The sequence below is a fragment of the Flavobacterium sp. FG19 genome, from assembly GCF_057809475.1.
The window spans coordinates 57,672-115,342 of sequence record NZ_JBMDKA010000018.1 but is presented as its reverse complement, the minus strand read 5'-3'; the positions used below and the strand labels follow the sequence as shown (position 1 = coordinate 115,342).

The 57,671-nt window shown below is 35.4% G+C and carries 48 protein-coding genes, 2 tRNA genes and 1 pseudogene (2 of these 51 cut by a window edge); 31 read left to right on the top strand and 20 right to left on the bottom strand.

Features of this window, described 5'->3' with window-relative positions:
* Both ACODST_RS17875 and gpmI read left to right on the top strand, forming a co-directional pair.
* Positions 1-950: the end of a DUF5916 domain-containing protein gene (locus ACODST_RS17875; protein ID WP_488933461.1), read on the top strand. 1,480 nt of this gene lie to the left of the window's left edge; 950 of the gene's 2,430 nt are visible here — the last part of the coding sequence; its start codon lies beyond the left edge, outside the window; its stop codon occupies positions 948-950.
* A 140-nt stretch (positions 951-1,090) separates the two neighbouring features.
* On the top strand, positions 1,091-2,608 hold the full coding sequence (gpmI, locus tag ACODST_RS17870) for a 2,3-bisphosphoglycerate-independent phosphoglycerate mutase (RefSeq protein ID WP_488933460.1): 1,518 nt from the start codon (positions 1,091-1,093) through the stop codon (positions 2,606-2,608).
* A gap of 167 nt (positions 2,609-2,775) precedes the next feature.
* Here the strand turns inward: gpmI and ACODST_RS17865 are convergent, their stop codons facing one another.
* Positions 2,776-4,026 (bottom strand): DUF445 domain-containing protein, encoded by a 1,251-nt coding sequence (locus tag ACODST_RS17865; RefSeq protein WP_488933459.1) that lies wholly within the window; start codon positions 4,024-4,026, stop codon positions 2,776-2,778.
* 220 nt (positions 4,027-4,246) lie between these two features.
* Here ACODST_RS17865 and map point away from each other — a divergent pair, with 220 nt between their 5' ends.
* The 7 genes from map (at position 4,247) to pruA (ending at position 13,048) form a co-directional block, all read left to right on the top strand.
* Complete coding sequence (gene map, locus ACODST_RS17860) at positions 4,247-5,065, top strand: type I methionyl aminopeptidase (protein WP_345143321.1); 819 nt, start codon at positions 4,247-4,249, stop codon at positions 5,063-5,065.
* 69 nt (positions 5,066-5,134) lie between these two features.
* Positions 5,135-5,539 (top strand): GxxExxY protein, encoded by a 405-nt coding sequence (locus ACODST_RS17855; protein ID WP_488933458.1) that lies wholly within the window; start codon positions 5,135-5,137, stop codon positions 5,537-5,539.
* Positions 5,540-5,579: 40 nt separating this feature from the next.
* Entirely contained in the window at positions 5,580-6,353 is a 774-nt protein-coding gene (locus tag ACODST_RS17850; RefSeq protein ID WP_488933457.1) for a class I SAM-dependent methyltransferase, read from the top strand.
* Positions 6,354-6,460: 107 nt separating this feature from the next.
* Entirely contained in the window at positions 6,461-9,361 is a 2,901-nt protein-coding gene (locus ACODST_RS17845; protein WP_488933456.1) for a DEAD/DEAH box helicase, read from the top strand.
* Positions 9,362-9,434: 73 nt separating this feature from the next.
* Positions 9,435-10,688, top strand: coding sequence for a type IX secretion system plug protein (locus ACODST_RS17840; protein WP_488933455.1), 1,254 nt, complete (start codon positions 9,435-9,437; stop codon positions 10,686-10,688).
* A gap of 77 nt (positions 10,689-10,765) precedes the next feature.
* The gene (gene apaG / locus ACODST_RS17835; RefSeq protein ID WP_281235229.1) at positions 10,766-11,152 is read left to right on the top strand and encodes a Co2+/Mg2+ efflux protein ApaG; all 387 of its coding nucleotides are present in this window, start codon (positions 10,766-10,768) and stop codon (positions 11,150-11,152) included.
* A gap of 270 nt (positions 11,153-11,422) precedes the next feature.
* The gene (gene pruA, locus ACODST_RS17830; RefSeq protein ID WP_488933454.1) at positions 11,423-13,048 is read left to right on the top strand and encodes an L-glutamate gamma-semialdehyde dehydrogenase; all 1,626 of its coding nucleotides are present in this window, start codon (positions 11,423-11,425) and stop codon (positions 13,046-13,048) included.
* 96 nt (positions 13,049-13,144) lie between these two features.
* On the opposite strand, the gene ACODST_RS17825 is transcribed toward pruA, so the two are convergent.
* A complete protein-coding gene (locus tag ACODST_RS17825) occupies positions 13,145-13,909 on the bottom strand; it encodes a carbonic anhydrase family protein (protein WP_488933453.1) in 765 nt (254 codons plus the stop codon).
* A 293-nt stretch (positions 13,910-14,202) separates the two neighbouring features.
* Here ACODST_RS17825 and ACODST_RS17820 point away from each other — a divergent pair, with 293 nt between their 5' ends.
* Complete coding sequence (locus ACODST_RS17820) at positions 14,203-14,934, top strand: hypothetical protein (RefSeq protein WP_488933452.1); 732 nt, start codon at positions 14,203-14,205, stop codon at positions 14,932-14,934.
* Between the two features lie 65 nt (positions 14,935-14,999).
* Here the strand turns inward: ACODST_RS17820 and rsmG are convergent, their stop codons facing one another.
* The gene (rsmG, locus tag ACODST_RS17815) at positions 15,000-15,629 is read right to left on the bottom strand and encodes a 16S rRNA (guanine(527)-N(7))-methyltransferase RsmG (protein ID WP_488933451.1); all 630 of its coding nucleotides are present in this window, start codon (positions 15,627-15,629) and stop codon (positions 15,000-15,002) included.
* 107 nt (positions 15,630-15,736) lie between these two features.
* Between rsmG and ACODST_RS17810 the strand changes: the two genes are divergently transcribed.
* The 7 genes and pseudogenes from ACODST_RS17810 (at position 15,737) to ACODST_RS17780 (ending at position 23,448) form a co-directional block, all read left to right on the top strand.
* Positions 15,737-16,834: a fatty acid desaturase family protein gene (locus tag ACODST_RS17810; protein WP_488933450.1), complete on the top strand. Its 1,098-nt coding sequence runs from the start codon at positions 15,737-15,739 to the stop codon at positions 16,832-16,834.
* Positions 16,835-16,906: 72 nt separating this feature from the next.
* Positions 16,907-18,097, top strand: coding sequence for a pyridoxal phosphate-dependent aminotransferase (locus ACODST_RS17805; protein ID WP_488933449.1), 1,191 nt, complete (start codon positions 16,907-16,909; stop codon positions 18,095-18,097).
* 378 nt (positions 18,098-18,475) lie between these two features.
* Positions 18,476-18,931, top strand: a complete 456-nt coding sequence (locus ACODST_RS17800; RefSeq protein WP_488933448.1) for a ferritin-like domain-containing protein — start codon at positions 18,476-18,478, stop codon at positions 18,929-18,931.
* A gap of 328 nt (positions 18,932-19,259) precedes the next feature.
* The gene (locus ACODST_RS17795) at positions 19,260-21,128 is read left to right on the top strand and encodes a peptidase U32 family protein (RefSeq protein WP_488933447.1); all 1,869 of its coding nucleotides are present in this window, start codon (positions 19,260-19,262) and stop codon (positions 21,126-21,128) included.
* A gap of 258 nt (positions 21,129-21,386) precedes the next feature.
* Positions 21,387-22,550: pseudogene (purT, locus tag ACODST_RS17790) on the top strand (formate-dependent phosphoribosylglycinamide formyltransferase); the annotation flags it as partial.
* 2 nt (positions 22,551-22,552) lie between these two features.
* Entirely contained in the window at positions 22,553-22,873 is a 321-nt protein-coding gene (locus ACODST_RS17785; RefSeq protein WP_488933446.1) for a DUF6370 family protein, read from the top strand.
* Complete coding sequence (locus ACODST_RS17780; RefSeq protein WP_488933445.1) at positions 22,873-23,448, top strand: Crp/Fnr family transcriptional regulator; 576 nt, start codon at positions 22,873-22,875, stop codon at positions 23,446-23,448. Before ACODST_RS17785 ends, ACODST_RS17780 begins: the two co-directional genes overlap by 1 nt.
* Before the next feature lie 82 nt (positions 23,449-23,530).
* Here the strand turns inward: ACODST_RS17780 and aceA are convergent, their stop codons facing one another.
* Complete coding sequence (gene aceA / locus ACODST_RS17775) at positions 23,531-24,811, bottom strand: isocitrate lyase (RefSeq protein WP_488933444.1); 1,281 nt, start codon at positions 24,809-24,811, stop codon at positions 23,531-23,533.
* Positions 24,812-25,085: 274 nt separating this feature from the next.
* Entirely contained in the window at positions 25,086-26,687 is a 1,602-nt protein-coding gene (gene aceB, locus ACODST_RS17770; protein ID WP_488933443.1) for a malate synthase A, read from the bottom strand.
* 208 nt (positions 26,688-26,895) lie between these two features.
* Between aceB and ACODST_RS17765 the strand changes: the two genes are divergently transcribed.
* From ACODST_RS17765 to ACODST_RS17750, 4 genes are all read left to right on the top strand, one after another.
* Positions 26,896-28,377, top strand: coding sequence for a helix-turn-helix domain-containing protein (locus ACODST_RS17765; protein ID WP_488933465.1), 1,482 nt, complete (start codon positions 26,896-26,898; stop codon positions 28,375-28,377).
* Positions 28,378-28,404: 27 nt separating this feature from the next.
* Entirely contained in the window at positions 28,405-28,743 is a 339-nt protein-coding gene (locus ACODST_RS17760) for a hypothetical protein (protein ID WP_488933442.1), read from the top strand.
* A 510-nt stretch (positions 28,744-29,253) separates the two neighbouring features.
* Entirely contained in the window at positions 29,254-29,970 is a 717-nt protein-coding gene (locus ACODST_RS17755) for a pirin family protein (protein ID WP_488933441.1), read from the top strand.
* Between the two features lie 260 nt (positions 29,971-30,230).
* Positions 30,231-30,764, top strand: a complete 534-nt coding sequence (locus ACODST_RS17750) for a YceI family protein (protein ID WP_488933440.1) — start codon at positions 30,231-30,233, stop codon at positions 30,762-30,764.
* A gap of 238 nt (positions 30,765-31,002) precedes the next feature.
* On the opposite strand, the gene ACODST_RS17745 is transcribed toward ACODST_RS17750, so the two are convergent.
* The gene (locus ACODST_RS17745) at positions 31,003-31,866 is read right to left on the bottom strand and encodes a helix-turn-helix domain-containing protein (protein ID WP_488933439.1); all 864 of its coding nucleotides are present in this window, start codon (positions 31,864-31,866) and stop codon (positions 31,003-31,005) included.
* A gap of 96 nt (positions 31,867-31,962) precedes the next feature.
* On the opposite strand from ACODST_RS17745, the gene ACODST_RS17740 reads away from it, so the two are divergent.
* Both ACODST_RS17740 and fabD read left to right on the top strand, forming a co-directional pair.
* The gene (locus ACODST_RS17740) at positions 31,963-32,325 is read left to right on the top strand and encodes a DUF983 domain-containing protein (RefSeq protein WP_109191892.1); all 363 of its coding nucleotides are present in this window, start codon (positions 31,963-31,965) and stop codon (positions 32,323-32,325) included.
* A gap of 72 nt (positions 32,326-32,397) precedes the next feature.
* Entirely contained in the window at positions 32,398-33,270 is an 873-nt protein-coding gene (gene fabD, locus ACODST_RS17735) for an ACP S-malonyltransferase (protein ID WP_488933438.1), read from the top strand.
* A 96-nt stretch (positions 33,271-33,366) separates the two neighbouring features.
* Here the strand turns inward: fabD and ACODST_RS17730 are convergent, their stop codons facing one another.
* The 6 genes from ACODST_RS17730 to ACODST_RS17705 form a co-directional block, all read right to left on the bottom strand.
* Entirely contained in the window at positions 33,367-33,693 is a 327-nt protein-coding gene (locus ACODST_RS17730) for a hypothetical protein (RefSeq protein ID WP_488933437.1), read from the bottom strand.
* Positions 33,678-33,872, bottom strand: coding sequence for a hypothetical protein (locus tag ACODST_RS17725; protein ID WP_488933436.1), 195 nt, complete (start codon positions 33,870-33,872; stop codon positions 33,678-33,680). The genes ACODST_RS17730 and ACODST_RS17725 overlap by 16 nt, the downstream gene beginning before the upstream one ends.
* Positions 33,873-33,925: 53 nt before the next feature.
* A complete protein-coding gene (locus ACODST_RS17720; RefSeq protein ID WP_488933435.1) occupies positions 33,926-34,831 on the bottom strand; it encodes a DMT family transporter in 906 nt (301 codons plus the stop codon).
* Between the two features lie 82 nt (positions 34,832-34,913).
* A complete protein-coding gene (galE, locus tag ACODST_RS17715) occupies positions 34,914-35,930 on the bottom strand; it encodes a UDP-glucose 4-epimerase GalE (RefSeq protein WP_488933434.1) in 1,017 nt (338 codons plus the stop codon).
* A gap of 14 nt (positions 35,931-35,944) precedes the next feature.
* Positions 35,945-36,385, bottom strand: coding sequence for a nuclear transport factor 2 family protein (locus tag ACODST_RS17710; RefSeq protein ID WP_488933433.1), 441 nt, complete (start codon positions 36,383-36,385; stop codon positions 35,945-35,947).
* Positions 36,386-36,387: 2 nt separating this feature from the next.
* Complete coding sequence (locus ACODST_RS17705; protein ID WP_488933432.1) at positions 36,388-37,521, bottom strand: DegT/DnrJ/EryC1/StrS family aminotransferase; 1,134 nt, start codon at positions 37,519-37,521, stop codon at positions 36,388-36,390.
* A gap of 134 nt (positions 37,522-37,655) precedes the next feature.
* On the opposite strand from ACODST_RS17705, the gene ACODST_RS17700 reads away from it, so the two are divergent.
* Positions 37,656-38,900: a 3-deoxy-D-manno-octulosonic acid transferase gene (locus ACODST_RS17700; RefSeq protein WP_488933431.1), complete on the top strand. Its 1,245-nt coding sequence runs from the start codon at positions 37,656-37,658 to the stop codon at positions 38,898-38,900.
* 333 nt (positions 38,901-39,233) lie between these two features.
* Positions 39,234-39,458: a PG1828 family lipoprotein gene (locus tag ACODST_RS17695; protein ID WP_488933430.1), complete on the top strand. Its 225-nt coding sequence runs from the start codon at positions 39,234-39,236 to the stop codon at positions 39,456-39,458.
* A gap of 116 nt (positions 39,459-39,574) precedes the next feature.
* Here the strand turns inward: ACODST_RS17695 and ACODST_RS17690 are convergent, their stop codons facing one another.
* The 4 genes from ACODST_RS17690 to mutS all read right to left on the bottom strand — a co-directional run bounded on the left by ACODST_RS17690 (position 39,575) and on the right by mutS (position 43,032).
* A complete protein-coding gene (locus ACODST_RS17690; protein WP_488933429.1) occupies positions 39,575-39,955 on the bottom strand; it encodes a DUF1508 domain-containing protein in 381 nt (126 codons plus the stop codon).
* A 135-nt stretch (positions 39,956-40,090) separates the two neighbouring features.
* Positions 40,091-40,176, bottom strand: a tRNA-Leu gene (locus ACODST_RS17685).
* 14 nt (positions 40,177-40,190) lie between these two features.
* Positions 40,191-40,263 (bottom strand) — tRNA-Gly (locus ACODST_RS17680).
* A gap of 162 nt (positions 40,264-40,425) precedes the next feature.
* Complete coding sequence (gene mutS, locus ACODST_RS17675) at positions 40,426-43,032, bottom strand: DNA mismatch repair protein MutS (RefSeq protein WP_488933428.1); 2,607 nt, start codon at positions 43,030-43,032, stop codon at positions 40,426-40,428.
* 154 nt (positions 43,033-43,186) lie between these two features.
* Between mutS and ACODST_RS17670 the strand changes: the two genes are divergently transcribed.
* The 3 genes from ACODST_RS17670 to ACODST_RS17660 all read left to right on the top strand — a co-directional run bounded on the left by ACODST_RS17670 (position 43,187) and on the right by ACODST_RS17660 (position 47,659).
* Positions 43,187-43,618: a DUF1573 domain-containing protein gene (locus ACODST_RS17670; protein ID WP_488933427.1), complete on the top strand. Its 432-nt coding sequence runs from the start codon at positions 43,187-43,189 to the stop codon at positions 43,616-43,618.
* Between the two features lie 74 nt (positions 43,619-43,692).
* Entirely contained in the window at positions 43,693-44,232 is a 540-nt protein-coding gene (locus tag ACODST_RS17665) for an RNA methyltransferase (protein ID WP_488933426.1), read from the top strand.
* Between the two features lie 106 nt (positions 44,233-44,338).
* Complete coding sequence (locus tag ACODST_RS17660) at positions 44,339-47,659, top strand: Ig-like domain-containing protein (RefSeq protein ID WP_488933425.1); 3,321 nt, start codon at positions 44,339-44,341, stop codon at positions 47,657-47,659.
* Between the two features lie 77 nt (positions 47,660-47,736).
* Here the strand turns inward: ACODST_RS17660 and folK are convergent, their stop codons facing one another.
* Complete coding sequence (gene folK, locus ACODST_RS17655; RefSeq protein ID WP_488933424.1) at positions 47,737-48,873, bottom strand: 2-amino-4-hydroxy-6-hydroxymethyldihydropteridine diphosphokinase; 1,137 nt, start codon at positions 48,871-48,873, stop codon at positions 47,737-47,739.
* A 58-nt stretch (positions 48,874-48,931) separates the two neighbouring features.
* Positions 48,932-50,122, bottom strand: a complete 1,191-nt coding sequence (locus ACODST_RS17650; protein WP_488933423.1) for a carboxypeptidase-like regulatory domain-containing protein — start codon at positions 50,120-50,122, stop codon at positions 48,932-48,934.
* A 197-nt stretch (positions 50,123-50,319) separates the two neighbouring features.
* Between ACODST_RS17650 and sppA the strand changes: the two genes are divergently transcribed.
* The 3 genes from sppA (at position 50,320) to ACODST_RS17635 (ending at position 55,807) form a co-directional block, all read left to right on the top strand.
* Complete coding sequence (gene sppA / locus ACODST_RS17645) at positions 50,320-52,077, top strand: signal peptide peptidase SppA (RefSeq protein WP_488933422.1); 1,758 nt, start codon at positions 50,320-50,322, stop codon at positions 52,075-52,077.
* A gap of 10 nt (positions 52,078-52,087) precedes the next feature.
* Positions 52,088-53,035 carry an alpha/beta hydrolase gene (locus tag ACODST_RS17640; protein WP_488933421.1) on the top strand — a complete coding sequence of 316 codons (948 nt, stop codon included), beginning with the start codon at positions 52,088-52,090 and terminating at the stop codon, positions 53,033-53,035.
* A gap of 168 nt (positions 53,036-53,203) precedes the next feature.
* Entirely contained in the window at positions 53,204-55,807 is a 2,604-nt protein-coding gene (locus ACODST_RS17635) for an AsmA family protein (RefSeq protein ID WP_488933420.1), read from the top strand.
* Positions 55,808-55,881: 74 nt separating this feature from the next.
* Here ACODST_RS17635 and ACODST_RS17630 read toward each other — a convergent pair whose 3' ends face one another.
* A complete protein-coding gene (locus tag ACODST_RS17630) occupies positions 55,882-56,934 on the bottom strand; it encodes a glycosyltransferase family 9 protein (protein ID WP_488933419.1) in 1,053 nt (350 codons plus the stop codon).
* A gap of 281 nt (positions 56,935-57,215) precedes the next feature.
* Positions 57,216-57,671: the 3' portion of a DUF2797 domain-containing protein gene (locus ACODST_RS17625; RefSeq protein ID WP_488933418.1), read on the bottom strand. The gene runs 339 nt beyond the window's last position; only the last 456 of its 795 coding nucleotides appear in the window; its start codon lies off the right edge, out of view — the gene reads right to left on this strand; the stop codon is at positions 57,216-57,218.

Sequence of the window (57,671 nt, the reverse complement as noted above, 5' to 3'; positions counted from 1 at the left end):
GGATTAATTTTTATACCAATTATTATAACTTTTTCAACAACGTTAATTACAGGATCCTGAACCCTACCAGGCTTTTTAATAGTTTTAGAATAAATCTTAACAACTATATCGAATTCAATAAAGATTCCGGAAAAATACAGGACAATAACATTAATGCAAATGTGAACCTGACAACAGTAAAAAACAATTATTACGGTATGGGAATTACTGTTTTCCCTTTAGAATCTTATGATTATTACGAACCAAGAACAGACAACAGATATGTAATAATCCCCAGAAAAATAGATATCTGGGCCAGTTTATCAACTAACTACAATCATAAATTTGCTTTAGATTTAAATCCGTCAATATCTGTTGCCGACGAGCCGGGACGAGCGGCTTATGGTGTAGATGTCGGACCGAGATATCGTTTTAACGACAAACTCTTACTTACTTATACGTTTAGTTTTCTTAAAAGAAATAATAACAAAGGGTATATCGACAGTTATGACGACGATGATAATGAAGCGACTCCTGAAACTATTGTGTTCGCTAATCGTGATGTGATTACCTACGCCAATACATTAGCAGGGAAATATGCCATTAATAGTGCCATGACTTTAAATCTGGCGGTACGCCAATACTGGTCTTCAGCAGAAAACAAAAACATTTTACAGCTGGATACTGATGGCACTCTGGATCCGTACCCTCAATATACTGAAAACAAAAATTCAAGCTTCTATTCCTGGAATGCCGATTTATCGTACTCCTGGTGGTTTGCTCCCGGAAGCCAGCTTTCTGCCCTTTACCGAAACAATGCCTCTAACTTTGAACGTATTATAGATAAAGATTTTAAAAACAACGTAACCGGCTTATTAAACAATGACGCTTTAAAACACATTTTTTCAATTAGCGTCAAATATTTTATAGACTATAATGCCGTCAAAAACAAGGTTAGAAAAAGAGCTTAGCGTGAATAAATTTTAAAAAATAAAGACTTCTGTAATTAAATTAATATTTTTTTTCACGCTTCATTTTATTAAATATAAATGTAACATTGCGTTTCCTCCAAAGTTTAGAAATGACTTATCTTTGTAGAAAACAAAATGTAATGAACAAAAAAGTTATCCTTATGATTTTAGACGGTTGGGGAAAATCTCCTGACCCTAAAGTATCTGCAATAGACAATGCAAATGTTCCATTTATAAACAGCCTTTACAAAAATTACCCAAGCGCACAGCTTCGTACTGACGGTTTAAACGTTGGTCTGCCTGAAGGCCAGATGGGAAATAGTGAAGTGGGGCACATGAACCTTGGTGCCGGAAGAATTGTATATCAGGATTTAGCAAAAATTAATTTAGCGGTAGCGCACAAAACACTGGCTAAAGAACAGGTATTAATCGATGCTTTTACTTATGCTAAAGACAATAATAAAAAAGTACACTTTCTAGGATTAGTTTCTGACGGAGGGGTTCACTCTCACACCTCTCACCTGCGCGGCTTAATCGATGCTTCTCAGGAATACGGTTTAGATCAGGTGTATGTTCATGCTTTTACAGACGGACGTGACGTTGATCCAAAATCGGGAGCAAAATACATTCATGATCTTGAAGATTATATTAAAGATACTCCTGTAAAAATCGCTTCTATTGTTGGCCGTTACTATGCCATGGATCGTGATAAAAGATGGGAACGCGTAAAACTGGCTTATGACCTTGTAGTAAACGGTGTTGGAACTCCATCAACAAATGCCGTTTCAAGCGTTCTGGAAAGCTATGAAAAAGATGTTACAGACGAATTTATCGAGCCTGTTGTTATGACAGATGCCAACGGAAAACCTCTTGCCACTATTGTAGAAGGCGACGTTGTGATCTTCTTTAACTTTAGAACAGACAGAGGACGTGAACTTACTGAAGCGCTTTCTCAGCAGGATTTCCACGAACAAAACATGCATAAACTAAACCTGTATTATGTAACCCTGACCAACTACGATGAAACTTATCAAAATGTAAAAGTAGTTTACAATAAAGATAATATCACCGAAACGCTGGGGGAAGTTTTAGAAAAAGCAGGTAAAAAACAAATCAGAATTGCGGAGACTGAAAAATACCCGCACGTAACTTTCTTCTTCTCAGGAGGTAGAGAAACTCCTTTTGAAGGCGAAGAAAGAATCTTAAGAAACTCTCCAAAAGTGGCCACTTACGATTTACAGCCTGAAATGAGCGCTTACGAACTGGCCGATGCCCTTGTTCCGGAATTAAATAAAGGAGAAGTTGATTTCGTTTGTTTAAACTTTGCTAACGGGGATATGGTTGGACATACCGGAATTATGGAAGCTGCCATTAAAGCCTGTGAAGCCGTTGACGCTTGCGCGAAAAAAGTAATCGATGCTGCTCTTGCTAACGATTACACTACAATCGTAATTGCCGACCACGGAAACTGCGAAACCATGATCAATCCTGATGGTTCTCCAAATACAGCACACACCACAAACCCGGTGCCGATTATTTTGGTTGACAAGCAACTGAAAAGTATTCAGGATGGGGTTTTAGGCGACATTGCTCCAACAATTTTAGAATTGATGGGCGTACAGCAGCCAAATGCGATGACTTGTCATTCGCTTTTGTAAATTTTTGCAAACCATATAAGTAATATAAGTTCATTTAAACTGAACTTAAAAAAATCTCGCAAAGACGCTAAGTCCCAAAGAAAAATAAACTTTGTGCTTCTGTGTCTTTGCGAGAACTGTTTTACAGCAAAATGAAAGCTTACATTTTCTTACATAACTTATATGGTTTAAAAAACAAAATGATACAATTGTTCAACTCCGTAAATAATAAGCCCGATAACACCGCCAACTAAAGTTCCGTTTATTCTAATATATTGAAGGTCTTTTCCAATTTCCAGTTCCAGTTTCTCAGAAACTTCTTTTCCATCCCATGATTTTACGGTTGACGAGATTAAATCACCTATTACTTTTTTGTTATTCAAAAGAACAGACAGCAGATCATTTTTGATGAAATTATTGATCTTATCAATCATTACAGGATCTTCTTTGATACCATTTCCAAAAGTCTGAATCAAGCCTGAAACACTATTTTTTATGGATGATTCTTCTCCTTTATCTAAATCATTTGTGATTGAATGTTTGATTTCATCCCAAATTCCGTTTATATAATCCTGAACTTCTTTTTTGCCAGCGAAACCTAAAATCATATCATTGATTTTAACCCTCATTTCTTCAGAGTTTTTGACCTTTTCCAGGAAATTAAAAATATACTCATCAATTTTTAATCTCACAGCACTTTCCGGTTTTTTGGCTTCATTCAAAAAATCCTGCAGTCCGTTAAATACTCCTTCCGTGATGCTTTTATCGGCAAGTCCAAAACTTAATAAAGGCGTTGAAGCTTTCACTTTCTGTCTGATTAAATCTTTGTTATTGGTTAATTCAGTACTCATCACTTCGAGGAGATTCGTGAGCATTTCGTTTTTCAAATTGCCTTTTTGCAAAGGTTCTAATGCCAGTGCGAACCAATTTCCAAAATTTATTCCTTCCAGTTTTTCTTTAAACTGAACCTGAATAAATCGTTTAACATCTTCGTCTTTTATAGTACGTAAGATTCCGGGAATGATATTGACTGCAACAACATTTGCAATTTTATCTGCATTTTCTTGCTGCGAAAGCCAGTCTGAAGCTTTAGTGGCAAAATTGAATTCATCCAGCTTAATCTCCATTTTTTCACGGTTCAGAAATTCTTCTGAAACAAAATTTCCCAGATTTTCGCCAATTTCATTTTTCTTGGTCGGAATAATGGCCGTATGCCAAATCGGAATTCCAAGCGGATGACGAAACAAAGCTACAACCGCAAACCAATCGGCAATTCCCCCCACCATGGCTGCTTCACTAAAAGCCTGAAGCATCGGAATTTTAAAATAAATGGCTATGATAAAAAGTAAGACTGCAATACCTAAAAGCGATAAAGCAAATCGCTTCATTTTCTTTAAAGCCTTTACTTTTGCTATATCCTGATCTGTAATAGTTTCCATAATTACATACGTTTTTATTACTAATTTAAGTTTTTTTTCCGAAATCGTCCTTCATTCTTCCTCTTTAAATAGCCTCAAATTCACGAATTTTCTTTAAAAATTAATTCATTCCTTTATGCAATATCCTTTTTTAAAAATTTTGTTTTGAGATAATTCGTGAATTCGTGGCGAAAAATTTTAATTAAAAATTGTACTTTTGCCAACTGAAAATCTGAAAAATATGATCATCCAAAAAACGAGAGAAGAAATCGAATTAATGCGTGAAAGCGCCTTAATCGTATCGAAAACATTAGGAATGATTGCTTCTGAAATAAAAGAAGGAGTTACTACATTATATCTAGATAAATTAGCCGAAGAATTCATTCGTGACCACGGTGCCGTTCCAAGTTTCTTAGGATTGTACGGTTTCCCGAATTCACTTTGTATGAGTCCGAATTCTCAGGTAGTTCACGGAATTCCAAACAATACACCTTTACAAAGCGGTGACGTTATCTCTGTTGACTGCGGTGCTTTTAAAAATGGATACCACGGAGATCATGCTTACAGTTTTGAAATTGGAGAAGTAGCTCCGGAAGTTAAAAAACTTTTACAGGTAACAAAAGAATCCCTTTATGTGGGAATCCGAGAATTTAAAGCCGGAAATCGTGTGGAAGATGTTGGAAATGCGATTCAGAAATATACAGAAGCCCACGGTTACGGAGTGGTTCGTGAATTAGTAGGCCATGGTGTAGGACAAAAAATGCACGAAGAACCGGAAATGCCAAACTACGGAAAACGCGGACGCGGAAAACTTTTCGTAGAAGGAATGGTAGTCGCTATCGAACCTATGATTAACCTTGGAACAAAAAATATCAAACAGCACAAAGACGGCTGGACGATCACTACAGCCGACGGAAAAGCCAGCGCCCATTTCGAACATGATGTAGCACTGATTGATGGAAAACCGGAATTATTGTCGACTTTCCAATACATCTACAAAGCTTTAGGAATTGAAAGCAATGAAGAAGACGAGTTTAGAAAAGTGCCGTTAGTACTGTAGTTATTCCACAGAGATTCGCAGAGATATCCGCCAAGATTCACAAAATTTATTTTTATATGCCTTTTAAAAATGTACTCTGAAAATGTATTATCTCAAAGTGAACTAGATGCTATTTCGTATAAAATTATTGGTTTAGCCATTGAAGTTCACAGACAACTTGGCCCTGGTTTGTTAGAATCAGCTTATCAGGAATGTCTCTATTATGAACTTGTGAATTCTGGTTTAACCGTTGAAAAACAAAAAGCTCTTCCGATAATTTATAAAGACATAAAACTGGATCATGGATACAGAATTGATTTACTTATTGAAAATAAAATAGTAATTGAATTAAAAACTGTTGAGGCTTTTACAGATGTACACTTTGCGCAAATATTAACTTATCTGAAACTTGGGAATTATCCTTTGGGATTACTAATAAACTTTGATTCAAAAATATTAAAAAATAACATAAAAAGATTTATAAACACTTTGTGAAGCTCTGTGTCTCCTTTGTGTAACTTTGCGAAATAGCCCCATGAAGAAACTTTTTAAACTCGTACTTAATACAATCCCGCGTCCATTATTAATTCGCTTGAGTTATGTGGCGCGTCCTATTTTAGCTTTCTCTTTGAGAGGAAATAAATTTACCGACCCTATCGACGGGAAAAGTTTCAGATCGTTTCTGCCTTACGGATACGGAAAACAGCGTAATAATGTGCTTTCGCCAAGTACACTTTCATTAGAAAGACACCGTTTACTCTGGCTGTATTTAAACGATCAGACTGATTTTTTTACAGCACCGAAAAAAGTATTGCATTTTGCTCCGGAACAGGCTTTTTATAAACTATTCCGCAAGCAGAAAAATCTGGATTATACCACAACCGATTTATTCTCGCCTTTGGCCGATGTAAAAGCAGATATCTGCAACCTGCCTTTTAAAGACAACGAGTATGATGTGATTTTATGCAATCACGTTTTAGAACATATTCCGGATGACACCAAAGCCATGCAGGAATTATTCCGTGTCCTCAAACCAGGCGGAATGGCGATTCTGCAAATTCCTCAGGATTTAAACAGAGAAGTTACTTTTGCAGATGATTCGATTACCGATCAGAAAGAACGTGCCAGAATATTTGGCCAGTACGACCACGTTCGTATTTATGGACGCGATTATTTTAACAAATTAAGAAGCATTGGTTTTATCGTAATCGAAGAAGATTATACCAATAAAATAGCACCGGAATTGGTTGAAAAATATTGTTTAGCAAAAGGCGAAATTATTCCGCTTTGTTTTAAACCCGAAAACTAGACCGTTTTACTTTATACTGATACAAGTTCATTTAAAAAGTTTTCAAAATAGCAATAATTTGAAAACTTTTTAATTTTTATAAGCCTAACCAAACCCCGTCTCAAACCTTGGAAACTACAAAATCTTTTCAATTTTGCTTTGACATTAGTTTAGAAAAAAACCTCAGCACTTATATTCCAACCGCCTACATTGTTGAGCATACTGATGAAATTAAATATCTGGACAAAAAAGCAACTCCCGGCGTAATGCAGAGCTTCGGGATTGTTTACGATAATCTGGATTCTAATTCAAAAAAAATACTGACTGCCTGCGAATCTTTAAAACCTGAATTTATATTTAAAAAATTCAGCGCCAAAATCAAATCGGCTAAGACGATTGCCGATTTACAAAAAGATTCCAAAATTGATTTTGCAATTCGTCAGCATTTAAAATTCCACCTCGGTTCCTTTTACGATTTAATTGTAAAAGAACAATTTCCGTTATCATTAAACCTCGGACCCGAAAAAGATTTTTACCGTTCCAGAGTTGATGTGAGTCCGCTTTATTTTGAACCTCAGATTCAATTCGACAAACACGACGAGGGAATTACCTATACCCTTTCTCTAAAAGAAAACGAAACAGCCTTTTTACCTATGGATAAAAAAGCGGATATTCTTTTAGATGAACCGGGCTGGTTAATTATCAATAAAAAATTAGGACAGTTAACAGCCCTTAACGCTAAGAAGCTGATGCCTTTTTTAAAGAAAAAATCAATTGAAATTCCGTCAAAATTAGTCGATGATTATTTCAAAAGTTTTATTCCTGAAATAGCAAAAAAAATAGATATCGAATCAACCGGTTTTGAGGTCGAAAGCCGTGATAAAATTATTTCCTGCACGATTCAGCCGGTTCATGATTTCTTTAAAAACTGTTACTATCTTAACCTTTATTTTGATTATGACGGCTATACTTTTGATGCTTCCAAAACCAAAAAAACACATTCGTTTGTTGATTTCAGCATTGCCAATCAGCCTAAAATAATTCAGTTTAAAAGAAGTTCTGAGGAAAGTTTTTATACTGACAAATTAGCTAAACTTGGTTTAACCATAATCAAAAATGAATTTTACGGACTGGACTCTGAAACTGAAAACCCAGATCCTTACATCAATATCCAATTTATTATTGATCACAAAGAAGAGCTGGAAAGCTCAGGTTTCACAATTGAAAATCTGAAAGCCGAAAGCAAAGAAATTATCACTGAAAATCATATTGTTTCCGCTTCAAAAGAAACTGCCGGAGATTGGTTTGATATTAAAATCATCATTACGGTTGGAACCTATAAAATTAATTTCAGCGAAATTATTCCAAACATAAAAAGCAAAGAAAGACTTTTCCAATTGCCTGACGGAAACTATTTCCTGATTCCGTTAGAATGGTTTAGCAAATACAGTTCGCTGGCAAAATTGGCCAGAACAGAAAATGGAAATCTTCTTTTGCGTAAAAGCAATTTTACTGCCCTGGATGCCATTCCGGAAATTAAAGACGATGTAACTCATAAAGCCGAATACAAAGCTTCAGATTTACTGAAAGCAACTTTAAGACCGTACCAAATTGAAGGCGTTCAATGGCTTTTGGGGCACTTCAATTCGAATTTAGGGGCTTGTCTGGCAGACGACATGGGACTTGGAAAAACATTGCAGACTTTGGCTGTTTTGGTTGCGGTACAGGAACAATTGGGTTTCACAACCAAAACCACCAATTTTGATTTGTTCTCCAACGAAACTACAATCGAGAGAGAACCGCTCAAAACATTGATTGTTTTGCCTTCTTCACTGGTTTTTAACTGGTATAATGAATCGTTGAAATTCACTCCGCATTTCTCGAAAATGCAGTATGTGGGTAATGACCGAAAACAATTAGCCAGCAGACTAGCGACAACAGATTTGATTTTTACGAGTTACAGTATTGTTCACCGTGATATTGCTGTTTTAGAAAAATACGATTTTAGATATTTGATTTTAGACGAAAGTCAATACATAAAAAATAAAGATTCTAAGATTTTCAAAGCGATTAATAAAATCAGTACGGCTCATAAAATCGCATTAAGCGGTACTCCGATCGAAAACTCGCTTGACGATTTATGGTCGCAGATGCAGTTTATAAATCCTGATATCCTGGGTAATTATAAATTCTTCATGGACAATTTTAAAACGCCAATTGAAAAAAGACAGGATGAAACTATTTTATCAGAATTAAAAACGCTGGTTCAGCCTTATATTTTACGAAGAACCAAAGAACAGGTTTTAAAAGATTTACCTGAATTATCTGAGCAGATTTATTATTGCGAAATGGATCCTGAACAGGAAAAATTATACGAAAAAGAGAAATCGAAAGCCCGCAACTTTTTACTGAAAACAGATGGATCCAGTCCGGATAAAATCAGCATTATTAATACGCTGATGAAACTGAGACAATTAAGTAATCACCCTAAAATGGTCGATCAGGAATCGGAAATTGATTCCGGAAAATATATTGCGGTTACCAATTATCTCGAAACTTTGGTTCACGAAAAACAAAAGGTTATTATTTTCAGTTCATTTGTTACCAATCTTGGATTCTACACAGACTGGTGCAAAGAAAACAAAATACAATATTGTGAAATTACCGGAGAAACTCCTGCAGCAAAAAGAGAACAACAAGTAAAACTATTTCAGGAAAAAGAAGAACCATTGTTGTTTTTCATTTCGCTGAAAGCAGGAGGCGTTGGTTTAAATATTACCAAAGCTTCTTATGTACTATTCTTAGATCCGTGGTGGAATCCTTTTGCAGAGAAACAGGGAGTTGGGCGAGCGCATAGAATTGGACAATTAAACAAAGTAAATGTGGTTCGCTTTATTTCTAAAAATACGGTTGAGGAAAAAATTATCAAACTACAGGAAAACAAAAAACTGCTGTCGGATTCGCTTTTAGAAGAAAGTTATATCAACGACGAAATCGAAGCTAATCTGGAGTACATTTTAAATTCTTAACAAAAACCAATAAACCGGCATCTTATTACGTTTAATAAAATTCTTATATTTACAACTTTACAACGTAATTAAGATGCCGAAATTTTTATATACAAGCTTAGTTTTCCTTTTTGTTTTGACTCTGGCAAAAGCCCAGGAAAAAGAAATCGACCCTCCTTACAATATCAAAACTGTAACGTTTGTTCAGAACAGTAATAATGTGGTTCCGATATTTGAACTCAATTCTACTTTTGAGTTTCAGTTTGATGATTTATTTGGCAATGAAGCAAATTACTATTTCGAAATCACACATTGCGACTACAACTGGAAACCTTCGGATATCCCGAAAACCGATTATTTAAGAGGTTTTGACGGACAGAGAATCGTAGATTATTCGAATTCTTTTAACACTCTTCAGGTTTATTCGCATTACCGCCTTCCGTTCCCTAACCAGTTTACGACACAAATCAGACTTTCCGGAAATTATATTCTAAAAATTTTAAACGAAGATAAAGAAGTCGTTTTATCCCGAAAATTTATAGTGTATGAAGAACGCTGTACGGTCGCTGCTCAGGTAAAACGCACCCGAAACCTCAGTAATATTGACTATAAACAAAATCTGGATTTTACGATCGCTTCTAATGATATCACGTTTCAGACTCCAACACAGAACGTAAAAGTAGTTTTACTGCAGAACGGAAATTTTAATACGGCTATTAAAAACATTTCGCCGCAATACACTATTGGGAATCAGCTTGTTTATAAATACGACGGTGAAACACAGTTTTGGGCCGGAAATGAATTTTTATATTTTGAAAACAAAGACATCCGTGCCGCCAGTAATAATGTAGGCCGAATTGGTTCCAATAATGATATTTACAATGCGTATCTCTACACCAATGCGGCAAGAGGAAGTCAGATTTACACCAATTATCAGGATGTTAACGGAAATTTCGTAGTAAAAAATATAAACGGGTCTGACAACAGCATTGAAGCAGACTACGCCTGGGTTTATTTTACACTTTCGGCACCCGCTTTCAGACTGAACAAAGACATTTATATTAACGGAATGTTCAACAATTACAGCCTTTCACCTGAATACAAAATGGACTATAACTCTGAAAAAGGAGTTTATGAAAAAGCCGTAATGATCAAACAGGGTTTTACTAATTTTCAATATACGGTGGCTGATAAAAAGGGAAATATCGATTTTGAAAATGCCATAGATGGCAATTTTTATCAGACCGAAAACGAGTATACTGTATTAGTTTATTATAAAGAAAATACAGATCGTTATCAGAAGGTTATAGGAAAAGGCAGTGCAAACTCGATAAATATAGTTAATTAAAACATTGTTAAGGTTTTAGGTTTCATAGTTTTTTTTTGTAGCTTTGTACCATTAACACACAGATTTACTAGGTTAGTATGGTTTCTCAAATTACTCGAGGCATAAAAATATCAGTTTTAACTAGTTTTGAAGGAACTTACTTCAAGAACTACAAGATTCATTTTGCTTTTAGTTACGTAGTTACAATTGAAAATCATAGTAAAGATTCTGTTCAGCTCACTTCACGTCACTGGGAAATTTATGATTCCTTAAACGACTTAGATGTTGTTGACGGCGAAGGCGTTATTGGCAAAAAACCAGTTTTAAAACCAGGCGAAAACCACACTTACAGCTCTGGCTGCCTGTTGTCATCTCCTTATGGCGCCATGAAAGGTCATTTTAATATGATTAATTTCACCACTACCAAAACATTCAAAGTAATTGTACCTACTTTTAGAATGTGTGCTCCTTTTGCATTAAACTAAAACCTGTTTGTATCACTGCTGCTTTTCTGGTAAAATCTAACTGTCTTTTACCTGAAAGAAGATATTACTAATCATATTCAGTCGAAAATATCATTTCTGAAACAGACGTTATCGGAATAAGCTGTTATTTTCCATAATCCTCTGTATTTAAAACACAGCTCTTAGAAGTTAAATTACAACTTTTTAATATTGTATTGTGATATAATCAAATTATCATTTGTACTTTTGTAAAAAATTAAACAATTCGTAAATTTTAAAATAATTTATCCCATGTTAAAAGGATTCTTTCATGTACCAAAAGCGGTAAACGAGCCTGTAAAAAGCTACGCACCGAATTCGCCAGAAAAAGCAGCTGTTCAGGCAGCTTACACAACCATGTGGAACGCTCAGATTGATGTTCCTTTATATATTGGAAGTGAAGAAATCAAAACTGGAAATACAAGAAACATTACAGCTCCGCATGATCACCAACACATTGTTGGAAAATATCATTTAGCTGAAAAAAAACATATTGAAAGCGCTATCGCCAATGCACTTGAAGCCAGAAAAGCATGGGCCAATATGGCATGGGAACAGCGTGCTGCTATTTTCTTAAAAGCTGCTGAACTTATCGCCGGACCATACAGAGCCCGTATCAACGCTGCTACAATGATTGGTCAGTCTAAAAATATTCACCAGGCAGAGATCGATTCTTCCTGCGAATTAATCGACTTCTTAAGATACAATGTTGAGTTTATGACTCAAATCTATAACGATCAGCCAAAATCAGATTCTTCTGTTTGGAACCGTGTAGAATACAGACCATTAGAAGGTTTTGTTTATGCTATTACTCCTTTTAACTTTACGGCTATTGCCGCCAACCTTCCGGCAAGTGCCGCTATGATGGGTAACGTTGTGGTTTGGAAACCAAGTGACAGCCAGGTATTTTCTGCAAAAGTAATCATCGATGTTTTCAAAGAAGCCGGAGTTCCGGACGGTGTTATCAACGTAGTTTTTGGTGATGCTTTAATGATTACGGATACTGTTTTAGCAAGCCGTGATTTTGCTGGTGTTCACTTTACAGGTTCAACTCACGTATTTAAAGATATCTGGGCTAAAATTGGCGCAAACATTCATAACTATAAAACTTACCCAAGAATCGTTGGAGAAACTGGCGGTAAAGATTTCATCATTGCACACCCAAGTGCAAACGTAAAACAGGTAGTTACCGGAATTACCCGCGGCGCTTTTGAATTCCAGGGACAAAAATGTTCTGCAGCTTCCAGAGCTTATATCCCGCAAAGTTTATGGCCGGCTGTAAAAGAGCAATTAATTGCTGATGTAAAATCTATGAAAATGGGTTCTCCGGAAGATTTCGGAAACTTCATTACTGCAGTTATTCACGAAGGTTCTTTTGACAAATTAGCCAGCTATATTGACCAGGCTAAAAAAGATGCTGATGCTGAAATCATCGTTGGAGGAAATTACGATAAATCGGTTGGATATTTTATTGAACCAACGGTTATTGTAACTACAAATCCAAAATATACTACAATGGAAACGGAGTTATTCGGACCAGTTATCACGATTTATGTTTATGAAGATGCTAAATGGGAAGAAACTTTAGAATTAGTTGATACGACTTCTGAATATGCTTTAACAGGAGCCGTTTTCAGCCAGGATCGTTATGCTATTGAAGCAGCCACCACTAAATTACAAAACTCAGCTGGTAACTTCTATATTAATGATAAACCAACCGGAGCTGTTGTAGGAATGCAGCCGTTTGGCGGAGCAAGAGCTTCAGGAACAAACGATAAAGCAGGTTCTGCATTGAACTTATTACGCTGGGCTTCCCCAAGAACGATCAAAGAAACTTTTGTAACTCCGGAAGATTACAGATATCCTTTCTTAGGTTAATCCGATTTTAGAATTAAGCCCGATAGTTATCGGGAAGATTTGAGAATAAAAAGGCGGAATTTCAATTTGAAATTCCGCCTTTTATTTTTATTTCAATTAGAGAAAAATGACCTCTCCTGAATGCAGATCATAATAGGCTCCAATTATTTTAATTTCACCTTTATCAGCCATTTCTTTTAAAATAGGACTCCCTGCTTTAATATTCCGGATCGTTTCAAGCACATTAGTTTTCGCAACATACTCAACAAAATCATCATTTTTAGAAGTTTTATCTCCTTTAAAATCCTGTGATTTTACAACTGCAGGTTTTATTTTGGAAAGCATTGCTGTTATATTCCCTAATTCGACATTATCAATTGCTGATTTTACAGCGCCGCAGGATTCATGTCCCAAGACTAAAATAAGTTTAGCTCCCGAAACTTTGCATCCAAATTCCATACTTCCCAACAGATCTTCGTTAACAAAATTACCGGCAACCCTTCCTACAAACAAATCCCCTATTCCCTTATCAAAAACATCTTCTACAGGAATCCGGCTGTCGAGGCAGGAAAGCACTACTGCTTTTGGAAACTGTCCTTCTGTTGCATCCCGAACCAGTGCCGAATGATCTCTTAAAGTCAGATCATTGTTCATATAACGTTTATTGCCATCTTTTAAGCTCTTAATTATTAAATCCGGTGTAAGGGCTTTTTGCTCTTCTGCCGTTAAAACCTTTTCTTTTAAAGGCACTAATTTGGCAGCTGTTTCAATCATTACATTTTCATGCAAATCTTCAGGCTCCTGTTCTTCTTTTAACTGTTGTTTCTTTTCACAGGAAACCAAAAACAAAACTAAAATAATCGTGTAAAATGTTTTATTCATCTTATGCATTTTTTAAATTAAACCATTAAAAAAGGACCAAAAAACAATTACTCTAATATAGATAAATTCTTACATAATTCATTGTTTTAAATTTAGAAAAAATCAATTCGCTTTTAAGAAATAATCTCAAAAAAAATTGTAATACTTTTCTTATGTATTTAATTATCAGACAAATACAAACTCAAAAAAACATATTTTATCATTTTTAAGACTTCTAGTTCCATCTCAAAAAAAAACATCAGAATAAATTTGCCTCATAAAAATCAATTAATATAACTAAACAATTTAAGCTTATGAGAAATTTAAACAATGTTCCTAAAATTATCTTAGAGTCAAAAAGCATTGGCCATGCAATTAATTTTAAATGGAACAAAAAGAAAATAAATGAGTTACTGGATCCTTATGGAGAGAATGAAGATTTAGAAAATTTACTACTGCAAATTAATCACAAGGCCTCTGTAGGTCTGACTGCTGCATTACTCGAATGGGTTTACTGGCGTTTCACAGGATATACAAAAGTTACTAATGATACCCAAAAAAGAATTGAAGCCCTTTGGTGTTCTGTAGAGAGTCCAAAACAAACTAATCCTTTATTGTTTGATACCGATTTTGAAATTCCGGCTTCGGGCTGCGTGAATGGCCCTCTATGGATAGCTCACATGGACGTATTGATGGTAGACACACTATACCGAAAAGGATCTTATTATTTACAAAACGAACTTATCGGACTGGTTTTACTGGCACGCCATATTACCCCAAAAAAGAAAGTATTTGATCAATGGTTCAACTCAGTTATTACAGAGTTAATTCACTTATACCCTTGTCAGTACCACAGCAATAGTGCCGATATAAATATTGATGCTGTATATGATTCTTCAAACGAACCTGTATTGTGTCGTGATTTTTTCTTTGATTCGGAATTCAATCCTACTAATGAAGCGTCCGAGAATGCGATCCATAGTTTTATGGACAACTTAAACTATCAGGCCAATCCGTTTCTAAAACTTACCGCATTACATTCTTAATTTTTATAGTTTTTATTTATTCAAAAAATAACCCGCAGATTTTATGGTCTCCGGGTTATTTGTTTTTATACTTTAAATTTTAAAGGAAGGTGGACTACTTTTTTAGTCTCGAAAAACTCGTCCTCAAAAACATCTGCCAAATCATACAATACTGCTTTTGGAAAATCTTTAAGTTCCTCGGTTAAATCGCCGCCTTTTAAGTACAAAATTCCGTTTTTCAAAGTATGTTTATGCTGTTTTTTGATTTTATCTTTTATCCAGGAAACAAAATCAGGCATATTGGTCACGGCCCGGCTTACAATAAAATCGAAATCACCTTTTACCAGCTCAGCCCGTTTTTGTTCTGCTTTTACATTCTTTAATTCCAGAGCATCAGCCACTCCCTGAACTACTTTTATCTTTTTGGCAATAACATCAATTAAATAAAAACGGGTTTCAGGAAAAAGAATTGCAAGCGGAATTCCCGGAAAACCTCCTCCGGTCCCAACATCCAGAACAGCTGCTCCCGGTTCAAATTTCATCACTTTAGCAATTCCTAAAGAATGTAAAATATGTTTTGTATACAACGAATCAATGTCTTTACGGGAAATAACATTAATTTTCTCGTTCCAATCGTGGTATAAAAAGTCTAATTTTTGAAATTGTTCGATTTGAAGAGGAGTCAAATCAGGAAAATATTTCAATATCTCATCCATTGCTGTAAATTTTTAACAAAAGTACTACTTTACGATTGAAATATTTAACTCAATTTTGCAAATTGAAAATTTATAATAATTACCTTTGAAAACTATTTAAAATAATTATGAATAACACTGCTCCTACTTTTGCAAGGCAAGACAATCTGAAGTTTTTCAGAACGCTTAACTCCCGGGTAAACAATTACTTTAAAGAGAATAATATTCAAAAAACCGGGAATTGGAAATTACATTTAAAAGCAGTTATTCTTTTTGCTGTATTCCTTACCCCGTATTTTTTAATACTTACGCTCGATATGCCCTTTTGGTTAATGCTGCTGCTTTCTATTGTAATGGGCATTGGAATGGCCGGTGTTGGAATGAATGTCATGCACGACGGAAACCATGGCTCGTACTCTACTAAAAGCTGGATCAATAAATTTATGGGCGGAACCATCTATGTTCTGGCCGGAAATGTTTACAACTGGCAGGTACAGCATAATGTATTACACCATACCTATACCAATATTCCCGGACACGATGAAGATTTAGATGCCGGAAGAATTATCCGTTTTACAGAACATGCTCAATGGTACAGCTTTCATCGTTTCCAACATTATTACTCTGTCTTCTTATATGGTTTATTGACTTTCAATTGGGCATTAACAACCGATTTTAAGCAGATGAGAAATTATTTAAAGAGAAAATTATCTTATGGAGAACCTAAGAATCCTAAAATTCTTTGGACAACATTAATTATTACTAAAATCATCTACGTTTCTATCTGGATTGTTTTACCAATTTTAATCGGAATCACTTGGTGGAAAGTACTTCTTGGATTTTTTGTAATGCACTATACTGCCGGGTTAATCTTAAGTATTGTATTCCAGTTAGCACATGTTGTAGATCACACGACAAATCCAACTCCAAACGATTTAGGCGAAATGGACAATACCTGGGCTATTCACCAATTGTACACTACCACTAACTTCGCTCCAAAAAATGCCATTGTAAACTGGTATACAGGCGGGTTAAATCATCAAATTGAACATCATATTTTCCCAAATATTAGTCACATTCACTACGGTAAAATTGCCAAAATTGTCAAAGAAACTGCAAAAGAATGCAACTTGCCGTATTACGAATACAAAACAATGCGAAGTGCTGTTATTGCTCACTTCAGGCATTTACGTGATTTAGGAATGAAGCCAGAATTATCCGTTTAAACTAAAAAAAATCTATTAATAATAACCTTCCTTGATAGGCGCAGCAAATTAAGGACATTCAAAATTTTTATAATGAATCATATTCTTTCGGACAGAATCAACAACCTTGCGACTTCGCAGACATTAGCAATGGCCGCTTTGGCAAGAGAATTAAAAGCACAAGGAAAAGACATTATCAGTTTAAGTTTAGGTGAGCCAGATTTCAATACACCTGACTTTATTAAAGAAGCTGCTAAAAAAGCAATTGACGATAATTACAGCACTTATTCTCCAGTTGACGGATATCAGGATTTAAAAGAAGCTATCTGCAGAAAATTCAAAAGAGACAATGATTTAGAGTACAAACCATCTCAAATTGTAGTTTCTACAGGAGCAAAACAATCATTATACAACATTGCACAAGTAATGTTAAACGACGGTGATGAAGTTATTTTACCAGCACCTTACTGGGTTTCTTATTTCGAAATCGTAAAACTTTCCGGCGGAGTTCCAGTTGAAGTTCCAACTTCTGTTGAAACCGATTTCAAAATTACTCCGGAACAATTAGAAGCTGCCATCACACCAAAAACAAAAATGATGTGGTTTTCTTCTCCATGTAATCCATCCGGATCTGTTTACAGCAGAGAAGAATTAACAGCATTGGCAAAAGTGTTGGAAAAACACCCAAATATTTACGTAGTTGCCGATGAAATTTATGAGCACATCAATTTCTCAGGAACATTCTGCAGTATCGGTTCTATCCCGGGAATGTTAGAAAAAACAATCACTGTAAACGGAGTTGCAAAAGCATTTGCCATGACAGGATACAGAATTGGTTACATCGGAGCTCCTGAATTTATTGCAAAAGCATGTACAAAAATCCAAGGACAAGTAACATCTGGAGCAAATTCTGTGGCACAACGCGCGACAATTACAGCTGTAGATGCTGACCCAAGCGTATTAAACGAAATGGTTCAGGCTTTCCACGGTCGTAGAGATTTAGTAGTTGGATTATTAAAAGAAATCCCAGGAATAAAAATCAACGTTCCTGAAGGAGCTTTCTACGTATTCCCAGACGTTTCTTCTTTCTTCGGAAAAACTTTAAAAGGACACGAAATTAAAGATGCAAACGACGTTTCGATGTATCTTTTAGCTGAAGCTAACGTAGCAACAGTAACCGGAGACGCTTTTGGAAATCCAAACTGTATTCGTTTCTCTTACGCAACAAGCAACGATATTTTAAAAGAAGCATTACGCAGAATCAAAGAAGCTTTGACTGCATAACAATATTCTAAGTTTTATTAAAACGGCTTAAGGTTCAAAAGTTTCATCACTTTTATACTTTAAGCTGTTTTTTTTATGAGCATATTTTGGGCGTGTTTCGCCGCGGCGAACCGGGCTATCCGTTACAAGTCCTCGCCTGTTCGTTCCTCACGGCTGTGGGCTTTCCACTTCTATCCCTCACGCAAACCGTAAAACGAGAAGCTTTCATTTTCAAAAGAAAAAATCTGCCAAAATCTGCTTAATCTGCGTGAAACAAAAAAATATAACTTTCAAAATTCCCATTCTACAATATTGTAAAAGCTCAATCGTAATCCTGTAAGAAATAACGCTTTAGAAATCGACAACTTTGTAATGTATTAATTTAAAAACTATTACGTCATGATACATACTGATGAAACCACAAAAGAAACAGTTAAAACTCTGGAAGGATTGATTTCAATTCTTGAAGATGGAAAACTAGGATACACAAACGCAGCCGAACATGTAAACAACCCGGCAATGAAAACTGATTTTCTGGAATATGCACGAGAAAGAGCCTTATTTATTGTAGAATTACAAGACGAAATCAACAAACTCGGAAAATCAACAGACACTTCTGGCGGTGGCCCGTTAGGAGCTTTACACAGAACCTGGATTGACATCAAATCATCCTTCACAGATGGAGATCCTGAAGCAATTATTAATGCTTGTATTACCGGAGAAGAAGCTGCTATTGAAAAATACAAAAAAGCACTCGATGATAATGAATTGGAACACAGTCAGGTTTATATTGTTTCCAAACAATTAAATAGTATTCAAAATACTTTATCGCAAATTAAAATGAAAGGAATTTAATAGCATTGTTTTTTTTCATTTTAGAAAACTACTTAGTTGAAAAACTGGGTAGTTTTTTTGTTTACCAAATTTGAAAACCATTTTCTTGGCATCAGGAAAATGGTTTTCAAAAATTTATGATCCTAAGAGAAGAAATGCAAATTCAAAAGACAAAAACTTTGCTGGTACAAATCATAATTAAACCACGATAAGAATTTTTCATTTATCATCATTCCATATTAAGTTAACAATTTCAAAAAAATCGCTTCATCGCTAGCAAACTCGAATAATTTATTAGACCTTTGCACACTTTTTTTCGGGAATACCACAAAAGTCTAAAGTTTTAGAAATGAAGAAGAAAATCGAAATATTAGCTCCTGCCAGAGATTTAATTGGAGGAATCGCAGCCATAAATAGTGGTGCAGATGCTGTATATATTGGTGCACCGCAATTTGGAGCACGTTCAAATGCCAACAACTCTATCGAAGATGTTGCCGAATTGGTAAAATACGCACACTTATTTAACGCTCAGGTTTTTGTAGTTATTAATACCATTTTGTACGACAACGAATTAGAAACGTGTCGTGCCATGATCTGGGAACTATACGATATTGGTGTTGATGCCCTGATTATTCAGGATATGGCGATTATGGAAATGGACTTGCCTCCTATCGTACTCCACGCCAGCACACAAGCCAATAACCGTGATGCTGATAAAATTAAATTCTTAAAAGACGCTGGTATCAAACGTGTGGTTTTAGCACGTGAGTTAAACCTGCATCAAATCAAAACAATATACGACCACGCTGATGTTGAATTAGAGTTTTTCGTAACGGGAGCATTATGTGTATCGTTCAGTGGAAACTGCTATATGAGTGTGGCAAACGGAGAACGTAGCGCCAACCGTGGTTCATGCGCTCAAAACTGCCGTTTACCTTATAACTTAATCGATGGAAACGGAGATACTTTGATCAGAAACAGTCACTTGCTTTCAATTAAAGATTTAGATATTTCTGATCAAATTCCGAATTTGATTGAAGCCGGAATTGTTTCTTTTAAAATTGAGGGCCGTTTAAAAGACGTCGCTTACGTTAAAAACAACGTTTCTTATTTACGTCAAAAATTAGACAGTTATTTAGAAGGAAGCGACAAATACATTAAAGCTTCTTCTGGAAAATGTACTTATACTTTTGATTCTGCATTAAACAGAACTTTCAATCGTGGTTATACTGATTATTTCGTTAATGACAGACACAGTTCAATTGGTTCTTGGGAAAGCCCAAAATCAAAAGGTCAATATATTGGTAAATTAATCCGAACTGTTGGTGGTGCTTACGAAATCGAAAACGGCGAATTACTAAACAACGGTGACGGACTTTGCTTCATCAACGAAAATAACGAGGCCGACGGAATCTACGTAAACAAAGCTGAAAACGGAAAAGTTTATCCAAACGTTTTAAAAGAAATCAAAGACGGAACTTTCATCTATCGTAATAACGACGCCGCTTTCATCAAAATTGTTGAAAGAGAAGACAGTGCCGTTCGTAAATTAAGCACAACTTTATTGCTTACAGAAACTGAAACTGGTTTCCAGTTAATCGCAACCGATGAAGACGGAAATGTAAGTACCGTAAATTTAGAACACCCAAAAGAACAAACAAAAACGGGCGAATCTATAGAAGAAAACATCAAAACACAATTAGCAAAAACAGGCTTCACACCTTATACTGCTGATGAAATTAATATTATGTTTTCTCAAAACTGGTTCCTTCCAATTTCTAAAATCAACGAAATGAGAAGAACGGTTTACGATCAATTGACTGAAATTCGTTTAGCAAATTATGTTCGCGAAGAACACCAATTGGTAAAAACGTCACATCCTTATCCAGAAACTAAACTGGATTTCATGTATAACGTTTCAAACAAAACCGCTCGTAAATTCTACGAACGCCATGGTGTTACCGAAATCGAAAAAGCTTTCGAATTACAATGGGATCCAGGGAAATCTCGTGTAATGACAACGAAATATTGCATCAAATACGAATTAAAAAAATGCCCGATTCACCAAAAAGACATTGTAGGTGTTAAAGTAAAAGAACCATTGGTTTTAAAACAAGGCGAGCTTGAATACAAACTAAAATTCAACTGCAAACCCTGCGAAATGGAAATCTGGGAAAAAGATGCCGAATTCGAAATTGAAGAAGATCATTTTCATTAATATTGTTTAACCGAAAAGTTTTTTTTACCGCAAAGTGCGCAAAGAAATACGCAAAGGTTCGCAAAGATTTTAATTAATCTTTGCGAACCTTTCTTTTTAGCTTAAAAACAAAACTTAGCGTTCTTTGCGTATTCCTTTGCGCTCTTTGCGGTTAAATTAAAATCTGCTGAATCTGCAAAATCTGCGTGAACATTCTTCCGAACTTTGCGGTTAAAATCATTTTTCTGTACTTTTACTACTTAAACACTACAACACTCCAAAATGAAAATATTACTCCTAGGCTCAGGCGAATTAGGCAAAGAATTTGTCATTGCTGCACAACGAATCGGGCAAACGGTAATCGCAGTTGACAGTTACGAAAATGCTCCCGCAATGCAAGTCGCACACGGTTTTGAAGTCATCAATATGCTCGATGGCGAAGCACTGGATCGAATCGTAGCCAAACACCAACCCGATTTTATAGTTCCCGAAATAGAAGCCATTCGCACTGAGCGTTTTTACGATTACGAAAAACAAGGAATCACTGTGGTTCCTTCAGCGAAAGCGGCCAACTTTACCATGAATCGTAAAGCCATTCGTGATTTAGCAGCAAAAGAATTGGGATTACGTACAGCAAAATACCAATACGCAACCTCAGCCGAAGAACTGCAAAAAGCCGTTCAGGAAGTTGGAATTCCGTGTGTTGTAAAACCATTAATGTCTTCATCAGGAAAAGGGCAATCAACAATTAAAACAGAAAGCGATATTGAGAAAGCATGGCAATATGCTGTTGCTGGTTCGCGTGGCGATGTTATCGAAGTAATTGTTGAAGCTTTTGTAAATTTCGATTCTGAGATTACGCTTTTAACAATTACTCAAAATGGTAATCCAACTTTATTTTGCGCTCCAATTGGTCACAGACAAGAAAGAGGCGATTATCAGGAAAGCTGGCAGCCGGCTTTGGTTTCTGAAAAAGACTTATACGAAGCTCAGGATATGGCCGAAAAAATTACCGAAGCACTTGGTGGTGCTGGGCTTTTTGGCGTTGAATTTTTCCTAACCAAAGAAGGCGTTTATTTCTCAGAACTTTCTCCACGTCCGCATGATACCGGAATGGTAACTTTAGCCGGAACGCAGAATTTTAACGAATTTGAATTGCATTTAAGAGCCATTTTAAGTCTTCCTATTTTTGAAATTACTTTAGAAAAAGCTGGAGCAAGCGCTGTAATTTTAGCATCCGAAGATTCTACAAATCCAACTTTTACCGGAATCGAAAAAGTAGCGTTTCTTCCAAAAACCGATTTCAGGATTTTTGGAAAACCAACATCAAGACCTTACCGCAGAATGGGCGTTGTTTTGAGTCACGATACACTTTCTACTTCAATTAATGAAGTAACCGAACGCGCCAAAGAAACAGCAAAATTAATAACTGTAAATTCTTAACTATGAAAAATATACTTTTAGCAACATTCCTTTTTATTGGAATTGCAGTACAAGCTCAAAGCAAAAAGAAATTTGACAAACCCACAATCGTGGAAGCTTCTTGTGGAGAATGTAAATTCGGGATGAAAGGCAAAAGCTGTGACTTAGCTGTTCGCATTGACGGAAAATCATATTTCGTTGATGGAACAAAAATTGACGAACATGGTGATGCTCATGCAGAAGATGGTTTCTGTAATACTATCAGAAAAGCTTCTGTTACTGGAGAAATCAAAGGAAACCGATTTATCGCCACTTCATTCACTTTAATAGACGATAAAAAATAATGACATTAATACTAGAAAACATTGCTAAACACGTTTCTCTCACACCAGAAGAACAAGAACTCTTTTTATCTAAATTAGAAACCAATACATACAAAGCCAAAACACTTTTATTAAATGCTGGCGAAGTCTGCAAGCATTCTTATTTTGTGAATTCAGGAATTTTAAGAAGTTTCAATATCAACGATAATATTGTTGAACATGTTCTTTCATTTGCCTGCGAAGGATGGTGGATGAGCGACATGTACAGTTTTTTTTCGCAGAAACCGGGACAGCTTTTTATTGAAGTTTTGGAAGAAGCCGAAGTTGTTTCTTTATCTAAAGAAAATCAGGAGCAATTGTATCTTGAAATTCCAAAACTGGAACGTTTTTTCAGGATTTTAATTGAAAATTCTTTAGTTGCAAATCAACAGCGATTAATGGACAACTTGAGTTTACCCGCAGAAGAGCGTTTCGAGAAATTCACTAAAAAATACGGAACATTGGTTCATAAAGTTCCTCAAAAACAAATCGCTTCTTTCATTGGTGTAACACCTGAATTTTTCAGCAAAATGAAAGCAAGGCTTTTGAAGAAATAAAAATTTCCGCCACGAATTCACGAATTATTATTCTCAAAGATTATAAAAAAAATAATTCGTGAATTCGTGGCGGAAAAAAAAATTAAAATTGCTCAACCTCAGTAGAATGCTCCATTGCTGTTATGGCTGATTTTCCCAACATAACAGTGTTTTGAACCGCATCGAAATAAGAAGTTCCTACGAAAGCTTGGTGTTTTACCGCTCTGAATCCGTTTTGCTGTAAAGCGAATTCACGTTCCTGCAATTCAGAATAACCCGCCATTCCGCGTTCTTTGTAAGCTTTAGACAATTCAAACATACTGGTGTTCAAAGCATGGAATCCAGCTAAAGTGATGAATTGGAAACCATATCCCATTGCTGCCAAATCTTCTCTAAATGTTTCCATTTCGGCAACTGATAATTTTGCTGCCCAATTGAAAGATGGTGAACAATTATAAGCCAGCATTTTTTCCGGAAATTCTTTTTTCATGGCTTTTGCAAACTTTCTCGCATAATCTAAATCCGGATTGCTGGTTTCCATCCAAATCAAATCGGCATAAGGTGCGTAGCTTAAACCTCTTGCAATTCCCTGCTCTATTCCGTTTTTCACATAGAAGAAACCTTCACTTGATTTTTCCCCAGTCAGGAATTTTCTATCTCTTGGGTCTGCATCGCTGGTCAATAAATTCGCTGCATCTGCATCTGTTCGGGCAACAATTAGAGTCGAAACTCCCATAACATCTGAAGCCAATCTTGCCGCAATCAGTTTATTGATTGCTTCCTGCGTTGGAACCAAAACTTTTCCGCCCAAGTGTCCGCACTTTTTAGCAGAACTTAATTGATCTTCAAAATGAACTCCAGAAGCTCCGGCTTCAATCATTGATTTCATTAATTCAAAAGCATTTAAGTTGCCACCAAAACCCGCTTCAGCATCCGCCACAATCGGAACCAAATAATCTTTTTTATCTTCAATTTTATTTACAATCTGAATTTGATCGGCACGCAGTAAAGCGTTATTGATTTTTTTAACCACCATTGGTACGCTGTTTACTGGATAAAGCGATTGGTCAGGATACATTTCTCCCGCCAGATTTGCATCGGCAGCCACCTGCCATCCGCTTAAATAAATCGCTTCTAAACCCGCATCTACTTCCTGAATCGCCTGATTTCCTGTCAAAGCTCCCAAACCTGCAACATAATCCTGGCTTTTTAACTTTCTCCATAATTTTTCCGCTCCCATTTTGGCAATCGAATGCTCAATTTTATACGATCCCTGAAGCGTTACTACTTCACTCGCCGTATAAGGACGCTCAACGCCTTTCCATCTTGGGTTCGTAATCCAATCGTTAATCAATTCCTGAATTCTGTCTTCTGTTGTTTTCATAAATGTATAGTTAAGTTGGTTAGTAAAGAATTCTTTGTCTCTTTTAAACACATAGAATCATAGTTTCACTTTGTGGTTAAAGGCGTTTCACTTTTTCAAATGCACATAGCTATGTGTGAAAACTAGTTTTTTCTTCTTCCTTTGTTTAAAATCTAAATCTATGTTTCTATGTGTTTAAATAATTTAAGACTAAATTTTATCTGCCTGATCTGCTAAATCTGCGTGAAAAAAATATTCTCTCGCAGATTTAGCGGATTATGCGGATTTTTTTTTCTTATAAATATTTGTAACACGGAATCGTCAAAAAATCTACAAAGTGCAGGTTTACGACTAATCTTTCCAGCATTTTTTCAGCTAAGGGAAATTGTTGTTTTTCGTGATTTTCTGTTCCTAATTCTTCCTTGATTTTTCTGAATTCATCTAAAGCCAATTCATGATAATACGCTAAGTCTAATTTTCTGCCATTATCCAAAATCACTTTATTTTGAAGCCATTGCCATAATTGAGATCTTGAAATTTCGGCTGTTGCAGCATCTTCCATCAAATTATGAAGTGCTGCAGCACCTTGTCCGTTCAGCCATGAAGCCAGATACAAAACGGCAACATTAATGTTTTTCCGAACACCGTTTTCTGTAATTAATCCAATTGGCGGTTCTATCAAATCGGCCTCTGTAATTCTGCGATGTTCTCTTTTTACATGAATCTGATTTGGCGTTGGCATTCCTTTATCAAAAATTTCTTTGGCAATCGCAACCAAATCTGGATGTGCTACCCAGGTTCCGTCGTGGCCGTTTCGAACTTCCCGTTCTTTATCAGTTTTTACTTTCGCGAAAGCGACAGCATTGGCTTCTTCATTATTCTTAATTGGAATCTGTGCTGCCATTCCTCCAATCGCATGAATTCCTCTTTTATGACATCTTTGGATAACCAAATTGGAATAGGCATTCATAAAAGGCGAAGTCATATTTACCTGATCGCGATCCGGAACGATGAATTTTGGATTTTTTCTAAACTTTTTGATGTAAGAAAAAATATAATCCCAGCGTCCACAGTTCAAACCAACGATATGTTCTTTTAGTTCATAAATAATTTCGTCTAACTGAAAACTCGCCGTTATGGTTTCTATTAAAACCGTCACTTTTATCGTTCCTCGTTTCAGATTCAGATAATCTTCTGTAAAATCAATTACGTTATTCCACCAGCGCGCTTCCAGATAATGTTCCAATTTCGGAATGTAGAAATACGGTCCAGAATTATTTTCTAAAAGTTTTTTATGATTATGAAATACATACAAACCAAAATCTACCAAAGAACCCGAAACTTCATTTCCTTCAATCAAAAGATGTTTTTCTGGTAGATGCAACCCTCTTGGACGAACAATCAACGTTGCGATTTTTTCATTTAAATGATAGGATTTCTGCTTAATCAAATCAGTAAATGTGATGGTTTTGTTTACTGCATCAATTAAATTCACTTGTCCGTCCATTAAATTTTGCCAGGTTGGCGAAGTGCTGTCTTCAAAATCGGCCATGAAGGTTTTTGTTCCCGAATTCAATGCATTGATAATCATCTTACGGTCAACCGGACCTGTAATTTCAACTCTGCGATCTAATAAGTCTTTCGGAATTTCGCCAGCCGTCCAACTTCCTTCTCTAATGCTTTTAGTTTCCGGAATAAAAACCGGCATGATTCCCTGATCAAAAGTGACTTGTTTCTGTTCGCGCTGCAAAAGAAGCAGTTTACGCTGTGATTCGAATTTTCGGTGTAATTCGGTTATAAAAACAATCGCTTCTTCTGTCCAGATTTTTGGGTAACGAAGTTTTTTTTCGGCTAAAAATTCCATTGCCGTTTCGATAATTTCAGTTTGGTTTTTCATAGCTGTGGTTTTATTTTTTATTGACCAGCCAGTGAATTGTTTCAGGTTAGATTTGCCTTAAAAAAGACAAAACTCACTTAACAACTTAATAGCTAATAAGTTTTACACCACAATGTTACAAAAAGTTTTTTACAAAAATAGCGAACGTTCGCTAAAATTTAAAAATATTTTTTTGGCGATTATTTTTAAATCGATTACATTTGATATTATGGATATCGAAAAAGACTATATAAAGCTGATATTTGGACTAAAACTAAAACAGGTTAGAGTCCAAAAAAATCTTTCGCTTTTTGGCTTGGCCAAATTGACCAATCTTTCAAAATCGTACTTAAACGAGATTGAAAAGGGGAAAAAATATCCAAAAACAGACAAAATCCTTCTTTTGTGCGAACATCTGGACGTGACTTACGATCAAATGGTGTCGCTAAAACTCGATAATAACCTTGCTCCGATTGGAGAAATTTTAAAATCCGGAATTTTAAAAGAGATTCCATTAGAGCTTTTCGGAATTCAGGAAGCCGATTTAATTGATATTATTGCCAATGCTCCGGCAAAAGTCAATGCGTTTATCAGTACCATTTTCGAAATTGCTCAGCATTATAATTTAAGCCGTGAAAGCTTCTTTTTGGCTTCTTTGCGTTCGTATCAGGAAGCGCACAGCAATTATTTTGAAGATTTAGAAGAGAAAGTGATTTCGTTTTCAAAGTCTTTTCAGATTAACCTCGATTCTAAAATAAGCATTGAGGAATTAGAAGCCATTTTAAAAGAAGAATACGAATACATCATTAAAGATATTGCTTTTACAGATCAGGAAGCGCTGGGTGATTTACGCTCGATTTATGTTCCAAAAAGCAAAACTTTATTGCTTTCTACAGAACTTGATGCGCCACAGAAGGCTTTTATTTTAGCCAAAGAAATTGCCTATAATTATCTAAAAATATCCGATCGTTTGCTGACTTTCAGCTGGATTAAATTTGACAATTTTGATCAGGTTTTGAATAATTTTTACGCTTCTTATTTTGCAGGCGCTTTAATACTGCCTAGAAAATTAGTTGTAGATAAAATCAATTCTTTCTTGGAAAATGAAAATCCGAAACCCGAGGAATTTGTCTGGTTAATTGAAAGCTTTGAAGTTTCGCCTGAATCTTTTTATCAGCGATTGACTAATTTACTTCCAAAAGATTTTCAGCTGAAGAACTTATTTTTCCTAAGATTGTCACATAAAATAGGTTCCGATTTTTATCAGATAAATAAAGAATTACACATTACGCATCAGCAGGAACCGCACGCCAATGAAACCAACGAGCATTATTGCAGAAGATGGGTTTCGGTAAAAACCATAGACGAAGCCATCAAACAAAATAAATCTCACTTTTTTGATGCGCAAATTTCCAGCTACGCTAACAGTGGTAATGAATATTTAGTATTTTCGTCAGCAACCAAAGATCCTTTTTTGCATGATACCATTCGAAGTATTTCTGTTGGGATCCTAATAAATCCGACGATGAAGAAGAAATTCAAGTTTATTGAAGGTAAACCTTTGGTTAAAAGAATTGTTGGCGTAACTTGCGAAACCTGTGCCGTTCAGGATTGTTTAGAAAGAGCCGCTCCTCCTGTAGTTTTAGAAAGAAAGAAACGCCATGAGAATACGGATTTGGTGGTGCAGCAGTTTATCAATCAATACAGTTAGAATCTTATGAAATATTTTGCTTTAATAATGACACTGTTTTTTATCAACTTCAACCAGAAAACAGACAAACTAACTGGCCGTTACAATTATCTGATTGAAGACGAAGGAACTTATATCCTGAAAGATAAAATTACTTTCACTGATAGTGTTTTTAAGTTTGACAACAAGTTCTTACCAAAAGGAAAAATTTCTTATGGCAATGCAATATTGCTGGACAATTTCATCAATACTGATCTAGTTATCAGCATTCCGAAAGATCAGATTACAAAAGATACGATTCTGTTTTATATGCATGATAAACAAAGTCCGGTTGCGAATTATCTTGATCTAGTAACCGGGAAAGGGAAATTGATTCGGATTAAGTAGTTTTTTTTCTGTTTCCTATCCGCATTCTTGTCATTCCGAGAAACGAGGAATCTTCGTGAGAAGCTCACAAAGATTGGCGACATGCTATGCGGAGTTACTTGCGGAGATTCCTCCTTCCTCGGAATGACAAAGCTGTGTGGTTACTTTGGCGTGAAAACTTTGTAATTTCCAATCTTCCTCGAGCTTCACGCATAGAATGGATTAAAATCCGTCCCTACAATATCTTTCATTCCTTCGGAACTTCTTCTAAAAACAAAAACCTCTAATCCAGCCCCGATAGAAGTGGAAATCCTTTTGTGTCTCGTTTCTTTAACGAGACACAAAAGATTGAAACGGATAGCGGGACTGAACGTCTTTTGAAAACTACACTTCTGCTCCAGAAAAAACCTTTGAACCTTTGCTACTCTGAACCTTTGTACCTCACAGAAAACTTTTCTTAACCTAGATTAAGTGCTTTTCATGCATGTTGACTGTAACTTTGTACTATCAAAATCAATAAAAGACAAAATCATGGAAAATATAATATTGCACAAAGCAGACACAAGAGGAAATGCCAATCACGGATGGCTGAACGCTTATCATAGTTTTAGTTTTGCAAGCTGGTACAATCCAGACAGAATTCAGTTTGGGGCGCTTCGTGTTTTAAATGATGACACAATTGCTGCCGGAATGGGATTTGGAACTCACCCTCACGATAATATGGAAATTATTACGATTCCGCTAGAAGGTGATTTGGCTCATAAAGACAGCATGGGAAATACGGAAGTAATTAAAAACGGAGACATTCAGGTAATGAGTGCCGGAACTGGAATTCAGCATAGCGAGTTTAACCCAAATGAAGATCAGCAGACTAAATTGTTGCAGATTTGGCTGTTTCCAAATAAAAGAAATGTGACGCCGCGTTATCAGCAAATTACTTTAAATGTTGCTGACAGACACAATAAATTGTCTCAGGTTTTATCTCCAAATGCAGATGATGAAGGTGTTTGGATTCATCAGGATGCCTGGTTCAACATGGGTAATTTTGATGCTGGAGTTTCTACAGAATACAAAATCAAAAAAGAAGGAAACGGAGTTTATGCTTTCGTTTTAAAAGGAAATGTTACCATCAACGGTCAGGAATTAAACTCTCGTGATGCGGTTGGAATTTCTGGAACTGATATCTTAAACATTAAAGCAAATACAGATGCTGAATTTTTATTAATGGACGTTCCGATGAATTATTAATTCAAACAAAAACAATTAAATACCTGTACCTTGAAACGATAATAAACCTGAAATTCAGATTATTATCGTTTCTTTTTTTACTTAAACTTTACATTCAACTAAATAAGAAAACTTAAATTTATAATTGAAAGTCTGTTTTACAAAAAATTCAAATCTTTCATTTCTTAATCTAGGTTAAGTGCTTCAGGACAACTGTCACCGTAACTTTGTCCTATCAAAATGAAACAAATTAATTATTAAAATATTTAAAAAATAAAATTATGGCAACTACAAAATGGTCAATTGACCCAACTCACTCAGAAATTGGTTTTAAAGTTAAACACATGATGTTTACTAATGTTTCAGGAAAATTTGGAACTTATGACGCTTCTGCAATCACAGAAGGAGAAAGTTTCGAAAATGCAGATTTCAGTTTTTCTGCTGATATCGCTTCAGTCGATACTGCAAATGCAGATCGTGACGGACATTTAAGAAGTGGTGATTTCTTTGACGCTGAGAATCATCCAAAATTAACTTTCAAATCTTCTGCTTTCAAAAAAATCAACGATGGCGAATATGAATTAACTGGAGATTTAGACATTAAAGGTGTTTCTAAAACTGTAAAATTCCCAGTTGAGTTTAGTGGAATCATGACTGATCCCTGGGGGAATACTAAAGTAGGTTTAAGCATAGAAGGAAAAATTAATCGTAAAGATTGGGGTTTAAACTGGAACTCAGCTCTTGAAACAGGAGGTGTTTTAGTGGGTGAAGAAGTTCGTTTGAACATTGAATTACAATTTGTAAAACAAGCTTAATCTTTTGGTTTAGATTAGATTTAATTGGTTGGTTAAAAGCTCTGCGTTTACTCGCAGGGCTTTTTGTTTTTTCCGCCACGAATTCACGAATTATTTTTTATTTCACGCAGATTTAAAATGATTTTAGCAGATTTGCGCAAATTTATTTTAATCAGCACAAATCTGCTAAATCTGCGTGAAACCAAAAAAAATAGCCAACGATTAATAAAAATAATTCGTGAATTCGTGGCTAAAAAAATCAACGAACAGTATTTCTAAATTCGGTTGGGGAAATTCCGGTTTGTTTTTTGAAGAAGCGGGAGAAATAGGAATAGTCTTCGTAGCCGACTTTGAATGCCACTTCGTTTACGGCTAATTGTTTGTCGATCAGCATTCTTTTTATTTCCAGGATTACTCTATCTGTGATTACTTCTGTGGCTGTTTTTTGAAGGATTTCATTGCAGATTCTGTTTAAATGTTTTAGCGTAATATTTAATTTTTCAGCGTAGAAAGAAGGTAGTTTTTGGCTTCTGAAATATTCTTCTAAAAGCGATTCGAATTTATTGATTTTGATATTGTACGAATGGGTTTGATGCGAATAGGTTTCGCTGTATTTTCTCGCTACTTCAATGTGAATACAATCCAATAAATTCAATAATTTATCTAACTGAAATTTATTGTCATGACTATTTTCCTGAATCAGCAAATTGAAATACGGAAGGATTTTTGGAATTTCTTTTTCTTCAAAAACCATCTCCGGTCGGTTGTGAATGGAATGGTAAAAATTATAATCGTTGATTTTTTTCTGTCCGAAATACAAATTGTACAATTCCTGTGAAAAGATAATTACAAAACCTTCGATATCTTCGGACAAATTCCAATGATGCATTTGCCCGGGCTGCAGCACAAAAAGACTTCCTCTCTTTATTTCAAATTGGTCAAAATCGACTTCATGTAATCCGGAGCCTTTGGTAAAAAATACCATTAAATACGAATCATGCCGATGTGGTTCTTCTACAAAACTGTGGCTTTTTAAATGCTCTTTAAAAGTATTCACATAAAAATCCCTGTGAATATCGTTACAACTAAAATTCTGAACGCTATAAATGGGATATCTTTTCATAACAAATGTCCTTTTTGTGCTATAATAAGCGAAGATATAAAAAAGAGTTTTATAAAACTCTGATTTACCTTTGTATAAACAAAAAACAGCAAGATCATGTCACACGCACTAACTCATATTTTTAGAAACGAATGTCCTGTTTGTCACAAAGGAAAAGTATTTACAGATAAAAACATTTTTCTGAATTTTAGCTTTCCCAAAATGAATGAATACTGCAGTCACTGCCACTATAAATTCCAAAAAGAGCCTGGTTATTTCTTTGGTGCCATGTACGTAAACTACGGATTAACCGTGGCTCAGGGAATTGCAACGTATTGTATTGCACAGTTTTTCTTTGAAAAGAATTTTGATTTCAGAATCTTCCCTATCATCGTTGCAGCAATTGTTTTATTCACTCCTTTTAATCTTAGATTTTCAAGATTAGCATGGATTTATATGTTTAAGGATTATACAAGCTAAAAAAATAGTACTTTTGCGCACCAATTGAAACTAATTTTCAATTTTAAAAAAAGTAAAAATTAAATTAGACAAATGAAAGCATACGTATTTCCAGGTCAGGGCGCGCAATTCACAGGAATGGGTAAAGACCTTTATGAAAATTCGGCTTTAGCCAAAGAATTATTCGAAAAAGCCAATGAAATTTTAGGCTTCAGAATTACTGATATTATGTTTGAAGGTACTGCCGAAGAACTAAAAGAAACTAAAGTGACACAGCCAGCAGTATTTTTACACTCTGTTATTTTAGCTAAAACTTTAGAGGATTTCAAACCTGAAATGGTTGCAGGACATTCATTAGGAGAATTTTCAGCTTTGGTTGCTAACGGAACTTTATCTTTTGAAGATGGTTTAAAATTAGTTTCTCAACGTGCTTTGGCTATGCAAAAAGCCTGCGAAATAACTCCATCTACAATGGCCGCGGTTTTAGGTTTAGCTGATAATATTGTGGAAGAAGTTTGTGCTTCTATCGACGGTGTTGTGGTTGCTGCAAATTATAACTGTCCAGGACAATTAGTAATTTCAGGAGAAACTTCAGCAGTTGAAAAAGCTTGCGAAGCTATGAAAGCAGCTGGAGCAAAACGGGCGCTGATTTTACCTGTTGGAGGTGCTTTCCATTCTCCAATGATGGAACCGGCAAGAGAAGAATTAGCTGCTGCAATTGAAGCAACTACTTTCTCTACTCCAAGCTGTCCAGTATACCAAAACGTTACAGCAAACGCTGTTTCAGACGCTGCAGAAATTAAAAAGAACTTAATCATTCAATTAACTGCTCCTGTAAAATGGACTCAGTCTGTACAGCAAATGATTGCCGACGGTGCTACTTTATTTACTGAAGTTGGTCCTGGAAAAGTTTTAACTGGTTTGATTAACAAAATTGATAAAGAAGCTGCTACGGCTAATGCTTAATTTTTCAAGTGTTCAGTGTTCACTTTTTTAGTGTTCATTTTGAAAACTAAACATATAAAAAAATCCTCATAGACTTATGTTTATGAGGATTTTGTTTTATAACTCTTTTGCTTCTTCGCTATGATTATTTAAAATTCCTGTAATCAGATAATTTTGATTTCTTTTTTCAAAAAAGATATACCAAGTAGTTCTTGAATTGGATTTATAAAAAATATAATCAGCTCCTAAATACTGCAACGAATACGGGGTTTTCTTTTGAGGAAATTTCTTTATTCTTTCCGAAACAGCATCGTAGATGTTAGAAACATATTCTTCTGCAGATTCTATGAAGCCAAAATACTCTTCTTTATATAAAGTTATAACCAAATCATCTAAAAATTGTATTACCTCTGGCGTATAAATAACTCCTATTTCCCCCACCATTCTCTAATCCTTCTAATCGATTCTGCTTTTGCCTGCTCTGGAGTTAATCCCTTTGCAAATTCAGCATCAAAATCAAAAGTTTCAGGGTCTATTCCTTTAAATTTCGGTTTTTGAATTTCGTATTCAGTCGCAGGTTCTTCTACCTTATTTTTCTTTTCATTTTCATTATCCGAATTCATAATTCCTACATTTTTAATTCTTACAAATTTATAAAAATAAATTGAATCAAAATTTACAAAGTTTTCTTTTCTTTCTTTTTGTAATTAATAATAAAAACGCCCAAAATAATCAGGATTGTTGCAATTATAAAATCGATTGTAATTTTTTCATCCAAAATCAGCCAGCCAAAAAACACCGCAATTATGGTATTGATATACGCCAAAATAGAAACCTGAACCGGAGTAACGTGTTTCAAAGCATAATTATAACTAAAAAAAGCAATTACTGATCCAAAAATTGACAGATACAATGCCGCTAAAATACTTTTTGTACTCCATAAATTCACATCAATAGTGGGCGAAAAAATAAATGCCAGAACAATCTGAATACAAGATGCGATTGTAAATTGGTAAAATAAATTAAGAACTATATTTTTAGATTTATTCCCGTGTAGTTTGGTATAAATTGTTCCTGCTGCCCAGGCAGAAATCGCAAATCCCATAAACATCATTCCAATTCTGTAATCGGCATCTAAAAAAGATCCCAGTCCGTCTTTAAATATAAAAACGACTCCCGAAAATCCTATTACAACCCCAATAAATCCTTTCAAACTTGGTTTTTGCAATTTAAATAAAATACTGCCCAGAAAAATAAGTATCGGAGACATAGCACTAATTACCGAAGCCAGTCCGCTTGGCACAGTCTGTTCTGCAACGGTGGTAAAACCATTTGCCACTACAATCATCAAAATAGAAGGAACAAGCTGATGTTTTAAATTTTCCCAGCCAATCCATTTCATTTCCTTTTTAAACAATAAAATTATCATCATGATAATTCCCGCCAACCCCTGACGGATTGAAGTTACAAACCAGGGCGGAATAGTTTCAACTGCAACTCTAATTCCCAAAAAGGTTGTTCCCCAAATAATTCCAACAGCCGCTAGGGCAAATATTAATTTGTAATCTAAATTTTGTTTCATGATCATTACTATGCTAAAAAAAATCCCAAATTATAATGCTATAATTTGGGATCTTAAAATTTTATAATTTTAACTAAGATGCTTATTTATTCCTCACCTTTTGTTCCCATTTCCAGGCACTTGCCATTGCTTCGTCTAAACTTAGTTCAGCCTTCCATCCTAAAACATTATTTGCCTTATCTGTATTTGCGTATGCTTCAGTAATATCACCTTCGCGACGAGGCATCATCTTATATGGCAGTTTTTTATCGCTGACTTTTTCAAAACTATGAATCACTTCCAGTACCGAACTTCCTTTTCCAGTTCCAAGATTAAAAGTTTCTACTTTCGCTAAGTTTTTTTTATTTAATAGTCTTTGTAAAGCAATTACGTGTGCTTTTGCCAAATCAACAACATGAATATAATCACGAACTGCCGTTCCGTCCGGCGTTGGATAATCATTTCCAAAAACAGATAATTCCTGACGTAATCCTACTCCGGTTTGTGTGATAAACGGAACTAAATTCTGAGGAACTCCCAATGGCAATTCTCCAATTTCAACAGATTCGTGTGCTCCAACCGGGTTAAAGTAACGTAATAAAATAGCACTGATATTAGTCACTTTTGCAGTATCTGTAATGATCTCTTCACCAATTTGTTTCGTATTTCCGTACGGAGACATTGCTGCCTGAACCGGTGCATCTTCGGTAATCGGCATTTTTTCGGCCTGACCGTAAACCGTACAAGACGAACTGAAAATAAAACTAGCTTCAGGTTTTTGCTGCAGTTCCTGCAATAAATACACTAAACTGCTGATGTTGTTTTCATAATACAACAATGGCTGCTCAACACTTTCACCAACCGCTTTGGAAGCAGCAAAATGAATTACTCCGGTAACATCATTATGTTTTTTAAAGAAATCCTGAACGGCACTTTTTTCTCTTAAATCAATTTTTTCAAATAAAGGCGTTTTTCCTGTAATGGCTGTAATTCCTTTTAAAACATCTTCTGAAGAATTAGAAAGATTATCGATTATCACTACTTCATAGCCTTCATTTTGCAATTCGACTACGGTGTGAGAACCTATAAAACCTAAGCCTCCCGTTACTAATACTTTCATTTTTCGGTTATTTTTTATGTAGTTAATTTATAAGCTTGTCTGGCAATTAAAATCCATTTGTTTTTTTGTTTCTGCCAAACCAGCATTATTCCTATTTTTATATCTTTATCGATGCCCTCATCTTTGGTATGAGCCGCCAAAACATGCCGCACAATGGCAGCATCGTTCTGAATGCTTATTGTTTGGTTTTGCAGATCAATCGATACAAAATTCGATTTTCTGCTGACTATCCCCTCAATAAACTCAGCCTGGTTTTGAAAATTACCATTAGAATGAACATACGACAGCTGATCTGATGTTAATGCTTTCAATTTTGCGCCATCAGCATTGATCATTGCCTGACGCAACATTTCAACCTGACTGCTAACAGCGTCCTCTTCTTTAGAATTCTTTTTTTGTGCCAAAACAGAAAACTGAAAAAAGATTATTAAAATTAAAAGACCTGCTCTTCTCATTTTTATTTCTTCAAAAATTCTAAAACAGAATCTGTAATAAATTTAATCTGCTCGTCATCAAGTTCCGTATGCATTGGCAAAGCAATCACTTCCTGCACTAATTGATTCGTAACAGGAAACTGCTCTTCTTTGTAACGAGGATCTAAATAGGCTTTTTGAGAATGCAGCGGAATTGGATAATAAATAGCACAAGGAATTCCTTTATCCAGCAAATGCTGCATTAAAGCATTTCTGTCGGCATCTAAAATTCTCAATACATATTGATGAAAAACGTGATCATTTTCGTTTGCATCAAAATCCGGCGTAATGATATGCGCATTTCCTGCAAAAGCAGCGTTATATTCTGCAGCCGCTAAACGACGTGCTTTATTATATTCATCCAACAAAGGCAATTTTGCATTTAAAACTCCTGCCTGAATACTGTCTAAACGTGAATTCACACCTACAACATCATGATGGTAACGCTCGTACATTCCGTGATTTACTATTCCGCGGATAATGTGAGCCAATTTATCGTCATTTGTAAAAATTGCTCCTCCGTCTCCATAACAGCCTAAGTTTTTAGATGGAAAAAATGAAGTTGCTGCAACATGGCCAATTGTACCCACTTTTACTTTTGATCCGGATTTAGAAATATAATCAGCTCCAATTGCCTGTGCATTATCTTCAATTACATATAAATTATGCTCTTTGGCAATTTCCATAATAGCATCCATATTGGCTGCACGTCCAAATAAGTGAACCGGGACAATTGCTTTTGTTTTTGGAGTAATTGCTTTTTTTACCGCATCGATATCGATGTTCATATTATGCAAATCAACATCAACCAAAACCGGAGTCAATTGCAATAGTGCAATAACCTCAACCGTTGCTGCAAAAGTAAAATCGGCAGTAATAACTTCATCACCTGGTTTTAAATCCAGTCCCATCATAGCAATCTGAAGAGCATCTGTACCGTTGGCACAAGGAATTACGTGTTTTACACCTAAATAATCCTCAAGATTTTTTTGAAACTGATGCACTAATGGTCCGTTAATGTAAGTATTCGTATCTAAAACTTCCTGAATTGAAGCGTCTACAGTAGATTTTATTTTTTCGTATTGACTTTTTAAGTCAACCATTTGTATTTTTTTCATTTTTAAATAATGTTTAAATTAAAGACTCTGTTTTAGTCAGAAATCTCTAAAAGGAGGAACAAAAATAGTTATTAATAGCTTCAAACCAATGAAAATAGTAGAAAGAAATGTAATTTAGCTGCAAAAATTATTGCATGCTTTTTTTATACAATCTAACCATTTATGCCGCAGGATTTTTCTTAAAAATCATAGCGTTATTTAGTCCGAAAATTAAGCTTTTTACTGAAGGCCGAAAAAACGTATTTTCTACATTAGAAGAAAAAATAAAAGCAGAAGATAAAACCATCTGGTTTCATTCTGCCTCACTTGGCGAGTACGAACAAGGACTTCCGGTTATTGAAAAAATCAAGGAAAAATATCCTTTACACAAAATAGTTGTAACCTTTTTTTCACCTTCCGGATACGAAGTGCGTAAAAATAACACAGTTGCCGATGTTACAATTTATCTCCCATTAGACACTAAAAGCAACGCCAAACGTTTTTTACAATTAGTACATCCCGAACTTGCCTTTTTTATTAAATACGAATTTTGGCTCAATTATTTGAATGAATTAGAAAAAAGCAAAACCCCAACTTATTTAATTTCCGGTATTTTCAGGGACAGCCAGATGTTTTTTAAGTGGTACGGCGGATTTTACAGAAATGCCCTAAAAGCTTTCACTTATTTTTTTGTTCAAAATGAAAGTTCAAAACAAAAAATTAACGCTATTGGTTTTAATAATGTAATTGTTTCCGGTGATACGCGTTTCGACAGAGTTGCAGCAATTTTAGAGAGAGACAATTCACTTGATTATATTAAAAACTTTAAAAATAATCAGCAGACAATTGTAATTGGAAGTTCCTGGCCAAAAGATGAAGTTTTACTTGCCGAATACATCAACCAGGCGCCAGATAATATAAAATTCATCATTGCACCCCACAATATCAAAACAGATCAAATCGAAAACCTTAAATCTCAAATTACAAAATCAACCGTTCTATTTTCAGGTAAAGAAAACAAAGACTTATCAGCTTATAACGTCTTTATTATTGATACTGTTGGAATCTTAACTAAAATATACAGCTATGGAACGATAGCTTATGTTGGAGGCGGATTTGGAAACCCGGGAATACATAATATTTTGGAACCGGCTGCATTTGGAATCCCGATTGTAATTGGCCCTAATTATTCCAATTTTGCCGAAGCTGTTTCACTGGTGGGACTTGGCGGCTGTATGCCTATTTCTAACTTTACAGAATTAAAAGAAACCTTAGACCGTTTACTTACTAACTCTTCCTTTTTAACTGAAAAGAGCATGATCTGCAAATTGTTTATCCAAAATAACAAAGGAGCAACAGCGGCCATTATAAAAACCATTTCACAAATTAATGCATCTTAAAAGCACATTTGAGAACATTTATTCTGCCCAAAATCTAAAAATGAAGTCTTTTTTGTTTTTTTTCCAACAATAAATAATTCTTAAAAAGCAAAACATACTGCAATTAAGAGAAACAAAACACCCAATTTTGATACAGAATATTCAACAAAAAAATATTTAGACAAAACATTAAGTAATTTAAGAAAATTTTATACTTTTGGCATATTATTTGATAAATGAGATAAACGTGAGCCAAGGAAAATATTTTAAAAAAAAAGTGAAAAAATATTTTACATATTAAAAAATTTATATCTTTGCCACGAATTAATAATTAACCTTTTATAATAAAGTAAGATGAAAAAAGTATTTTTAAGTTTAGCTGTTGTTGCTGTATTAACTGTTGTATCTTGTAAAAAAGCTGACGCTGCAGCTACTGAAGCTGTAGATTCTACTGCTGTTGCTGTTGATTCTGCTGCTGCTGTAGTTGATTCTGCTGCTGCAACTGTTGATTCTGCTGCTGCAAAAGTTGATTCTGCTGCTACTGAAGCTACTAAAGCTGCTGAAGAAGTAAAAAAATAATTAGAACATAAGTTCTAAAGATTTTAAGACCATCGATTTCGATGGTTTTTTTTTGATCAAACGCAACCTGATCTGTACAATAAAAAAAAGCGTTCGTAATCACGAACGCTTTTTTTTTATTCCTCCTCCATTTCTTCTAAAACCGGCTCTTCATCATCAAAAATCGCCTCATTTGACGAAAAATCCAAAATCTCCGCCTTTGAAGCATAATTCACAATCTCCTTTATCCCTTTCTGCAAAAGCAGCTCCGTACTATATTTTCGACTCGTAGCAAAGTGAACACCATCAAACATCAACTTAAAAAAATACTTCCCTCCAGAACCTTTAAACTTTAAAAATTTAGAAAGATCTATCGCCGCTTTAAACTTCTCTATATCTTCCTCACACTCAAACCGCAGCTCATAACTCAAACTCGTAAAAATCACCTTCCCCTTCCTCGAAGTAAACACAAACTTATATTCATCATTAAACCGCCTGCTAATTACAAAAGCACCCATTTATATTATTTTAAATTTTTAGATTGTTGATTTTTTTTAATCCCAAGATTCTGAGATCCTAATAAATTTACTGCGTAAATTTATCACCTGCAAGTCCGCAAATAAAAAAAGCCTCTTCAAAAGAAGAGGCTTTAGTACTCAGAGCGGGACTTGAACCCGCACGAACATTGCTGTTCACTGGATTTTAAGTCCAGCGTGTCTACCAATTTCACCATCCGAGCATTGTATGGTTTTGAGCGAAAAACGGGGCTCGAACCCGCGACCTCGACCTTGGCAAGGTCGCGCTCTACCAACTGAGCTATTTTCGCATTTTCAAATTCTGTTTAAGAACCGCAACACTTCATTTGTTTCGTATTGCGAGTGCAAATTTAGGACATTTATTCAATTAAACAAGCGTTTTTATAAAAAAAAATCCTCTTATTTTATAACATTCTGATAACCTAAACTTTAAACTTGAAAATTTTCAGATTTTATTTTTTAGCCAGCATTCTCTTGATCTCATTCAGCTTCATCAAGGCTTCAACCGGAGTGATCGCATTAATATCAAGGCTTAAAATTTCTTCTTTTATTTCTTCCAGCAAAGGATCATCCAGATTAAAGAAACTCATCTGCATTTCATCGTTAGAAGACTTTATTCCGTTCAGAGCATCTCCCGAGTGATCTTTTTCCAGCTTCTTTAACAATTTCTGTGCTTTTGAAATAACCAGCTGCGGCATTCCCGCCATTTTAGCCACATGAATACCAAAACTATGTGCACTACCACCTTTTACAAGCTTTCTAACAAAAAGAACCGTGTCTTTTAATTCTTTTACTGCAACATTATAATTTTGTATTCTAGGAAGCAATTCTGTCATCTCATTCAACTCATGATAGTGGGTTGCAAACAATGTTTTGGCTCTTCCCGGATGTTCATGTAAAAATTCAGCAATCGCCCACGCAATCGAGATTCCGTCATACGTACTGGTTCCTCTTCCAATTTCATCTAACAACACCAGACTGCGGTCTGAAAGATTATTCAAAATTGAAGCAGTTTCATTCATTTCTACCATAAAAGTAGATTCACCCATAGAAATATTATCAGAAGCCCCTACTCTGGTAAAAATCTTATCTACAATTCCCATTCTGACACTATCAGCAGGAACAAAACTTCCCATTTGCGCCAAAAGCACAATTAAAGCCGTTTGTCTTAAAATAGCAGACTTACCCGACATGTTAGGTCCGGTAATCATAATAATCTGCTGGGTTTCTCTATCAAGATAAACATCATTAGCGATATAGGGCGTTCCAACCGGTAACTGCTTTTCTATTACCGGGTGTCTTCCGTTTCTAATGTCCAGTTCAAATGTATCGTCAATTTCCGGACATACGTACTGATTTTCAACTGCCATTTGTGTAAACGAACATAAACAGTCTAACTGAGCCACCAGATAAGCGTTCATCTGAACTTGTTTGATATAAGTTCCTATCCAGATTACTAATTGTTCAAAAAGCTCCGTTTCAATTTTATAAATTCTTTCTTCCGCCCCCAGAATCTTCGTTTCATATTCTTTCAGCTCTTCGGTAATATAACGCTCTGCATTTACCAGAGTCTGCTTACGAATCCATTCTTCAGGAACTTTGTCTTTATGCGTATTTCTGACTTCTATATAATATCCGAAAACATTATTGAATGCTATTTTTAAAGACGAAATACCGGTTCTTTCCGATTCTCTTCTTTCAATGCCTTCCAAAAATTCTTTTCCGGAGGTAGAAATAGCTCTTAATTCATCTAACTCTTCATTGATCCCCGAAGCAATCGCATTTCCTTTTGCAACAGCAACAGGCGCATCCTGGTTTAAAGTAGTTTTGATCTTCTCTCTAAGTAAATCACAGGAATGCAGGCTGTCTCCAATAACTTTTACTGCTTCCTGCGGACTTTCAAGTGCCAAAGTTTTGATCGGCACAATAGCATCCAGTGATTCTCTTAAATACACTACTTCACGGGGAGAAACTTTTCCCGCTGCTATCTTAGAAATCAAACGCTCCAGATCTGAAATCTGTTTAATCTGATACTGAATATCCTGCAGTACCTGAGGATTAGACTGCAGATAAGCAACTACATTATGACGCCCTTTAATTTTATTTGGATCTTTTAACGGCAGGGCCAGCCATCTTTTCAGCAAACGGCCTCCCATAGGCGAAAGCGTCCTGTCTATCACATCCAGAAGCGTTACCGCATTAGGATTATAGCTGTGATATAATTCTAAATTTCTAATGGTAAAACGATCCATCCAGACATAAGCATCTTCGGCAATACGCTGAATCGTAGTAATATGCTGTATTTTATTATGCTGTGTTTCCCCAAGATAATACAGAATAGCCCCGGCAGAAATAATCCCCTCCCTGAGCTCTTCAACTCCAAAACCTTTTAAGGAATTGGTCTGAAAATGCTTGGTTAGTGTTTCTAAGGCATAATCTTCTTTATAAATCCAGTCTTCCAGATAAAAACTGTGAAAATCTTCACCAAAAGCTTCTTTGAACTCGTTTTTACAGTTTTTTGGCACCAAAACCTCACTCGGACTGAAATTCTGAAGCAGTTTATCTACATACTCGGCATTTCCCTGAGCTGTTAAAAACTCTCCTGTTGAAACATCTAAAAAAGAAACCCCGATATTTTTATTAGCAAAACAAAGCGATGCTAAAAAGTTGTTTGTTTTGGACTGCAGCACTTCATCGTTTAAGGAAACTCCGGGAGTTACGAGTTCTGTAACACCTCGTTTTACGATGGTTTTAGTCATTTTAGGATCTTCCAGCTGATCGCAGATCGCTACACGAAGTCCCGCCTTGACCAGTTTTGGCAGATAGGTATTAATAGAATGATGCGGAAAACCGGCCAGTGCGGTTTCGGTATCAGAACCTGCTCCTCTCTTGGTTAAAGTAATACCCAAGATTTTAGAAGATCTGATAGCATCTTCTCCAAAGGTTTCATAGAAATCCCCTACTCTGAAAAGCAGACAGGCATCAGGATATTTTCTCTTGATTTCGTTGTACTGTTTCATCAAAGGCGTTTCTTTCGCCACTTTCTCTTTCGCTGCCAAATTGTAATGTTTTAAATGAAAAAATAAGACAGCGAATTTATAATATTTTAAAGGAATATCGAAGAGCTTCAAAAATTAAAATATTTTAAGATATTTTTAAGCCCACATTTAAGATTTTTACCTAGATTTGTTCATCAATAAAAGACCCTAAAAGATGAAAAAAATAATTTTATTCGCTATGTTAGCTGTAGCTGGTATTACAGCTTCTAATGCACAAACTACTAAAAAAGCGAAAGCTGCCAAAGTGGCTAAAGTAGAAGGAGCAGGAATGCTTTTTGAAACTGAAACTATTGATTACGGAACAATTGCTCACAATGCTGACGGAAAACGTGAATTCGTTTTTGTTAACAACGGAACAAAACCGTTAATCATTACCAACACTCAAGGTTCTTGCGGCTGTACAGTACCTACAACTCCAAAAGAGCCAATTGCTCCGGGAGCTAAAGGTATTATTGGTGTAAAATATGCTACAGACAGAGTGGGTGCTTTCACTAAAACAGTAACTGTTACTTCTAACGCTGAAGGACAGCCAACAAAAGTACTTACAATTAAAGGTACCGTTTTAGCAGATCCGGTTAAAAGCTAATCTGAAAAACAAGTAAATAATTAAAAAAGCTTCCTTATCTTTGGAAGCTTTTTTTATACCCTCAATTTACACCCATGAGAAAACTTGAAAACAGCGAACTGGAGCGAAAATCAATTGAAGATTTTAAAAAATCGGAAAAAACACCTTTAATCCTTGTTTTGGACGATATTCGAAGTCTGCATAATATTGGCTCTGTATTTAGAACTGCCGACGCTTTTTTAATAGAGAAGATTATCTTATGCGGTATAACAGCTGTCCCTCCTAATAAAGAAATCCACAAAACCGCTCTTGGCGCCACTGAAACGGTTGCCTGGGAACATCATGAAAATGTATTGGAAGTCATCGAAAATCTTAAAAAGGAAAAGGTACTGACAATGGCTATTGAACAGGTTGAAAGTGCTGTTTTTCTTCAGGATTTTAAAGTCGAAAAAAATCAGAAATACGCACTGGTTTTTGGAAACGAGGTTTATGGCGTAGCGCAGGAAGCCGTTGCAGTTTGCGATGGCTGTATTGAGATTCCGCAGCTGGGCACCAAACACTCGCTGAACATTTCCGTTAGTGCCGGAATCGTAGTCTGGGATTTGTTTCAAAAACTAAACTGGCCTAACAGCTAAAAAAAACAATTCTCAATAAACTGTGATTTTAAAAGCTTTTTACAACTTTAATTGTTAGAAATTTAAATATATTTTTTTATTATTATAAAATTGATACTTTTATGAAATGAAAAATATCAATTTTACAAAAAGAGCTTTTTTATTCTTTTTATTCTTATTCCATTTTATTGTATCTGCTCAATATACTTCTATTCCTGATCGTAATTTTGAGCAGGCACTAATCGATTTGAACATTGATACGGGTATTGTTGACGGCAGGGTTCTTACCGCGAATGTCAGTACTTTAAAATCTTTAGAACTACGAGGTAAAAACATATCTGATCTAACCGGAATTGAAGATTTCGTGAATCTAGAATATCTGGATCTTGGTGTAATCAATAACGACCCAAATCTAAATAATAAAATCAGCAGTTTAGACCTCACTAAAAATTTAAAAATCATTTTTTTGAATTGTTATTACAACAACCTGACAAGCCTTGATGTTTCAAAAAATACAAATCTTACCGAATTACATTTAGCTGGCAACAAACTAAACAGCATAGACATTTCTAACAATATATTTTTATATAATTTTAATTGCTCTCAAAATAATCTTACCATTTTAGATGTAACCAAAAATACTGCCTTAAAATATTTAAGCTTTGACAGAAATAAGCTGACTTCTATAGATGTTTCAAAAAATACTTCACTACTCAATTTAAGCTTTTCTTATAATGAGTTAACCAATCTTGATATCACTAAAAATCTAAAATTAGAAGTTTTATCCTGCGGTTTCAACAAATTAAACAGTCTGGATGTTAGTAAAAACACCATTATTAGAAGCATAATGTGTGATGTAAACCCAATATCAGGTTTAGATGTCAGTAACAATCTCGCATTACAAACTTTAACAATAAACAGTAACAAAATAAGCTCGCTGGATGTTTCTAAAAACATCCAGCTGTCTGTTTTGGATGTGGCCAGCAATCCATTAACCAGTATTGATGTCAGCAAAAATTTAAAATTAAACAACTTAAGTATTGCCAACAATACAATTTCAAATATAAACCTCACAAAAAACACTGTCTTAGAGCTATTAAATTTTTCCTCTACAAATATTTCAGATATTGATCTCTCTAAAAATCCTAAGTTAATTCAATTATATTGCAGCAATACTTCATTAAGTTCTTTAGATGTTTCTAAAAATCCTAAACTTATCACTCTTTTCTGCCAAAACAATCCTCTAACTTCTTTAGATTTAAAAAACGGTAACAATACACTGCTTTACAACAAGAGTTTTGTTTCTAATCCAAATCTTAATTGTATTCAGGTAGATGATGAGGCTTACTCAAATGCAAACTGGACCGCTTTTAAGGAAAATACAGCAAAATACTCAAACGACTGCAGCAGACCTTCCTCAACAACTGCTCCTGTTGTTAAAGCAGTCGGAGATCAGTTATATTGTCCTGACAGTACCCTAAAAATTACAACCGACTTTTCGATTACACATGATATTGCAGAAACAGGAACCAAGGCAGTTTACATCCAGATCTCATCTGGTTACTCCAATGGTCTGGATCAGCTTTCACTTTCAAATGCAGCTTCACACCCCGGTATAATAACGACCTGGGACGCAACGGCCGGAAAATTAACTTTAGCAGGTCCCGGAGGAGCCGATGTTTTATATTCTGATCTGGAAAATGCCGTTAAAGATGTTGTTTTTAGAAATTCTTCAACAGCTGCATCAGGAACCAGAACTTTTTCAATTACAATTGGTCAGGCAAATTATCTGCCTTCAACCGGACATTACTACTTATTTATTCCCAACATTGGCATTACCTGGACGAATGCCAAAGCTGCCGCAGAAGCCAGTACATACTACGGACTTCAGGGCTATTTAGCCACTATATTATCTGCCGATGAAGCTAAATTAATTGGCGAACAAGCCTCCGGAACGGGATGGATTGGCGGAAGCGATGCCGAAACCGAAGGTGTCTGGAAATGGGTTACCGGTCCTGAAACCGGAACTGTTTTCTGGAACGGCGGGCCAAACGGATCAACACCTAACTATGCTTTTTGGAACAGCGGTGAACCTAATAATCAGGGCAATGAAAATTATGCGCATATTACACAGCCCGGAGTCGGAATCAGAGGCTCCTGGAATGATTTGTCCAACACCGGTTCTTTAACTCCCGGAGACAATTACCAGCCTAAAGGATATGTAGTTGAATATGGCGGAATGCCCGGTGAAACTCCCTTAGAAATTGCAGCCAGTACCAAAATTACAATCCCTGTCGCTGTACCTTCTACAAATCCTGCCCCGGCTTGTGACTCGGGAACTTTTACCTTTACAGCCACAGCATCAGGCGGCGCAGTTGTTCGCTGGTATGATGCCGCTGCAGGCGGTACAGTATTAGGAACCGGAAACACATACACTACACCAATAATTAGCACGACAACTACTTACTATGTTGATGCGGGTTGTGAATCAAACCGAAAATCAGTTACCGCTGTGGTAAATACAACTCCGGCTGATCCAATTGCAGGACAAAGTACTTATCCCCATTGCGGCCCCGGATCATTAACACTTAGCGCCAGTTCCAATATTGGAAATATTAACTGGTTTACAACGCCGGCCGGAGGCACCAGTATACATCTGGGAAACAACTTTACAACACCTGTTATTTCCGCCAATACCACATATTATGCCGAGGCCTCTAACGCAGGCTGCATCAATCCAAATCGCCTACCTGTACCTGTTGAAATTTATACCCCGCCTGCTGTTACTAACGAAACGGTTACATTATGCCAGTTTAAAAGCGTGGACTTAGATGCCGGAATCTCAGGAATGCGTTATAAATGGTCTAACGGCAGTGAAGAGCAAAGTATTACTGTTTCTCAGCCCGGTACTTATACCGTAGATGTTACCAGTCCCGCACCGGAAAGCTGTACCAGCACAAAAACTATTATTGTTGAAGAACATCAGGTACCCGAAATCAGCAGAATTGATGTCAACGGAACCCGGGTTGTAATTTACCTGAAAAAAGAAAATCCTTATTTTGAATATTCGGTAGACGGTACTCATTTTCAGGATTCGAATATTTTTTACGATGTACCCGGCGGACTTCAAATGGCTTATGTTCAGGAGAAAAACGAATGCGGCGGTGATGTACAGCGTTTCGTAGTACTTGTTTTCCCTCCGTTCTTTACACCCAACAATGATTCTGTTAATGATGTATGGGAAGTTACCGGAATGGAAAATTACCCACAGGCCGAAGTCACTATATTTGACCGTTACGGAAAACTCATTGCACAGTTAAAAGGATCAAGAATGAGCTGGGACGGGACTTTTGACAAAATGCCAATGCCGACCTCAGACTACTGGTACGCTTTAAAAATAGACGATTCCCAGCCTGTTTTAAGGGGGCACTTTACTTTAAAAAGATAACTTTTAAATTAGAAAATGAGTCAATCAGGATTGGAGGTAATAAAAAAACAAATCATTCTGACTGGCTCTTTTTTTGATTATTTCCCTAACTTCTTTCCAATTTCATTAAGAACAAAAAGATAATCTTCCTGTCTTTTTACAAAATCACGATTGGAGACATCGATAATCAAAACGTTCAGGTCTTTTTGGGATTTTATATATTCCAGATAACCGGTATTGATTTTATCCAGATAAGCAGCTTCGATATTCTGTTCGTAATTCCGTCCTCTTTTTTTGATGTTCTGCAGTAATCGTTCGGTATTCTGATACAGGTACACATACAAATCCGGTTTGGGCATTTCCTTGTAAATGATATCAAATAAATTTCGGTACAAACGGTATTCGTCTTCCTGCAGTGTAATCTTGGCGAAAATCAACGATTTGAAAACGTGATAATCGGCTACAATAAAATCTTTAAACAAATCAAACTGTGCCAGATCATCGGATATCTGCTGGTAACGGTCGGCCAGAAACGACATTTCCAGCGGAAAAGCATATCGGTTTTGGTCTTTGTAAAATTTAGGCAGAAACGGATTATCGGCAAAACGTTCCAGTACGGTTTTAGCATTAAAATCATCAGCAATTTTATGAACCAGCGTTGTTTTTCCGGCTCCAATATTGCCTTCAAAAGCGATATAATTAAATTTTGCCAGATTGATTTCGCTTAGCGGACTTTGTAAATCCTGAACAATCGTACAAATGCTGTCATCAGGTGAAACCAAAATCAATTCTGAAACCGTCTTTTGCAAAACAGGATGTTTCCAGTCTAATTTCAAATCCTGCAAAGGCAGTAAAACAAAATTACGGTTCTGCATTAAAGGATGCGGAATATGAAGCTTCTCGGTTTCAATAACTTCATCATCAAAAACAATCACATCGACATCAATAATACGGGATTGGTAACCTTGCTGATTAGAGCGGATCCGGCCTAATTGTTTTTCGACTTTTAAAACCTGATTTAATATTTTCTGTGCCGATGAATCAGTATGCAAAAGCAGTGCACAATTATAAAAAGCATCACTTTCAAACCCCCAGGCGGGTGTTTCATACAGCTTTGAAACCCGGATTACTGTTCCCACTTCCTGATGTATCAAACGAATACATTTTTCAATGTTTTCTAACCGGTTTCCCTGATTGCTGCCTATAGATAAAACGACCTGATGCTGTGATTTCATAATTAATGCAAATTAACTAAAACTATTTTAGAATTAACTACATTATTTGATTCAACTCTTAGAAGTTTCCAACTACTTCAAACTCTTTTTTATTCTCTTTTCTTTCTGAAACTCTCTTTAGAAAGTCTTTCAATTCAGCTGTCAATGGCAGTTGATTCTGGCTTTTCCAAAATTGTTCCGAGTATGGAAATTTTACTTTAAAGATATCTTTATCCATAGATAAATTCGAGTTTGCTTTTTCTGCAATACAACTATTGGTTACAAAATACTCCGTCGAATAATCATAAGCTGCTGTTTTTATCTTCTCACTGCCAAGAAGTTCTACTTTAACATCAGAATTGGAATTGTTTAAATAATATTTACCAATGGAGGCATTTTTTTTATAGTTAGTTGTTCTCTTAAAACTGCTTGTTTTATATTCTGCCTTGCCATCTTTACTGTAAGGCACTTTTTCCGGATCATCATAAAAATCAAAATAAGTTTCCACTATAGCAAAATCTGACTTATTAATCACAAAATAGCCGCTGGTTCTCTGCCTCATCGAATTGACTTCTTTTTTGATAAAACTAATTTTATAATAATCCTCTGCTATATTTTTTTCCTGAGTTAACTCAAATTCATCAGGCACTATATAAATTAGTGCATTTAAATCAAATAGTTTTTCAAAGCTTTGAAATTTAAAATAAACAATATCCGATTTTTCGGAAATACCCACTTTTCTCATATTCAAAACCTCTACTTTGCATTTATTATCCGGCTGACTTTTGGTTTTAAAAATACTTTTTCTGGATACTTTTCCATAAATATCCTGTAATCTAGCCATTTTATTATCTCTCTTTAAAATACATCTTAAGAAGAAGTTTTCATGATAAGGCTCTAAAATATAGTTTTCTTTTAATTTAGAGTATGCTTTTTTTAATATTGCTAATTCCTGACCAACCACAACTTCATCGAGTTCAATCATTTTACTTTGTAAAAAAATAGTATCCTGATTTTTTATCTGCTGCAGACTTGTTTTTAAATCCTCATAACCAATTAAACTAAAGTTGATATTCTCGTTGTCTGAAATAAAAGAGAATGCTCCTTCTCTATTCGTTAATGAATTATCTTTCTCATTATAAACACTAACCTTATCCAAAGGTATTTTTGACAATTTATCTACTACTACCTTTGTTATTTGAGCTTTTTGAGCCATAATTAAAAAGCTGTTAAACAAGAAAAAAATCCCGAAAACTATTATTTTATTCATAATGCTAAAATTAAGACCAAATATAACAACAATAAAAACAACCCATACTTATCTTACAAAAAAATATTTTTAAAGCTCTAAATTAAAAGCAAAAAACTAAAAACATTTCCCAAACCGTCCAATCGAATTCAAGCTTATTTCAATTATATTTGTAACAAACCAAACCTTTTTGATACTTATTAAAAAAATATATACTTATGAAGTTTTTAGGAAATGTAATTGCCACAGTTATCGGTATTTTTGTATTTGTCATGCTCTCCTTTTTTGGTGTAATTTTTATTGGAGCCATTTTTGGAGGAGATGACAAAGTCTCTGTTAAAAATGATTCGGTTATAGAACTGGATTTAAAACAGATCAATAATGATTATGCAGGAAAATACAAAGACCCGTGGGTAACTGTTTTTTCAGACAAAAAAGGGGTTGGTTTAACTGATGTTATTGCAGCGATAGAAGCCGCTAAAACCGACAGTAATATTAAAGGAATTTCTATTTTAAATGACCAGTCTTCATTAGGTCTTGCTCAATATAAAGATTTACGAAATGCTCTTGAAAGTTTTAAAAAATCAGGAAAATTTGTCTGGGCTTATGCTAATACGTATTCGCAGAAAGAATATTATTTAAATTCTGTGGCTAATGTGGTGTATTTAAATCCTGCCGGAGATTTGGATTTTAAGGGGCTTTCGTCTGAAGTAATGTTTTTTAAAGACTTTCAGGATAAATCAGGCATTCATATGGAAGTGATCCGTCATGGAAAATACAAAAGTGCGGTGGAACCTTTCTTAGAAAATAAAATGAGCGATGCCAACAGAGAACAGGTAACGGCTCTTTTAAATTCGATCTGGTCAGCAGTTTGCAGCGACATCTCAAAAAGCAGAAATATTCCGGTTGCGAAATTAAACGAAATTGCCAACGGCTTACTGGCCCGAACTCCTGACATGGCTAAAACACAGCGTTTAGTTGATATTGTAGCCTATGAAGATGTGTATCACAATGCCATCAGAAAGGCTTTAAAAGTAAAAGAAGACGAAGATTATAATAAAATTTCCATTTTAGATTATACGCAGAATAACATGACCACAGCTTTAACCAATATGGCTGATGATCAGATTGCGGTTATTTACGCTCAGGGCGAAATTGCAGGAGGCGAAGGTGATGTTACCGTTATTGGTGAAGGTTCCATGCGCCGTTCTCTTCAGGAAGCCCGCAAAAACGAGGATGTAAAAGCGATCGTTTTAAGAATTGACAGTCCGGGAGGAAGTGCTTTAACTTCTGACTTGATCTGGAGAGAAATTGAAATTACCAAAAAAGTAAAACCTGTTGTAGTTTCGATGGGGAATTACGCTGCCTCAGGAGGCTATTATATTGCCTGCAATGCCAACAAAATTTTCGCAGAAAGCAATACAATAACAGGTTCTATAGGCGTTTTTGGTGTATTACCAAACTTTAGTCCGCTCGCTAATAAATTAGGAATTAATACAGAACAGGTAAAAACACACGAAAACTCAGCCAACTACAGTCCGTTTGTTCCCGTTGACGAAAAATTCAAGGCGTTTACCCTTGAAGGAGTAGAACAGATTTACAAAACGTTTGTGACACATGTGGCCGAAGGAAGAAAAATGACTTTTGAGCAGGTTGATGCTATTGCACAAGGAAGAGTATGGTCCGGAGCAGAAGCCCTGAAAATAGGATTAGTGGATAAAATTGGCGGTTTAAACGATGCTATAGCCGAAGCGGCAAAAATGGCAAAAATTAAAGATTACAGCACCCAAAATTATCCTGAATACGAAAAAACATTAGGCGATTTAATGTCCAGCCTGCCTTTTGCGCAATCTAAAGAAGCTTTCATTAAAGAAGAAATAGGCGAAGAAAACTATTTACTTCTGGAGCAGATTAAGAAATACCAAAGACAGCAGGGTGTTCAGGCTATTATGCCATTTGGAATCAATATTAAATAATTCCGTCAGCATGAAAAAGGTATTTCTGTTTTTCGGCATTTTGGTCTTTACAAATATAAATGCTCAAAATCCTAAGCAGGATTCGTTTAAAGAAAGTAATGTTACTTTAAAAATTAACACGGATCAGCTTTATGGTACGCTTACGGTTCCTGATGACATAAAAAAATGTCCGGTGGCATTAATTATTTCCGGTTCGGGTCCTACAGACCGAAACGGAAATAATCCGATGATGAAAAACAATTCATTAAAAATGCTGGCGGAAGCACTTGCCCAAAACGGAATTGCCTCCCTGCGATTTGACAAAAGAGGAATTGGAGAAAGCAAAGCCGCAGCTGTTAGTGAGTCGGAACTGGTATTTGAAAATTATACCGAAGATGTTAAAAGCTGGATTAACTTCTTAAAACAGGACAAACGTTTTACTCAGTTAACGGTTATAGGCCACAGCGAAGGCTCGTTAATTGGTATGATTGCCGGAGCAAAAGCAAATAAATTTATTTCGATTGCCGGAGCGGGAGAATCTGCAGATCAACTTTTAAAACTGCAGATTGGTTCTAAATCAAACAAACAGTTAGAAGATATGACCTTTCCTATTATTGACAGTTTAAAAAATGGCAATAAGGTAAACAAAGTCGATCCGCTTCTGAATTCACTTTTCAGGCCAAGTATTCAGCCTTATTTAATTTCCTGGTTTAAGTATGATCCGCAAACGGAGATTAAAAAACTGACTGTCCCGGTTTTGATCATACAGGGAAATAATGATTTACAGGTTACCGTTAAAGATGCTGAAAATTTGTCCCGGGATAGCAAAAATGCAGAACTGGCCATTATTGACAAAATGAATCATATTATGAAAACAGTTGATGATACTAAACAGGCCAATCTGGAAAGCTATAACAATGAGAACCTTCCGATTTCTGAAACCATGATAACTAAGATTGTTTCATTTATTAAAAAATAACTGCAACAATAAAATGATAAATCCGTTTGAAAAGTATCAGACGGATTTTTTTATTTTTAACATCTGTAATTTTCCTACTTTTTTGAGAAAATTTTATCCCGGTAGTTCAATAAAAAAACTATTTTTGCATGAGTCAATTTTTCAAAATTAAACCTCAAACCTATAAATATGTTAAAGAAAATTTTAAAAGTAACAGCCATTGTCCTTGTGGTTTTTGTGGCCGCATTATTTGCCATTCCGTATTTCTTTAAAGACCAGATCAAAGCAAAAATTGCCGATGCCATCAATGAAAGTGTGGATGCTAAAGTTAGTTTTGCTGATGCTGATTTAAGTTTATTTAAAAACTTTCCTAATGCAGCGGTCGGAATCGAGAAACTGGTAATCATTAACAAAGCGCCTTTTGAAGGGGATACTTTGGTTTCATTGGGACAATTAAATTTGAAAATGAGCATCAAAGAACTTTTTAAAGGAAAAGACGAACCTTTAAACATTCAGGGAATCACCTCTGAAAACGGTTTAATCAACATTATCTTTAACAAAGACGGTGTAGGAAATTTTGATATTGCTTTAAAAGATAAAAAAGACGAGGATAAAAAAGACGAGGCCAGCAGTCCTTTGTCTTTAAAAATTCAGAACTACAAAATCGAGAATTTTACTTTCAGATACATCGATCAGGGTTCCAAAATAAAAATGGTAATTGACAGCCTGAACCATGAAGGAACGGGAGATTTTACTAATTCGAAACTGGATTTAAATACCAAAACTACGGCCAATGTATCTCTGGATATGGATAAGGTTAATTATATGAAAAATATAAAATTAACGCTGGATGCTGTTTTAGGAATCGATTTGGACCAGAGCAAATATACTTTTAAGGAAAACAAAGCTTTAATTAACCAGCTTCCTTTAGAGTTTGACGGGTTTATTCAGATGGTGGAAGCCGGACAGGTTTATGATTTAAAGTTTAAAACTCCTACGTCATCCTTTACCAATTTCTTAGGATTAATCCCTTCGGCTTATGCTTCCAGTCTTGACGGGGTAAAAACAACAGGAGAATTTACAGTTGCAGGTTTTGCAAAAGGACAGCTTACGGAAACTACTGTTCCTAAATTCAACATTGAAATTGCTTCCAGCAATGCTTCGTTCCAATATCCGAACCTCCCAAAATCAGTTCAGAATATTGTAATCGATACTAAAATTATAAATGAAACGGGAATCCTGAATGACACTTATGTTAATTTAGACAAACTGTCTTTCAGAATCGATCAGGATGTTTTCAGTGCCAAAGCCAATGTGAGAAACATTACGGTAAATCCGCTTGTAAATGCTGCTTTAAAAGGGACTATCAATCTGGCGAATCTTTCAAAAGCATATCCAATTAAAATGGACAAACCTCTGGCAGGTATTTTAAAAGCTGATGTTACAACTAATTTTGATATGGCTTCTGTAGAAAAAAGCCAGTATCAAAACATTAAAAATGCCGGAACGATGAGTTTATCCGGATTTAAGTATACGGATGAGAACAACAAATCAATGAATATCAGTACGGCATTAGTAGAATTTAATCCTAGTACCATTAATCTGAAACAGTTTAATGCTACTACCGGAAAAAGTGATATCGCCATTAATGGTGTTCTGGAAAATTTCTATGGTTTTATGTTTAAGAAACAGGAACTTAAAGGAAACTTTAATATGAGTTCAAACCAGCTGGCTGTTGATGATTTTATGACTTCAGGCGAACCTGCTAAAACAGAAACCAAAACAGAAGCAAAACCGGCTGAAGCTATGAAAATACCGGCTTTCTTAAACTGTACTTTAAATGCAAAAGCGACAACCGTTTTATATGACAACCTGAAACTAAAAGATGTTTCGGGAAAACTGATCATCAAAGACGAAAAAGCGCAGTTAGAGAACTTTAAAACGTCAATCTTTGGCGGAACCATTGGTTTAACAGGAGCGGTTTCGACTAAAACGAAAGTGCCTACTTTTGACATGAATTTAGGTTTCAACCAGGTAGATATTGCACAGACTTTTACACAATTGGATATGATGAAAAAAATAGCTCCAATTGCCGGAATCATTAATGGTAAGCTGAATTCGACTATTAAACTGAACGGAAATTTAGATGAGAAGGAATTAACGCCTGATTTAAAGTCACTTTCTGGAGATTTATTAGGACAGCTGCTTTCAACAACGGTAAATGCTAAAAATTCTACGGTATTAAATTCTTTAACTTCCAATATTAAATTCCTGGATTTAAACAAACTGAATTTAAATGATTTAAAAATGGCACTGACTTTTGATGACGGAAAAGTAAACATCAAACCATTTGACATCAAATATCAGGATATTAAAGTAACGGTTGGCGGAACTCATGGTTTTGATCAGACAATGAACTATAATTTAAAACTGGATGTTCCGGCTAAATATTTAGGAACAGAAGCCAATGCACTGATCGCCAAAATGTCTCCTGCCGATGCTGCTAAACTGGAAAACATTCCGATAAACGCTATAATTGGAGGTAATTTTTCGAATCCAAAAATTACTACCGATATGAAAAGTGCTGTTACAAGCTTAGCTTCTCAGGTTGCCAATCAGCAGAAAGAAAAACTGACCCAGAAAGGTACTGCCGCTTTAACTGATTTAATCAATAAAAACACTAAAGCAAAAGATACTACTCAGGCAGCAAAAACAGAAAAAGAACAGAAAACTCAGGAAGCGACCAAAAAAGCTTCTGATTTAATCAATGGACTTTTCAAGAAGAAAAACTAAAAGTATTTCACATAAAAAAACTGCTCAGGAATTCGTTTCTCTGAGCAGTTTTCTTTTTATGAGTATCTGATTAATTATGTATCCAAGATCTTGTTTATAGCACTTATATAATCCGGAATCCCTAATTTATTAGTATCAATTCCTATACTATTGTTTCCATAAGGCTGGTATTTTTTTAGAATTGAAATCGAAAACAAACCAACTGTTGGTGCTTTTGAGGCACTGGATAAATGCATAATCCCGCTGTCGGCCCCAATAAAAACATCTACATTGGCCAGTACAGAACCTATTTCACGAACATCTTTGCTATAAAATGAAGGGGCCTGAAAATTAATTTGTGACACATTTTCTACGGGCAGTACCTCAAAAATGTTATAATCAGCATATTCTTTTTTCAAATCGGCGTAAAATGTTTCCCACCATTCAACACTATAACACTTTTCTCCCGTAGCAAATGTAAAAATCGCTATTGTTCTTTTCTGTTCGTCAATAATGCTGTTCAGAATAGATCTGCCTTTTGCTGTTTCTTCTTCGGTTAATTTCAGATCCAAAAGCGGAACCGGTTCTTTTTTATCTTCTACTCCTAACTGATTTAGAAAATATCTTAAATTATAAATGGGATACTTCGCAATATGAGCATGATCGTCATAGTCTAATTGTACATTTTCCGGAAGGTCTCCAAAAAATTTATATTTGGCATTTGAAAATTGGACTGCTAACCTGCCTGAAGAAGAATTCTGGTCGACATTAATAACCAGATCGTAATTCTGTCTTTTTATTAAAGTCCACACTTTAAAATATTTTACTAATTCTTTGAAAGGTTTTTTAGGAAGGTCTATTATTTTATCGATATTATCATATTTTTCCAAAACAATGGGTGCCAGAGTTCCTTTTACAAATAAATCGATGGTACATTCAGGAAAAGTATTGGTAACTTCCTGAATTAAAGGTGTAACAAGAAGTAAGTTTCCAAGTCTGCCATTCGGACGACAGATTAATACTTTTTTGATTTTACTTTTGTCAATCGTTCCGTTTTTACCAATACCGGAATTCCCAATGTTCTTGGTTAAAATGCGCATTAAGCCGCGCCTGACTACATTAACGTTAACTTTTTTTAAGCTGCTCATGTGGTATTATTTTTCGGGGGGTTATTTTAGAAACAGAAAAAAAATTAACTTCTAAAAAAACAAAACTTTCATCCGGACATTTTTGGTGTAACTCCAAATGTAGGTTCTTTTTCTTTGTAAAAGTAAATTCTACTGATAAGTCTTCATTACAAAATTGTAACGAAATCTATCAATATTTTCATTTTTTATGCTTCTGCACGAAATAAAAATACAACATTTAACATAATCTACGACAAAACATAGACAGGCAGTTGATAAAAATCGACAAGGAGTTAAAAATTCTAGACGTTTATATTCACAACATAACCTTCTGAACCTCTAACATTAAAAACAGTCCCGTTTTCAAATATTAAATACTGCCCTTTAATTCCTGTCAGTTTTCCCTGAAAAGAAGGCGTTTTATCGAGATTAAGACTATTTACTTTAGCCGGATACGTCAGAACCGGATAATGCAATTCGTAAACATCATTTTTCTGGCTGTAAAAATAATCTTTGACTTCTGCGGGAATCAAGTTTTCAACTTTCGATTTCTCCAGTATCAGGTCACAAGACTCTGTAGTACACTGGAGCATTTTTCGCCAATTGGTTTTATCCGCATAATGTTCTTTCAGAGCTACCTCGGTAATTCCGGCCAAATAGCGGTTAGGCACCTCAACAATGGCTATTGCCTGAGTGGCCCCCTGATCTATCCATCGTGTAGGGACCTGACTTTTTCGGGTTACCCCTACTTTGATCTC

What these genes read in the sequence shown, in the direction of transcription:
- gpmI (WP_488933460.1), top strand. Translation starts at nt 1,091, where the DNA reads ATGAACAAAAAAGTTATCCTTATGATTTTAGACGGTTGGGGAAAATCT.
- ACODST_RS17865 (WP_488933459.1), bottom strand. Translation starts at nt 4,026, where the DNA reads ATGGAAACTATTACAGATCAGGATATAGCAAAAGTAAAGGCTTTAAAG.
- map (WP_345143321.1), top strand. Translation starts at nt 4,247, where the DNA reads ATGATCATCCAAAAAACGAGAGAAGAAATCGAATTAATGCGTGAAAGC.
- ACODST_RS17855 (WP_488933458.1), top strand. Translation starts at nt 5,135, where the DNA reads ATGTACTCTGAAAATGTATTATCTCAAAGTGAACTAGATGCTATTTCG.
- ACODST_RS17850 (WP_488933457.1), top strand. Translation starts at nt 5,580, where the DNA reads ATGAAGAAACTTTTTAAACTCGTACTTAATACAATCCCGCGTCCATTA.
- ACODST_RS17840 (WP_488933455.1), top strand. Translation starts at nt 9,435, where the DNA reads ATGCCGAAATTTTTATATACAAGCTTAGTTTTCCTTTTTGTTTTGACT.
- apaG (WP_281235229.1), top strand. Translation starts at nt 10,766, where the DNA reads ATGGTTTCTCAAATTACTCGAGGCATAAAAATATCAGTTTTAACTAGT.
- pruA (WP_488933454.1), top strand. Translation starts at nt 11,423, where the DNA reads ATGTTAAAAGGATTCTTTCATGTACCAAAAGCGGTAAACGAGCCTGTA.
- ACODST_RS17825 (WP_488933453.1), bottom strand. Translation starts at nt 13,909, where the DNA reads ATGAATAAAACATTTTACACGATTATTTTAGTTTTGTTTTTGGTTTCC.
- ACODST_RS17820 (WP_488933452.1), top strand. Translation starts at nt 14,203, where the DNA reads ATGAGAAATTTAAACAATGTTCCTAAAATTATCTTAGAGTCAAAAAGC.
- rsmG (WP_488933451.1), bottom strand. Translation starts at nt 15,629, where the DNA reads ATGGATGAGATATTGAAATATTTTCCTGATTTGACTCCTCTTCAAATC.
- ACODST_RS17810 (WP_488933450.1), top strand. Translation starts at nt 15,737, where the DNA reads ATGAATAACACTGCTCCTACTTTTGCAAGGCAAGACAATCTGAAGTTT.
- ACODST_RS17805 (WP_488933449.1), top strand. Translation starts at nt 16,907, where the DNA reads ATGAATCATATTCTTTCGGACAGAATCAACAACCTTGCGACTTCGCAG.
- ACODST_RS17800 (WP_488933448.1), top strand. Translation starts at nt 18,476, where the DNA reads ATGATACATACTGATGAAACCACAAAAGAAACAGTTAAAACTCTGGAA.
- ACODST_RS17795 (WP_488933447.1), top strand. Translation starts at nt 19,260, where the DNA reads ATGAAGAAGAAAATCGAAATATTAGCTCCTGCCAGAGATTTAATTGGA.
- ACODST_RS17785 (WP_488933446.1), top strand. Translation starts at nt 22,553, where the DNA reads ATGAAAAATATACTTTTAGCAACATTCCTTTTTATTGGAATTGCAGTA.
- ACODST_RS17780 (WP_488933445.1), top strand. Translation starts at nt 22,873, where the DNA reads ATGACATTAATACTAGAAAACATTGCTAAACACGTTTCTCTCACACCA.
- aceA (WP_488933444.1), bottom strand. Translation starts at nt 24,811, where the DNA reads ATGAAAACAACAGAAGACAGAATTCAGGAATTGATTAACGATTGGATT.
- aceB (WP_488933443.1), bottom strand. Translation starts at nt 26,687, where the DNA reads ATGAAAAACCAAACTGAAATTATCGAAACGGCAATGGAATTTTTAGCC.
- ACODST_RS17765 (WP_488933465.1), top strand. Translation starts at nt 26,896, where the DNA reads ATGGATATCGAAAAAGACTATATAAAGCTGATATTTGGACTAAAACTA.
- ACODST_RS17760 (WP_488933442.1), top strand. Translation starts at nt 28,405, where the DNA reads ATGACACTGTTTTTTATCAACTTCAACCAGAAAACAGACAAACTAACT.
- ACODST_RS17755 (WP_488933441.1), top strand. Translation starts at nt 29,254, where the DNA reads ATGGAAAATATAATATTGCACAAAGCAGACACAAGAGGAAATGCCAAT.
- ACODST_RS17750 (WP_488933440.1), top strand. Translation starts at nt 30,231, where the DNA reads ATGGCAACTACAAAATGGTCAATTGACCCAACTCACTCAGAAATTGGT.
- ACODST_RS17745 (WP_488933439.1), bottom strand. Translation starts at nt 31,866, where the DNA reads ATGAAAAGATATCCCATTTATAGCGTTCAGAATTTTAGTTGTAACGAT.
- ACODST_RS17740 (WP_109191892.1), top strand. Translation starts at nt 31,963, where the DNA reads ATGTCACACGCACTAACTCATATTTTTAGAAACGAATGTCCTGTTTGT.
- fabD (WP_488933438.1), top strand. Translation starts at nt 32,398, where the DNA reads ATGAAAGCATACGTATTTCCAGGTCAGGGCGCGCAATTCACAGGAATG.
- ACODST_RS17730 (WP_488933437.1), bottom strand. Translation starts at nt 33,693, where the DNA reads ATGGTGGGGGAAATAGGAGTTATTTATACGCCAGAGGTAATACAATTT.
- ACODST_RS17725 (WP_488933436.1), bottom strand. Translation starts at nt 33,872, where the DNA reads ATGAATTCGGATAATGAAAATGAAAAGAAAAATAAGGTAGAAGAACCT.
- ACODST_RS17720 (WP_488933435.1), bottom strand. Translation starts at nt 34,831, where the DNA reads ATGAAACAAAATTTAGATTACAAATTAATATTTGCCCTAGCGGCTGTT.
- galE (WP_488933434.1), bottom strand. Translation starts at nt 35,930, where the DNA reads ATGAAAGTATTAGTAACGGGAGGCTTAGGTTTTATAGGTTCTCACACC.
- ACODST_RS17710 (WP_488933433.1), bottom strand. Translation starts at nt 36,385, where the DNA reads ATGAGAAGAGCAGGTCTTTTAATTTTAATAATCTTTTTTCAGTTTTCT.
- ACODST_RS17705 (WP_488933432.1), bottom strand. Translation starts at nt 37,521, where the DNA reads ATGAAAAAAATACAAATGGTTGACTTAAAAAGTCAATACGAAAAAATA.
- ACODST_RS17700 (WP_488933431.1), top strand. Translation starts at nt 37,656, where the DNA reads ATGCTTTTTTTATACAATCTAACCATTTATGCCGCAGGATTTTTCTTA.
- ACODST_RS17695 (WP_488933430.1), top strand. Translation starts at nt 39,234, where the DNA reads ATGAAAAAAGTATTTTTAAGTTTAGCTGTTGTTGCTGTATTAACTGTT.
- ACODST_RS17690 (WP_488933429.1), bottom strand. Translation starts at nt 39,955, where the DNA reads ATGGGTGCTTTTGTAATTAGCAGGCGGTTTAATGATGAATATAAGTTT.
- ACODST_RS17670 (WP_488933427.1), top strand. Translation starts at nt 43,187, where the DNA reads ATGAAAAAAATAATTTTATTCGCTATGTTAGCTGTAGCTGGTATTACA.
- ACODST_RS17665 (WP_488933426.1), top strand. Translation starts at nt 43,693, where the DNA reads ATGAGAAAACTTGAAAACAGCGAACTGGAGCGAAAATCAATTGAAGAT.
- ACODST_RS17660 (WP_488933425.1), top strand. Translation starts at nt 44,339, where the DNA reads ATGAAAAATATCAATTTTACAAAAAGAGCTTTTTTATTCTTTTTATTC.
- folK (WP_488933424.1), bottom strand. Translation starts at nt 48,873, where the DNA reads ATGAAATCACAGCATCAGGTCGTTTTATCTATAGGCAGCAATCAGGGA.
- ACODST_RS17650 (WP_488933423.1), bottom strand. Translation starts at nt 50,122, where the DNA reads ATGAATAAAATAATAGTTTTCGGGATTTTTTTCTTGTTTAACAGCTTT.
- sppA (WP_488933422.1), top strand. Translation starts at nt 50,320, where the DNA reads ATGAAGTTTTTAGGAAATGTAATTGCCACAGTTATCGGTATTTTTGTA.
- ACODST_RS17640 (WP_488933421.1), top strand. Translation starts at nt 52,088, where the DNA reads ATGAAAAAGGTATTTCTGTTTTTCGGCATTTTGGTCTTTACAAATATA.
- ACODST_RS17635 (WP_488933420.1), top strand. Translation starts at nt 53,204, where the DNA reads ATGTTAAAGAAAATTTTAAAAGTAACAGCCATTGTCCTTGTGGTTTTT.
- ACODST_RS17630 (WP_488933419.1), bottom strand. Translation starts at nt 56,934, where the DNA reads ATGAGCAGCTTAAAAAAAGTTAACGTTAATGTAGTCAGGCGCGGCTTA.